The sequence below is a fragment of the Micromonospora sp. WMMD956 genome, from assembly GCF_029626125.1.
GTDB classification, from domain to species: domain Bacteria; phylum Actinomycetota; class Actinomycetes; order Mycobacteriales; family Micromonosporaceae; genus Micromonospora; species Micromonospora carbonacea.
This window is the reverse complement of record NZ_JARUBI010000005.1, coordinates 1,358,633-1,415,660: the sequence shown is the minus strand read 5'-3', so window position 1 is coordinate 1,415,660 and position 57,028 is coordinate 1,358,633. Positions and strand designations below refer to the sequence as shown.

Sequence of the window (57,028 nt, the reverse complement as noted above, 5' to 3'; positions counted from 1 at the left end):
ATCGAGAACAGCATCCAGGGCATCCCCGGGCTCGAGAAGGTCACCTCCACCTCCCGCGAGGGCTCGGCCACCGTCCAGGTGGAGTTCACGTTCGGCACCGACCTGGACAACGTGGTCAACAAGATGGAGACCGCGCTGAACCGGATCGACAGCCTGCTCCCCGAGGGCGTCGACCCGCAGATCCTCACCGGCACCACCGACGACCTCCCGGCCGTGGTCATCGCCGCTTCGGGCGGCGGCGGCGACGAGCGGGCGCTGGCCGACCGGCTGCGCGACACCGTCGTGCCGGAGCTGGAGGGCATCGACGGGGTCCGCACCGTCGCGGTGACCGGCACCCGGGAGCAGGTCGTCACGATCACGCCGGACCCGGCGAAGCTGGCCGCCGCGAAGCTCGCGCCGACCGCGATCGGCGCCGCCCTGAAGACCAACGGCGTCGCCGTGCCGGCCGGCGCGGTCAGCGACGGCTCGCGGGCCCTCACCGTCCAGGTGGGCACGCCGATCCGCTCCGTCGACGACCTCAAGGGCATCGTGCTCGCCTCCACCGCGCCGAAGACGGCCCCGGTGAAGCTCGGCGACGTGGCGGCCGTGGAGCAGCAGCTCGCCCCGCCCACCTCGTTCACCCGCACCAACGGCCGGGACAGCCTCGGCATCGCCGTCATCGCCGCGCCGGACGGCAACGCCGTCGAGATCTCCCACGAGATCCGCGACCGCCTCGCCGACCTGCGTTCGGCCTCCGGCGCGGACCTGACCGTCGTGTTCGACCAGGCCCCGTTCGTGGAGAAGTCCATCGAGAGCCTCACCACCGAGGGCCTGCTGGGCCTGGTCATGGCGGTCGTGGTCATCCTGGTCTTCCTGCTGTCGGTGCGTTCCACCGTGGTCACCGCCGTGTCGATCCCGCTGTCGGTGCTGGTGGCGCTCATCGCGCTGTGGATCGGCGACTACTCGCTCAACCTGCTCACCCTCGGCGCGTTGACCATCGCGGTCGGCCGGGTGGTCGACGACTCGATCGTGGTGCTGGAGAACATCAAACGCCACCTGGAATACGGCGAGCCGAAGCGGCAGGCGATCCTCGCGGCGGTCCGGGAGGTGGCCGGCGCGGTGACCGCGTCGACGCTGACCACGGTCGCCGTGTTCGCCCCGATCGCGCTGGTCGGCGGCTTCGTCGGGCAGCTCTTCGCGCCGTTCGCGATCACCGTGACGGTGGCCCTGCTCGCCTCGCTGCTGGTCTCGCTCACGGTGATCCCGGTGCTGGCCTACTGGTTCCTCAAGCCGAAGCAGGGCGGGGCGGACGACGAGGCCGCGCGCCGGGCCGCCGAGGAGAAGGAGCTGCGCAGCCCGCTCCAGCGGGGCTACCTGCCGGTGATCGGGTTCGCCACCCGCAGCCGGGGCACCCGCTGGATCACCGTCGCGTTGGGGCTGGTGGTGCTGCTCGGCACGGTCGTCCTCTCCGGCGCGCTGAAGACCAACTTCCTGGACGACTCCGGTCAGGACACGCTGACCATCACCCAGCAGCTCCCGGCGGGCAGCGGCCTGGCCGCCACCGACCGGGCGGCCCGCCAGGTCGAGTCGGTGCTCGACCGGGCCGAGGGCGTCGAGACCTACCAGGTCAGCGCCGGGGGCAGCGACCAGCCCTGGGCGGGCGGCGGTGGCAACAACGCCGCCGCCTTCTCGGTGACGCTCGACGGCGAGACCGACGTCGCCGAGGTGAAGCGGGAGCTGCGCCGCGAGTTCGACTCCCTCGGCGCCTCCGTCGGCGAGCTGAGCTTCGGCGGGGCCGACGCCGGCGGGTCGACCAACCAGCTTGAGGTCGTCGTGCAGGCGGCGGACACCGAGGTGCTGACCCGGGCCGCCGAGCAGGCGCGGGCCGCCATGGCCGGCACGGCCGACGTCGAGGACGTCTCGACCAGCCTGGCCGAGCGGGTGCCGCGGGTGGACGTGACCGTGGACCGGCTGGCCGCGGCGCGGGCGGGGCTCACCGAGGCGGCCGTCGGGCAGCTCGTGGCCCAGGTCTACCGGGGCACCCCGCTGGGGCAGGTCACCTTCGACGGCGGCCAGCAGGACGTGGTGCTGCGTTCCGGCGCGCAGCCGCCGCTGACGGTGGAGGAGCTGCGGGCCCTGCGCGTCGGCCCGGTCAAGCTCGACGACATCGCCGACATCACCCAGGCCGAGGGGCCGCAGCAGGTGACCCGCATCGACGGGGAGCGCAGCGTCACGGTCACCGGCACGGCGACCGGCGCCAACCTCGGCGCGACCACCGAGGAGCTGCGCAAGAAGCTGGACGCCATCGACGTCCCCGGCGCGACCATCAGCATCGGCGGCGTCAGCGCCGACCAGGCGGACGCGTTCGCCGACCTGGGGCTGGCCGTGCTCGCGGCCATCGCGATCGTGTTCCTGATCATGGTGGCGACGTTCCGCAGCCTGACCCAGGCGCTGATCCTGCTGATCTCCGTGCCGTTCGCGGCGACCGGCGCGATCGGCCTGCTGCTGGCCACCGGCACCCCGCTGGGCGTGCCGGCGCTGATCGGCGTGCTGATGCTGGTCGGCATCGTGGTGACCAACGCCATCGTGCTGCTGGATCTGATCAACCAGTACCGGGCGCAGGGCATGGGCGTCGGCGAGGCGGTGATCGAGGGCGGCCGGCGGCGGCTGCGCCCGATCCTGATGACGGCCGTCGCCACGATCTTCGCGCTGCTGCCGATGGCGTTCGGCCTGACCGGGGAGGGCGGCTTCATCTCCAAGCCGCTGGCGATCGTGGTGATCGGTGGCCTGCTCAGCTCCACCATGCTCACCCTGATCCTGGTCCCGACCCTCTACACGATGGTGGAGAACACCAAGGAGTCGCTGCGGGCCCGCCGGCAGCGTCGTCGGGGAGTTCCGCCGGTGGAGCCCGCCGCCGACGGCCCGACGCCGGCCGGCGAGCCCGTGCCCGCCGCCGAGCCCGTGCCTGCCGGGACCGCGCCGTCGGCGGCCCTGGTGGACGGCACCGACCAGTTCGAGGTGCTGCGCCTGCCGAAGAGCCGGCAGTCGCCGCTGCCACCGCCGGCCGAGTAACCGCCGCGACCGCGCACGCCCCCGCCGGGTCCACTCCGGCGGGGGCGTGCGCGCGTCCGGCCGGGTCGCGCATCCGGCCGGTTGCGCTGCGTCAGAGGTCGCATACTGACGGTGTCGGGTCGCGGCGGGTGACCTGCTGTCGCGCGGGAGCGGGCATGGCGGACGGCGCGGGCCGGTGGGGGCGGCGGGCGGTGCTGCGCCGGGCCGGGCTGCTCGCCGGGGGCGCGCTCGTCGGGGCCGGCGTCACGGCCCAGTCCACCTGGATCGCCGACCGGCGGCTGCCCCTGGCCGGCGGCCCGGCCAGCGCCACCGTGGGCGGCGACGCGCAGCAGGTCGGCGACGGCGAGGTGTCGGTCGTCTGGGGCGCCCGCACCGGCCAGCGGCTGGTGGCGCTCACCTTCGACGACGGCCCCCGCCCACAGTGGACCCCGATGGTGCTCGACACCCTGGAGCGGTATGCCGTGCCGGCCACGTTCTTCCTGGTCGGGCAGCGCGTCCGGCAGCACGCGGGCCTGCTGCGCGGCCGGCTCGGCCGGCACGAGGTGGGCAACCACAGCTGGGCGCACCACGACCTCGCCCGGCACGACGCCGACGAGGTCCACGACGACCTGAGCCGGGCGCACGACGCGATCGCCGAGGGCGTCGGGGTCGCCCCCCGGCTGCTGCGTCCCCCGTACGGGCACCTCGGCGGCGCGGTGCTGCACGCCGCCGCCCGGCTGGACTACCGGCTCGTGCTCTGGTCGTTCCAGATGGCCGAGGCGCGGTTCCCGGACGACCCGGCCGGGCACGCCCGGCGGGTCGTCGCCGGGGTGCGACCGGGCATGATCCTGCTCGCCCACGACGTCGGGGACGCCCGCCGGCTGGTCGCCCTGCGCGGCCTGCCCGACATGATCACGGGCCTGCGGGGCCGGGGCTTCACCTTCGTCACCGTCTCCGAGCTGCTGCGGCAGGCGGGCGCGCCGCAGCCCGGCGGGTAGGCTTCCCGTACGTGTCTCCCACCCTCTCGGTCCTGGTCCGCAACCGCAGCTTCCGCAACCTCTTCCTGGCCGAACTGGTGGTCTTCGGCGCGGACTGGTTCGTCATGGTGCCGCTGCTCGTCCTGCTGCCGAAGCTGACCGGCAGCGGGGTCTGGGGCGCCCTCGTGCTCGCCCTGGACACCGGCGTGGTGGCGCTGCTGCTGCCGTACACGGGGACGATCGCGGACCGGTTCGACCGCAAGAAGATCATGATGGCGGCCAACGTCGCCGCGCTGCTCGGCGTGCTCCTGCTGCTGGGCGTCCGGGGCGCGGGCACGGCGTGGCTGGCGATGGTGGCGATCGCCGTGGTGGCGGTGGCGAAGGCGTTCTACTCGCCGGCCGCCCAGGCCGCCCTGCCCAACGTCCTCGACCCGCAGGACCTGGCCGCCGGCAACGCGATCGCCGGCTCGGCCTGGGGCACCATGACCGTCGTCGGCGCGTCGCTGGGCGGCGTGCTCAGTGCCGCCGCCGGGCCGTACGTCTGCTTCTGGGTGGCCGCCGGCGGCCTGGCGCTGGCGGCGGGCCTCGCCGGGCTGATCCGCCGCCCGTTGCAGGCCCCCCGCGACACCGCCGTGCCCGCGCAGCGCACCTGGGCGGCGATCCGGGAGGCCCTCGGCTACATAGGGCACCGGCCCCGGGTGCTCGGCCTGGTCACGGTGAAGTCGGCGGTCGGGCTCGGCAACGGGGTGCTGACCGTCTTCCCGCTGCTCGCCGGCGTCTACGGGGTGAGTGCGATCGGCGTCGGCCTGCTCTTCGCGGTACGCGGCGCGGGCGCGCTGGTCGGGCCGATCCTGATGCGCCAGGTGCTGACGAACCGCGCCTGGCTGCTCCCCGGCCTCGCGCTGTCGATGTCGCTGTACGGCCTGGCCTACCTGGGCACGGCGGTGGTGAACTGGTTCCCGCTGGTGCTGGCGCTGGTGTTCGTCGCGCACTTCGCCGGCGGGAGCAACTGGGTGATGTCGAACTTCGCCCTCCAGGGCGAGGTGCCGGACCGGCTGCGCGGGCGCGTCTTCGCCACCGACATGATGCTGGCCACCCTGGCGATCTCGGTGAGCCAGCTGGTGGTGGCCGGGGTGGTGGACCTGGTCGACGAGCGGGTGGTGCTGGCCGGATGCGGCCTGGTCACCCTGGTCTACGCGCTCGGCTGGCGGGTCGCCACCCGGCGGCTGTCGCTGACCGACCCGGTCGCCGAGGCCACTGCGACGGGGGCGGCGTGAGGGGCGCGCCCGGTCAGCGCCCCGGCGATCACCAGACCCAGCCCGGTGGGGTGCAGCAGGGCGAAGACCACGCCGACCGCCGCGCTGTAGCGGGCGACCGTACCGGCGGGCAGCGACGACCACGCGGAGGAGTAGAGCTGGGGCAGGGCGACCAGCCAGGCGATGTTGAGCAGGGCGGTGACCAGCAGGACAATCACGCCGGCCAGCAGCAGGGCCCGCGAGGGGCCCCGCAGGCGGTGGCGGCTCACGGCGGCCAGGACCAGCCCGGTCACCAGCACCAGCACGGTGGGCAGTTGGGTGGCCGTCTGCACGGCCGCGTACCCCAGGAATTCCACGCCGTTCTCCTCCCTGCGGACCTGTCGGCCGTCAGGCTAGCGAGGGGCGTCACGTCCCACGGGCCGGGCGGGACGCCGCGGGGCCGGTGCCGGGCCGGTGCGGCGGCCTAGCATGAGCGTCGTGCCGACGACATTCGTGTCCGGGCCGGTGAAGGTCCGGGTCCCCGCCACCAGCGCCAACCTCGGGCCGGGGTTCGACGCGCTGGGGCTGGCGCTCGGCCTGCACGACGACGTGGCCGCCGAGGTGGTGCCCGACGGCGTCCGGGTCACGGTGTCCGGGCAGGGCGCGGGCGAGTTGCCCGCCGACGAGTCGCACCTGGTCGTCCAGGCCATGCGGGCCACCTTCGACGCGCTGGGCGCGCAGCCGCCGGGCCTCGCGGTGGAGTGCGTCAACCGGATCCCGCAGGCCCGTGGGCTGGGCTCCTCGTCGGCCGCCATCGTGGCCGGCGTGCAACTGGCCCGGTCCCTGGTCGTCGACGGCTTGACCCGGTTGGACGACGCGGGCGCGCTGCGGCTGGCGGCCGAGATCGAGGGGCACCCCGACAACGTCGCGCCCTGCCTGCTCGGCGGCTTCACGATCGCCTGGACGGAGCCGACCGGCGCCCGGGCGGTCTCGCTGGCCGTGGCCGAGGGGGTGCGCCCGATCGTCTTCGTGCCCGCCGAGCGCGGGCTGACCGCCGTGGCCCGGGCCGCGTTGCCGGCGGCGGTCCCGCACGGCGACGCCGCGCTCAACGCCGGCCGGGCGGCGCTGCTGGTGCACGCCCTGACCGCCGAGCCGGCGCTGCTGCTGCCCGCCACGGTCGACCGGCTGCACCAGGACTACCGCGCCGCCGGTATGCCGGGCTCGTCTGCGCTGGTGTCAGCGCTGCGTGCGGCCGGTGTGGCGGCGGTGGTCAGTGGGGCCGGGCCCACCGTGCTGGCGCTCACCGAGCCCGCGGAACATTTCGCGCCCGGGGCCGGTTGGCAGGTCTGGTCGTTGGGTATAGACAGCAGCGGAGCGCGTGTCGCGCGGGGTACACTTGAACACGCCGAGCGGGACCCTGTTGCCGCAGGTCGGAAGAGTTGATTACGCTCTAGACTTAGCACAGCCGCGAAGCATGCGATCCTCCTGCGGGTCGGCGCACCCCCGAAGCTATCGGCGGTCAGCCCGTCACCCCTGCCTAAGGCCCACGCCGCACCGCAGTTTCCGCAGGTCGCCGCAGACGGCGAGACCTGCTCACCGAGGTTGGTGAGTCGGGGAAACCGACCGGCTGCTGTGTCACAGTCTCCCGCGACGCGTCATGCGAGGCGGGTGCACCGAGGCCGCCCGGCCACCTGCTTGTCGACTCCGGGCAGTCCCGGCCTATCGAGGGAAGGAATCCATTGAGCGACACCACCGACGTGACGTCGGATGTTTCCAACGTCGCTGGCGATGCCACCGCGGCTGCCCCCACCCGTCGTCGGCGTAGCGGCACCGGGCTGTCGGCGATGCTGCTGCCGGAGCTCCAGAGCCTGGCCGCGTCGCTCGGCATCTCCGGCACGGCTCGCATGCGCAAGGGCGAGCTGATCAGCGCGATCTCCGAGCGGCAGGGCGGCGCCGCCGCCGGGACCCCTCGTCCACGGGCCGAGGCCACGGCCGCCGCCGCTCCGGCCCGCGAGGAGGTGCGCGCCGAGGTCACCCAGGCCCCGTCGGGCGCCGAGCGGGCCCCGGCCGAGCCGACCGCCGCCCCGGCGGAGGGCCGGACCCGGACCCGGCGCAGCCGGGCCGTCGCGGCGGCCGAGTCGCGGCCCGCCGAGGCCGAGACCCGGCCGGCGGAGCCCCGGGCCGAGGAGCCGCCGGCCGCCGCCACCGTTGTCGCCGAGCCCGCCGAGCGGGTCGAGGGGCGTCGGGAGCGGGGCAGCCGGGACCAGGCCGAGCGCGGCGAGCGGGCCGAGCGGACCGAGCGCGGCGACCGGGCCGAGCGCGGCGACCGGGCCGAGCGCGGTGGGGACCGCAACGAGCGGGGCGACCGGTCCGAGCGGGCCGAGCGTGACCGCAACGACCGTGGCGAGCGGGCCGAGCGTGGCGACCGCAACGAGCGGACCGACCGCAACGAGCGGACCGACCGTGGCGACCGCAACGACCGCAACGACCGGGGTCAGCGCGCCGAGCGGGACAACGGCGACGACGACGACGAGGGCGGCGGCCGGCGGGGCCGGCGCAGCCGCTTCCGCGACCGCCGCCGGGGCCGGGGCGAGCGCGGCGAGGGCGACGGCGCCGCCGGTGGCGGTGGCGGCGGGCGCGAGCCGCAGGTGAGCGAGGACGACGTGCTCGTCCCGGTCGCCGGCATCATCGACGTGCTCGACAACTACGCCTTCGTCCGGACCACCGGCTACCTGGCCGGCCCGAACGACGTCTACGTCTCGATGTCCCAGATCAAGAAGTACGGCCTGCGCCGGGGCGACGCGATCACCGGCGCGGTGCGGGCGGCCCGGGACGGCGAGCAGCGGCGGGACAAGTACAACCCGCTGGTGCGGCTCGACACGATCAACGGGATGGAGCCGGAGGAGGCCCGGCGGCGGCCGGAGTTCTACAAGCTCACCCCGCTCTACCCGCAGGAGCGGCTGCGGCTGGAGACGGAGCCGCACATCCTGACGACGCGGGTGATCGACCTGGTCATGCCGCTCGGCAAGGGCCAGCGGGCGCTGATCGTCTCGCCGCCGAAGGCGGGCAAGACGATGGTGCTCCAGGCGATCGCGAACGCCATCACGCACAACAACCCGGAGTGCCACCTGATGGTGGTGCTGGTGGACGAGCGGCCCGAAGAGGTCACCGACATGCAGCGGTCGGTGAAGGGCGAGGTCATCGCGGCCACGTTCGACCGTCCGCCGCAGGACCACACGACGGTGGCGGAGCTGGCGATCGAGCGGGCGAAGCGACTGGTCGAGCTGGGGCACGACGTGGTCGTGCTGCTCGACTCGGTGACCCGGCTCGGCCGGTCGTACAACCTGGCGGCGCCGGCCTCCGGCCGGATCATGTCGGGTGGTATCGACTCCACCGCGCTCTACCCGCCGAAGCGCTTCCTGGGTGCGGCCCGCAACATCGAGAACGGCGGCTCGCTGACCATCCTCGCCACCGCGCTGGTGGAGACCGGTTCCATGGCGGACACGGTCATCTTCGAGGAGTTCAAGGGCACCGGCAACGCGGAGCTGAAGCTCGACCGGAAGATCGCCGACAAGCGCACCTTCCCGGCCGTGGACGTCAGCGCCTCGGGCACGCGCAAGGAGGAGATCCTGCTCGCGCCGGAGGAGCTGGCCATCATCCACAAGCTCCGCAAGGTGCTGCACTCGCTGGACTCGCAGGCGGCGCTCGACCTCCTGCTGGACCGGCTCAAGCAGTCCCGCACCAACATCGAGTTCCTGATGCAGATCGCGAAGTCCACACCGGGCGAGTGATCCGGTAGGCAGTACGCGCGGAAGGGCACGGCCGCTCACGGCCGTGCCCTTCCGCGCGGTGTGCGCCCCGCGTGTCGCGTGCCCCCTCCGCGCGCCCCGCGCCCCTGGCCCGGTTGGTGAGAAGGGGACCCTTCTCTACCGGATGCGTTAACAAGGTGCCCTTCCTTGCACCCCGGGAATGCGGGAGGGGACCGGCACGTTGACGAAGCCGGACCTGCTGTGCGGCCCGCGCGAGGGGCCGGCTCACGCCCATGGCACACTGGTCAATCGGCCACCGGTTCCGGTTCACGCCCGATCCCGACGCACGTGTCGGGGCCGCACGGGCGACCCGGCGACCACCAAGCGAGAGGACCGAGGCGACATGAAGCCCAACATCCACCCGGAGTACACGACCACCGAGGTCACCTGCTCCTGCGGCAGCACCTTCACGACCCGCAGCACCGCCAAGGGCGGTTCCATCCACGTCGAGACCTGCAGCGCCTGCCACCCGTTCTACACCGGTAAGCAGCGCGTTCTCGACACGGCCGGCCGGGTCGCCAAGTTCCAGCAGAAGTACGCCAAGGTTCAGGCCAAGAAGGCCAAGTAGCTCCACGTTCGGCGCCCGCGTCCGGCTTCCCGCCGGGCGCGGGCGCTGTCCGTATTGCCCGCTTCCGTCCGGATGCCGCCGGCCGGTACGTCGTCGTCGAAGGAGCATCCGAGCATGAGCAGCGAGCGGCTGGCGGCCCTCCTCGACGAGTACGCCGAGCTGGAGAAGCGCCTCGCGGACCCGGCGATCCACGCGGACCAGGGCGTCGCCCGCCGGGTGGGCCGCCGCTACGCCGAGCTGTCGCCCCTGCACAAGGCGGCCGGCGAGCTGGAGCAGGCCCGCGCCGACCTGGCCGCGGCCCGGGAGCTGGCCGCCGAGGACCCGTCCTTCGCCGGCGAGGCGGAGTCGATCGCCGCCGGGCTGCCCGCCCTGGAGGAGCGCCTCGCCGAGCTGCTGATCCCGCGCGACCCGCACGACGCCAAGGACGTCATCGTCGAGATCAAGGCCGGCGAGGGCGGCGAGGAGTCGGCCCTGTTCGCCGGGGACCTGCTGCGGATGTACACCCGGTACGCCGAGCGCCGTGGCTGGCTCACCGAGGTCATCGACGCGCAGGACTCCGACCTGGGCGGAGTCAAGGACGTCTCGCTGGCGATCAAGACCAAGGGCGTCCCGGAGGGCGGCAACGGGGTGTGGTCGCGGCTCAAGTGGGAGGGCGGCGTGCACCGGGTGCAGCGCGTACCCGTCACCGAGTCGCAGGGGCGCATCCACACCAGCGCCGCCGGGGTGCTGGTGCTGCCCGAGGCCGAGGACGTCGACGTCACCATCGACGCCAACGACCTGCGGATCGACGTGTTCCGCTCGTCGGGCCCGGGCGGGCAGTCGGTCAACACCACCGACTCGGCGGTGCGGATCACCCACGTGCCGACCGGGATCGTCGTCTCCTGCCAGAACGAGAAGTCGCAGCTACAGAACCGGGAGCAGGCGATGCGCATCCTGCGGGCGCGGCTGCTGGCCGCCGCCCAGGAGCAGGCCGACGCCGCCGCCTCGGACGCCCGCAAGGCCCAGGTGCGCACCGTGGACCGCTCGGAGCGCATCCGCACGTACAACTTCCCGCAGAACCGGATCACCGACCACCGGATCGGCTACACGGCGTACAACCTCGACCTGGCCCTCGCCGGTGAGCTGGACGGCGTGCTGGACGCCCTGGCCGACGCGGACCGCGCGGCGCGGCTGGCCGGCGACCCGGAGCTGACCCGCCGCTGAGGCGGGCCGGCGGGGCTGCCGCCGCTCGCGGCCCCGGGCTGTGCCGCCGGTGCGGGGCGGCCCGGACAGGGGCTCAGCCGGCGCGGAGGCGGTTCTTCGCGGCGAGCATCTCCCGGTCGGCGGTCTCGAACGCCGCGCCGATCGCCCCGCGCAGGCCTGGGCCGTTGGCCTCGACCTCGGCGAAGCCGATGGTCACCCCGACCGGGGTGCCCGGCACCAGCGCCTCCCAGTCCTCCGTGCGCACCGCCGCCTCGATCCGGCGGGCCACGTCGGCCGCCTCGGCCATGCCCGCGCCGGAGAGCACCACCACGAACTCGTCGCCGCCGTAGCGGGCCACGAAGTCGCCCCGGCGCATGACCCGGTTGATCACCCCGGCGATGCGCTGGAGGACCAGGTCGCCGGAGTGGTGGCCGTGGCGGGTGTTGACCGCCTTGAAGCCGTCGAGGTCGCACACCCCGATCACCACCCGCTCCCCGCCGGCCACGACGGCCGCGATGTAGCGCTCCAGCCGGCGGCGGTTGGGCAGGCCGGTCAGCGGGTCGGTGAGCGCCTCGCCCTCGAACCGGGCCGCCTCCCGCCGCATCTCCTCGTGGTCGATCCGGGCGGCGATGCCGTCGATGTAGACGTCCCGCAGCCGGTCGTTGCGCTGGGCGGCGAGGCGGAACGCGTGCCGGTCGGCCCGGTGGGCCGCCGCGTGGTCGCCCGCCCGGGCATACGCGATGCTGCGCAGCCGGGCCGGCTCCGCCGCGCCGAGGGTCTCGTTGGAGACCCGGGCGGTGTCGAGCCGGGTGATCGCCTCGATCGGGTTGCCGGCCGCGATGGCCAGGCAGACCTGGCCGAGCTGGCGCATGTCCCGGGCGCGGGCGCTGTCCGCGCCGTGGCCGAGCAGCCGGTTCGGGTCGGCGTCGGCGGCGGTCTCCACCCGGTCGCCGAGGGCGGCCCGTCGGGCGGCGGCGTAGCCGTACGCGGCCAGGCTGCTCGGGCGCAGCTCCTCGGCGCGCCCGCCGCGCAGGAACCGGCCCAGGTCGGCGGCGACGTCCCGCAGCACCCGCAGGCAGCCGTCGCTGTCGCCGTTGTGGTCGAGGGCGACCGCGTTGCGCAGCCGGATGCCGGGCGCGGCGAACGTCTCCTCGGGGATGCCGGCGGCCAGCCCGAGCTGGCGGGCGCGCTCGATCGCGCCGAGCGCGTACCCGTGGAAGCTGAGGTAGGAGTAGGCCATCGCCAGGTCGTGCCAACCCCAGGCGGTGTCCCGGTCCGGGTCCTCGACCGCGCCCAGCGCCCGGGCCGCCTTCACCAGGTGGGTGACGCACCGGTCGAGCGCCCCCTGATGGTGGGCGGCGAGCGCGGCCAGCGCGTTGAGGTGCCCGTGCAGGTAGGGCTCGGCGAGGTCCCGTACGGCGGCGGACGCCTCCTCGATGGCCCGGGTGTATTCGGCGGTGCGCCCGAGATTGATCAACGCGGAGAGGCGCTGCACGAGCGCGTCGGCCCGGGCGTACTGGTCGTCCGTGCTGCGGATCACGCCGTCGAGCAGGAGGCAGGACTCGGCGGAGCGACTCACCTCCTGCAGGGCGCGCGCCCGTGTCAGGACGTCAACCTGGTCGTTGACCCGGTTGAGCCATCCCACCCGCGACCTCCCTGTCGGTGTGTGCACACGGAGGCACCAACTCGTGGCGCGGGCCCGCGACGCTTCATGATTATGTCGTGACCTCCCGTCCGCAACACCCGTCCGAAGGGTCAGAACGCCTCAGGCCCACGGTGGCGGTGGCCCGCGCCGCCCGCGTCCTCGCCGCGGCGGGGATCGATGCCCCCCGCGCCGAGGCCGAGCTGCTCGCCGCGCACGTGCTGGGCGTGCCCCGGGGACGGCTGGCGCTGGCCGACGGCCTCGCCCCCGACCAGGTCGACCGGTACGACGCCCTGGTCGCCCGGCGGGCCACCCGCGAGCCCCTCCAGCACCTCACCGGCACGGCCGCCTTCCGGCACCTGGAGCTGGCGGTCGGCCCCGGCGTCTTCGTGCCCCGCCCGGAGACGGAGCTGCTCGCCGGCTGGGGCGTCGACCAGGCCCGGCTACGGTCCGGCGGCGGAGGGCCGTCGATCCCGGGCGGGTCGGCGGTCCCGGGCGGCTCGTCGGTCCCGGGCGGGTCGGTGGCCGGCGCGGCGCCGCTGGCCGCCGGCAGCCCGCTGGTCGTCGACCTGTGCAGCGGGTCGGGGGCGATCGCCCTCGCCGTGGCCCAGGAGACGCCCGCCGCCCGGGTGGTGGCCGTGGAACGGTCCCCGGCGGCGCTGGCGTGGCTGCGGCGCAACGCGGCCGACCGGGCCGCGGCCGGGGACCGCCCGGTGGAGGTGGTGGCCGCCGACGTCACCGATCCGGGCCTGCTGGGCGGCCTGGAGGGGCGGGTGGACGTGCTGCTGTGCAACCCGCCGTACGTGCCGAGGGCGGTCGAGGTGCCCCCGGAGGTGGCGGCGCACGACCCGGACGAGGCGGTCTTCGGCGGGGCGGACGGGTTGGACGTGATCCGGCCGGTGCTGGCCCGGGCCGCGCTGCTGCTCCGCCCCGGCGGGGTGCTCGGCGTCGAGCACGACGACACGCACGGCGCGGCGGTGCCGGCGCTGCTGGCCGCCGACGGCCGGTACGAGGCGGTCGAGGAGCACCGGGACCTGGCCGGGCGGCCCCGGTTCGCCACCGCCCGCCGCCGGCTGCCGGCCGCCGCCCGCTGACCGCGCGCCGCCGGTTGCCGGCCCGCCCCTCGGTTACCACGCGCCGCCGGTGACCGGCCGCCCGCCGCGCCTCGCGGAGGCGGTCGCATCCGGACCTGTGGGACCCGTTCACGCCGACGACGCCGACCGGGCCGGGGCGTGGCAGACTGACTTCTCGTGATGCTCTACGACTGTCGGTCGCTCGCCGACCGGGACCGCGGCATCGCCGCTGCCATCGAGGCCGTCAAGAACGGCGAGCTGGTCGTCCTGCCGACGGACACGGTCTACGGGATCGGCGCGGACGCCTTCACCCCGTACGCGGTGCGGGCGCTCTCGGACGCCAAGGGCGGCACCCGGCAGGCGCCCCCGGTGCTGATCGGGTCCCGGCACACCCTCGACGGCCTGGTCTTCACGCTGCCCCGGTCGGCCCGCGACCTGGTCGAGGCGTTCTGGCCGGGCGCGCTCACGATCATCGTGGAGCACTCGCCGAGCCTGTCGTGGGACCTCGGCGACGAGACGGGCAGCGGCACGGTCGCGGTGCGGATGCCCCTGCACCCGGTGGCCCTGGAGGTGCTGCGGGAGACCGGCCCGATGGCGGTGGCGTCGGCCAACAAGGTGGGCCAGCCGGCTGCGGTGACCGCCGAGGCGGCCCGGGAACAGCTCGGCTACACGGTGCGGGCCTACCTGGAGGCGGGGGCGTGCCCCGACCCGGTGCCGAGCACCATCGTCGACCTCACCGGCGAGACGCCGACGCTGGTGCGCGCCGGGGCCATCCCGGTCGAGCAGCTGCGCGACGTCGTGCCGGACCTCGTCGAGAGCCGGGTGGGCTGAGTGCCGCCGTTCACCGTCCTGCACGTCTGCATGGGGAACATCTGCCGCTCGCCGATGGCGGAGCGGCTGCTGGCGCTGGCCGTCCGCGAGCGGCTGGCGCGGCGCGGCGTCGACCCGGCCGACGCCGACGCGCTGCTGCACAGCCACAGCGCCGGCACCGGGGGGTGGCACGCGGGCGAGGAGATGAACCCGCCGGCCGCCCGTCAGCTGGCCGCCCGGGGCGGCGACGTGGCCGGCTTCGCCGCCCGCAAGCTGCGCTCCGACCTCATCGACGCGGCCGACCTGGTGCTCACCGCCACCGCAGACCAGCAGGAGTACGTGGTGGCGCTGCGCCCCGACGCCGCGTCCCGCACGTTCGTGCTCGGCGAGTTCGGCCGGCTGCTGGCGGCCGTGGACGCCGCCGGGCTGCCTCCGGCCGACGCCACCGGCGACGCCGTGTACGCCCGGGGGGTGGCCCTGGTCGCCGCCGTGCACGCCGCCCGGGAGGGCGCGGCCCCGCTGCACACCGACGACCTCGACGACCCGTGGGGGCGCGGCGACCAGTGCTTCAGCCGGGTCGCCGACGAGATCGAGGAGACCGTTCACCCGCTGGCCGCCGCGCTGCTGCCCTGAGCCGGTTCCTCCCGCTGGCGCGGCGGGGGCGGGGCACGTCGCGTCGCGTGTCTTTCTCGCGAATTTCGTACCCCTTTGGGGAAAAGCGGCGGGGTCAGCCGCCGTCCGGGTCATTCTGAACGGGTCCGTACCTGACCGGCTCCTGCGGGGAGAGCTGATGATCCGGGCCCGTCGTCTCCACAAGCTCATGACCATCGTGCTGGCCGGCGTGCTCGCCGGGCTGGCGCTCGCCGTGGCGGCGCTGCCGGCCGCCCTGGTCTTCGGGATCGGCATCCGGGGCATCACCGAGCCGTGGTCGGAGCTGCCGGCGTCGCTGCTCACGCCGCCCACGGCGCAACGGTCGACCCTCTACGCCGACGACGGCCGCACCCTGATCACGTCCTTCTACACCGAGGACCGGGTCGACGTGCCGCTGGCCCAGGTGGCGCCGGCGATGCGCCAGGCCGTCGTCGCCGCCGAGGACGTGCGCTTCTACGAGCACAAGGGCGTGGACCCGCGCGGCGTCGTCCGGGCGTTCACCGCCAACCGGCGCGACGGCGCGCCCCGGCAGGGCGCGTCGACCCTGACCATGCAGTACGTGCGCAACGTGCTGGCCGGCGACCCCGCCCTCACCGAGGAGCAGCGGGCCAAGGCCACCGAGGTCACCCTCACCCGCAAGATCAAGGAGATGCGGTACGCCCTGGCGCTGGAGCGCGAGCTCAGCAAGGACCAGATCCTCGCCGGCTACCTCAACATCGCCTACTTCGGCGCCGGCGCCTACGGGGTGGGCGCCGCCAGCAAGCGCTACTTCTCGAAGGCACCGGCGAAGCTCACCCTGGCCGAGTCGGCCCTGCTGGCCGGCCTGGTCCGCTCGCCGGACACCGACGACCCGATCAACGGCGACGCCGACGCGGCGCTGGCCCGCCGGGCGTACGTGCTGGACCGGATGGTCGAGACCGGCCAGGTCGCGCCCGAGGCGGCCGCGGCGGCGAAGGCCGAGCCGCTCAAGCTGAAGCCCAGCGCCACGCCGAACGACTGCACGGCCGTCCCGCAGGAGCACAGCGACTGGGGCTTCTTCTGCGACTGGTTCACCCGCTGGTGGGGCGAGCAGCCGGCGTTCGGCGCCACCGCCGACGAGCGGCAGCGCACCCTGCGCCGGGGCGGCTTCCGGATCGTCACCTCGCTCGACCCGGCGGTGCAGCGGACCGCCACGGAGCAGGTGCGCGACGTCTACGCCGTCGACGACCCCCGCGTCGCGCCGACCGCCGTGGTGCAGCCCGGCACCGGCCGGGTGCTCGCCCTCGCGGTGAACCGCAACTACAGCGTCGAGGAGAACCCGCAGGGCTGGCGCAACCGCCCGAACACGGTCAACCAGCTCGTCGCCGGGGGCGGCGCGATCAACGGGTACCAGGCCGGGTCGACGTTCAAGATCTTCGCGGTGCTCGCGGCGCTGGAGGCGGGCCTGCCGCTGGACACCCTGTTCGACGCGCCGTCCCGCATCGTCACCCGCTTCCCGGTGACCGGCGGCACCGCCGACTGCCGGGGCCGCTGGTGCCCGGCCAACGCCGACCCGCTCGGGATGGACGGCTACCGGACCATGTGGGACGCGTTCGGCCGCTCGGTGAACACCTACTTCGCCTGGCTCACCGAGCGGGTCGGCGCGGACCGGGTGGTGGAGATGGCCGAGCGGCTCGGCATCCGGCTGCGCGCCGAGCCCGACGCCAGGATGGCCCGCTACGGCGCGCGGGACTGGGGCCCGTTCACGCTGGGCGTCGCCGCGACCACCCCGCTCGACCTCGCCGGGGCGTACGCGGCGGTGGCCGCCGAGGGGATGTGGTGCGCGCCCACGCCGGTGGTGCGGATCCTCGACGCCGCCGGACGGGAGGTCGCCGCCGGACGCCCGGACTGCCGGCAGGTGCTCGACACGGACGTGGCCCGGGGCGCGGCCGACGCGGCCCGGTGCCCGGTCGGCGACCAGTCGATGTACGGCGGCTGCGCCGGCGGCACCGCCCCGGACCTGCGCGCCCGGCTGGGGCGGCCGGTGGCCGGCAAGACCGGCAGCTCGGAGGGGAACGGCACGGAGACCGTCGTCGCGTTCACGCCGCAGCTCGCCGTCGCCTCGATCGCCGCGAACCCGGACGATCCCCGCGACGCGGTCGGCCGGGCGGTCCAGGCCCAACTGGTCGACGTGGTGGGGCGCATCCTCTACGACACCCTCCAGGGCCAGCCGGTGCGTGACTTCGTCCCGCCGAGCGAGTCGGTGGCCCGACACGCCACCCCCCCTCGCGCCGGCAACTGACCGCCCGCCAAGGGCGCGGACGCCCTCCCTTGAGCAGTCCCCTCGATCGTTTGCTGCCTACCGGCGCGACACGCCGGACGGGATGCCGGTAGGCGACAAACGATCTTCCTGCGTCGGCCGCACGACGTAGCCCACCCTTCAGCTCCGCAGGGCGCGCGAAGGGTCGTCGGCCGCCGACGGGAGGGCTTCCGCGCCCCGGGCGATGTTCCTCGCCATGCCGCCGAAGACGATCGCGTGGAAGGGCAACACCGCGCCCCAGTACGCGTGCCCGGGCAGGCCCCTCGGCAGGAAGACCGCCCGCTGGACGTACCGGCTGACGCCGTCGCCGGCCGGCTCGGCGCGCATCTCCAGCCAGGCCCGGCCGGGCAGTCGCATCTCGGCGCGCAGCCGCAGCAGCTCGCCCGGGACGATCTCCTCGACCCGCCAGAAGTCCAGCGCCTCGCCGACGCGCAGCCGGTGCGGGTCGCGCCGGCCCCGGCGCAGCCCCACCCCGCCGACCAGCCGGTCCAGCCAGCCACGCACGGCCCAGGCGAGCGGGAACGAATACCAGCCGTGCTCTCCGCCGACGCCCTCGATCACCCGCCACAGCGCGTCGGCCGGGGCGTGCACGTCGCGTTCCCGCACGTCGGTGTAGGCCGTGCCGCCGGACCACTTCGGGTCGCTGGGCAGCGGCTCGGCCGGGGCGTCGGGCCCGCTCGCGGTGGACCAGCGGGTCTCCACCTGCGCGTCGCGGACCCGGGTGAGCGCCAGCTCGACCGCCCGGTCGAAGCCGGTCAGCCCGCCGGGCGGGTCCGGGACGTACGCCGCGATGTCGTGCTCGTGGGCGACCGCCTCGTGGACCAGGCTCTCGACCAGCGGCCGGGCGATCGCGTTGGGCACGGGGGTGATCAGGCCGACCCAGTGCGACGACAGCGACGGGGTCAGTGGCCGGACCGGAAGGATGATCCGCCGGCGCAGCCCGGCCACCCTGGCGTAGCGCTGCATCATGTCGCCGAAGGTGAGCACGTCGGGTCCGCCGATGTCGAACGCCCGGTCGACGTGCGGCGGCAGCGTGGCGCAGCCGACCAGGTAGTGCAGCACGTCCCGCACGGCGATCGGTTGGATCCGGTTGCGCACCCAGCGCGGGGTGACCATGGCGGGCAGCCGCTCGGTGAGGTGGCGCAGCATCTCGAACGACGCCGAGCCGGACCCGATGATCACCGCCGCCCGGAGCACCACCGTGGGCACCCCGCTGTCGAGCAGGATCCGGCCGACCTCGGCCCGGGACCGCAGGTGCGCCGACGGGAGCCCGTCGTCGGCCTTCGGCTCGGGGCCGCCGAGGTAGACGATCCGGCGTACGCCCGCGGCGCGCGCCGCGTCGGCGAAGGCGAGCGCGGCCTCCCGGTCGGCGGCCTCGAAGCCGGCCTGCCCGAGCGAGTGCACCAGGTAGTAGGCGACGTCCACGTCCGCGAACGCGGCCGGCAGGGTCTCCGGCCGGCGCAGGTCGCCCTCGGCGATCTCGGCCCGCGCCGCCCACGGCACGTCGCGCAGCCGGCCGGCGTGCCGGGCCAGGCAGCGCACCTGGTGCCCCTCGGTGAGCAGCAGCGGCGCGAGCCGCCCGCCGATGTATCCGGTCGCGCCGGTGACGAGGCATCTCACGGCCTCCAGTGTGCGGCTCCGTAGACTCGTTCGCTGTGGAGAACGCGAGGAGCGCCTTCCGGGGGCCGGAGCACACCCGTGGCTGAGCCGGGGGTGGCCGCGGAGCCGGCGGCCGACGACCGGGGCTGGCGGCTGCGCCACCTGCCCGTGCTGGTGGCCGTGTCGGCCGCGGTGGCGGCGCTGGGCGCGGCGGCCGGCGGCGTCTTCGGCGGGGCCGACGCGGCGCTCGGCGTGGCGGCCGGTGTCGCGGTCACGGTGGCCAGCTACGTCCTCACCACCGTGGTCCTGGCCTGGGCGGACGCGCGTAACCCGCAGCTCGTGCTGCCGTTCGGGGTGGGCCTGTACGTCGCGAAGTTCACCCTCCTGGGTGGCGTGATGGTGGCGGTCGCCTCGACGGGCTGGGCGGGCGTGGTCCCGCTCTGCCTGGGCATCGCCGTCGGCGTGGTCGTCTGGACCGGCGCGCACATCTGGTGGATCAGCACGGTGCACGCGCGCCGGACCAGGAGCTGAGGTTCCAGCGTCCCACGTTTCGGTACGACGCGCGATTGTGTCCGACACCGGTCGTTCATTCGGTGGCGCAAGGGGAGTAGCGTGCCCACAGACGACGCGCCCGCCCGACGCCCACACAACCACGGTTGTGCGGGGGGTGAGGCACAGCCTCGTTTCTCCGACTGATATCGTTCGCCCCGTCATGGCTGGTGACCAAAACCCCCGACCCAGCGGCGGCCCGGACGACATTCCGACCGGTGCCGGCCAGGGTTGGACCGCGCTCTCGTACCTCATCGGGGGCATGCTCGTCTGGGGTTTCATCGGCTGGCTGGTCGACCAGTGGCTCGACACCGGCGGCATCGCCACCGGGATCGGCGTCGTGCTCGGCATGGCCGGGGGGATCATCCTGGTCGTCCGCCGACTCGGCACGCCTACTTAGGAAGGGACGCGGTGTTCGGACAGGCGAACGTCCTGGCAGCGGGCCAGGCGGCATTCCCACCCAGCGTGGAGGACTTCTACCTGCCCAGCATCCTGCCCTGGGGTGCGCACGACTCCTACTGGTTCACCAAGATCACGGCCATGGTCTGGATCGCCGTCGGCGTCCTGATCATCTTCTTCCTGGCGACCTACCGGAAGCCGCAGCTCGTGCCGACGAAGAAGCAGTGGCTCGCCGAGTCCATCTACGGCTTCGTGCGCAACAACATCGCCGTCGACATGATCGGGCACGCGGGGGTGCGGTTCGCGCCGTACTTCACGACGCTGTTCTGCTTCATCCTGCTGACGAACTTCTTCGCGATTGTGCCGCTGTTCCAGATCTCGCCGAACTCGCACATCGCCTTCCCGGCCTTCCTCGCCGTGATCAGCTACGTGATGTTCATCTGGGTGGGCATCCGGCACCACGGTTTCGGCAAGTTCGTCAAGAACTCCCTGATCCCGCCGGCGCCGTGGTACATCCTGCCGCTGCTGATCCCGATCGAGTTCTTCTCGACCTTCCTGGTCCGGCCGTTCTCGCTGGCCGTCCGTCTCTTCGCGAACATGTTCGCCGGCCACATGCTCCTGCTGGTCTTCACGCTCGGCGGGTTCGCGATGCTCAGCGCCAACGCCTGGCTGGCCCCGGTCTCGGTGCTCTCGTGGGTGATGACCATCGCGCTCACCTTCCTCGAGTTCCTGGTCATCTGCCTGCAGGCATACGTCTTCACGGTGCTCACCGCCAGCTACGTGCAGGGCGCGCTCGCCGACGAGCACTGATCAACCTCGTACCACCCGTTGTCGTCCCGCGTGAGAGTCACGCGTGATAACCAGGAGGAACCCACTAATGGACTTCATCGCCGCGGTAGAGGGCAGCACCGCCGCCATCGGCTACGGTCTCGCGGCCATCGGCCCGGGCATCGGTGTCGGCCTGGTCTTCGCCGCCTACATCCAGTCGACCGCCCGGCAGCCGGAGTCGTCCCGGATGACCCTGCCGTACGTCTGGATCGGCTTCGCCGTCATCGAGGCGCTCGCGCTGCTCGGCATCGCCTTCGGCTTCATCTGGCAGGGCCAGCTCTAATCCCCGCCCCCCTTTGACCGGGAGGTCTCCCATGTACCTGCTCGCCGCAGAGGGTGGTGAGTCGACGCACAACCCGATCATCCCGATCTGGCAGGAGATCGTGGTCGGTGGCGTCGCCTTCATCCTGCTCTGCATCGTGCTGATGAAGTTCGTCTTCCCGCGCATGGAGCAGACGTTCCAGGCCCGGGTCGACGCGATCGAGGGTGGCATCAAGCGTGCCGAGGCCGCCCAGGCCGAGGCCAACCAGCTCCTTGAGCAATACCGTGCGCAGCTCGCCGAGGCGCGCACCGACGCCGCGAAGATCCGGGACGACGCCCGGGCCGACGCGGAGGGCATCCGGCAGGACATCCTCGCCAAGGCGCGGGAGGAATCCGACCGCATCATCGCCGCCGGCAAGGAGCAGCTCGCCGCCGAGCGGGCCACCATCGTGCGCGAGCTGCGCACGGAGGTCGGCACGATCGCGGTCGACCTGGCCAGCAAGATCGTCGGTGAGTCGCTGGCCGACGAGGCCCGCCGCAAGGGCACCGTCGACCGCTTCCTCAGCGACCTCGAGAGCGCGGGGGCCCGCTGATGCAGGCCGCCAGCCGGGAGTCGTACCAGGCCGCGACCGAGCGCCTGGCGGCGTACGCGCGGGGTGCGGAGCCGTCGGCGGTGGCCGCCACCGCCGACGACCTGCTCGCCGTCGCCGGCCTGCTGCGGCGCGAGCCGCGGCTGCGCCGGGCGCTGTCCGACCCGGCCCGGCCGGGCGCGGACCGCGCCGGGCTGCTGGGGGAGATGCTCCGGGGCAAGGTCGGCGCGGACGCGCTCGACCTGCTCACCGGGCTGGTCTCCGGCCGGTGGTCGGCGCCGTCGGAGCTGCTCGACGGTGTCGAGCGCCTCGGCGTGGAGGCGCTGCTGGCCAGCGCCGACGCGGCCGGCGACCTGGGCGAGGTCGAGGACGAGCTGTTCCGCTTCGGTCAGGTGGTCGCCGGGCAGCCCGCGCTGTCGGCGGCGCTGTCCGACCCGGTCGGCCCGGCCGAGCGGCGGGCCGAGCTGGCCCGCGAGCTGCTCGCCGGCAAGGCCCGCCCGGTCACCGTCCGCCTCGTCGAGGTGGCGCTGAACGGGTTCGGCGGGCGCTCCTTCACCGGCTCGCTGACCCGGCTGGTCGAGCTGACCGCCGACCGGCGGGACCGGCAGGTCGCGTACGTGACCGTGGCGGCCCCGTTGAGCGACGAGGACGAGCGCCGGCTCGGTGCCCGCCTCTCCGCGATGTACGGTCGGGAGGTCTCCGTCAAGCAGACGGTCGACCCCTCGGTCCTCGGCGGCGTCAGCGTCCGGGTCGGGTCCGACCTGTACGACGGCACCGTCCTGCGCCGCCTCAACGAGACCCGCAACGCGCTCGCGAAGCGCTGACCGGCGTCCCGCTGGCACACCGCGAACGCCTGGATTGACAGACGCCATTCGGACCGGTCGGTACTAGGTATCCCCGGGCCCCTGATACTTAAGGAAGCAGAGGATGGCCGAGCTGACCATCTCGACGGAGGAGATCCGCGGCGCCCTGGAGCGCTACGTCTCCTCCTACTCGCCCGACGTCTCCCGCGAGGAGGTCGGCACCGTCGCCGACACCGGCGACGGCATCGCCCACGTCGAGGGCCTGCCCTCGACCATGACCAACGAGCTCCTGGAGTTCGAGGACGGCACGCTCGGCGTGGCGCTGAACCTCGACGTCCGGGAGATCGGCGTCGTCGTTCTCGGTGACTCCGCCAAGCTCGAAGAGGGCCAGCGCGTCAAGCGCACCGGCCGGGTGCTCTCGGTGCCGGTCGGCGACGCCTTCCTCGGCCGCGTGGTCAACGCGCTCGGCCAGCCGATCGACGGCCTCGGTGACATCGCCAACGAGGGCTTCCGCGAGCTGGAGCTCCAGGCCCCGAACGTGATGGCCCGGCAGTCCGTGGACGAGCCGCTGCAGACCGGTATCAAGGCGGTCGACGCCATGACCCCGATCGGCCGGGGCCAGCGGCAGCTGATCATCGGTGACCGCAAGACCGGCAAGACCACGGTCGCCCTGGACACCATCCTCAACCAGCGGGACAACTGGCGCTCCGGCGACCCGAAGAAGCAGGTCCGCTGCATCTACGTCGCCATCGGCCAGAAGGCCTCCACGATCGCCTCGATCAAGGGCATCCTGGAGGAGGCGGGCGCGATGGAATACACCACCATCGTGGCCTCCCCGGCGTCCGACCCGGCCGGCTTCAAGTACCTGGCGCCCTACACCGGCTCGTCCATCGGGCAGCACTGGATGTACGGCGGCAAGCACGTCCTCATCGTCTTCGACGACCTGAGCAAGCAGGCCGAGGCGTACCGCGCCGTGTCGCTGCTGCTGCGCCGCCCGCCGGGCCGCGAGGCGTACCCGGGTGACGTCTTCTACCTGCACTCCCGGCTGCTGGAGCGCTGCGCGAAGCTCTCCGACGAGCTGGGCGGCGGCTCGATGACCGGCCTGCCGATCATCGAGACGAAGGCCAACGACATCTCGGCCTTCATCCCGACCAACGTCATCTCCATCACCGACGGCCAGATCTTCCTGGAGACGGACCTGTTCAACCAGGGCGTCCGGCCGGCCATCAACGTCGGCACCTCGGTCTCCCGGGTCGGCGGCGCCGCCCAGGTGAAGCCGATGAAGAAGGTCGCCGGCTCGCTGCGGCTCAACCTCGCCCAGTTCCGTGAGCTGGAGGCGTTCGCCGCCTTCGCCTCCGACCTGGACAAGGCCTCCCGCGCCCAGCTGGAGCGCGGTTCCCGCCTGGTCGAGCTGCTCAAGCAGCCGAACTACTCGCCGTTCCCGGTGCAGGAGCAGGTCGTCTCCGTCTGGGCCGGCACCGAGGGCAAGCTCGACGACATCCCCGTCGGCGAGGTCCGCCGGTTCGAGTCCGAGTTCCTCCAGTACCTGCGGCACAAGCACGAGGGCGTCCTCGCGGCGATCGCCGACAACAAGTGGGACGACGAGGTGATCTCCTCCCTCGACCAGGCCATCGTGAGCTTCAAGCAGACGTTCCTGGGCAAGGAGGACGAGCCCCGGATCAACGAGGCCCCGGCCGCCCCGCTGGAGGGTGACGTGGACCGCGAGACGGTGACCCGCTACCGCGACAACGCCGAGAAGCAGTAGGGCTGACTCATGGCGGCCCAGGTACGCGTTCTTCGTCAACGGATCCGCTCGGCGAAGGGGATGAAGAAGATCACCAAGGCGATGGAGCTCGTGGCGACGAGCCGGATCGCCAAGGCCCAGGCCCGGGTGGAGGCGTCCCTGCCGTACGCCCAGGCCATCACCGGCGTGCTCACCGCGCTGGCGTCCAACGCCCGGATCGACCACCCGCTGCTCACCCCGCGCGAGCGGGTGCGGCGGGCGGGCGTCCTGCTGGTGACCGCCGACCGGGGCCTGGCCGGCGGTTACAGCTCCAACGCGATCAAGACGGCGGAGTCGCTGATCGCCCGGCTGCGCGCCGAGGGCAAGGAGCCCGTGCTCTACGTCATCGGGCGCAAGGGCGTCGGGTTCTACCGGTTCCGCGACCGGCCGATCGAGGCGAACTGGACGGGCTTCTCGGAGCAGCCGACGTTCGCCGACGCCCGCGAGGTCGGTGAGACGCTGATCAAGGCGTTCACCGCCGGCGCGGACGACACCGACGGCTCCGCCGGGCCGGACGGGGTGCTCGGGGTCGACGAGCTGCACATCGTCTACACCGAGTTCCACTCCCTGATGACCCAGACCCCGGTCACGAAGGTCATCGGCCCGATGCAGGTCGAGGACCGGCCCAAGTCCGAGGGCCTGCTCCCGGCGTACGAGTTCGAGCCGGAGGCGGAGGCGCTGCTCGACGCGCTCCTGCCGAAGTACATCAACACGCGGATCTACGCGGCGTTGCTGGAGTCGGCGGCGAGCGAGTCGGCGTCGCGTCGGCGGGCGATGAAGAGCGCCACCGACAACGCCGAAGAGATGATCGAGAAGTACACGCGTGAGATGAACTCGGCCCGCCAGGCCGGGATCACCCAGGAGATCAGCGAGATCGTCGGCGGCGCGAACGCGCTCGCCGCGTCGGGAAGTGAAGTGTGATGACTGCCCCAGTAGAGACCAAGACGGCCACCGGTCGGGTGGTCCGGGTCATCGGCCCGGTCGTCGACGCCGAGTTCCCGCGCGACGCCATGCCGACCCTGTTCAACGCCCTGAACGTCCAGGTGAGCCTCTCCGGCGGCGAGAAGACGCTGACCCTGGAGGTCGCCCAGCACCTGGGCGACAACCTGATCCGCGCCATCTCGATGCAGCCGACCGACGGCCTGGTGCGCGGCGCCGAGGTGCGCGACACCGGCTCGCCGATCACCGTGCCGGTGGGCGACACCGTCAAGGGCCACGTGTTCAACGCCATCGGCGAGTGCCTCAACCTCACCGAGGGCGAGACGCTCAGCCCCGACGACCACTGGGGCATCCACCGCAAGGCCCCGGCCTTCGCGGACCTGGAGCCGAAGACCGAGATGCTGGAGACCGGCATCAAGGTCATCGACCTGCTCGCCCCGTACGTCAAGGGCGGCAAGATCGGCCTGTTCGGCGGCGCGGGCGTGGGCAAGACGGTGCTCATCCAGGAGATGATCACCCGCGTGGCGCGGAACTTCGGTGGCACGTCGGTCTTCGCCGGCGTGGGTGAGCGCACCCGTGAGGGCAACGACCTCATCGCCGAGATGACCGAGTCCGGCGTCATCGACAAGACCGCGCTGGTCTACGGCCAGATGGACGAGCCGCCGGGCACCCGGCTGCGCGTCGCCCTGTCCGCGCTGACCATGGCGGAGTACTTCCGCGACGTGAAGAAGCAGGAGGTGCTGCTCTTCATCGACAACATCTTCCGCTTCACCCAGGCCGGTTCCGAGGTGTCCACCCTGCTCGGCCGGATGCCGAGCGCCGTGGGTTACCAGCCGACCCTGGCCGACGAGATGGGCGAGCTCCAGGAGCGGATCACCTCCGTCCGGGGCCAGGCCATCACCTCGCTCCAGGCGATCTACGTGCCGGCGGACGACTACACCGACCCCGCCCCGGCCACCACGTTCGCCCACCTCGACGCGACCACCAACCTGGAGCGGTCGATCTCCGACAAGGGCATCTACCCGGCCGTGGACCCGCTGGCGTCCTCGTCCCGGATCCTCGCCCCGGAGTTCGTCGGCGCCGAGCACTTCGCGGTGGCCACCGAGGTCAAGCGGATCCTGCAGAAGTACAAGGACCTGCAGGACATCATCGCCATCCTCGGCATCGAGGAGCTCTCCGAGGAAGACAAGATCACCGTGCAGCGCGCGCGGCGCATCGAGCGCTTCCTGTCGCAGAACACCTACGCCGCCGAGCAGTTCACCGGCGTGCCGGGCTCGACGGTCCCGATCGCCGAGACCATCGAGGCGTTCAAGAAGATCAGCGAGGGTGAGTACGACCACTTCCCCGAGCAGGCCTTCTTCATGTGCGGTGGCCTGGAGGACCTGGAGCGCAAGGCCGCGGAGCTGATGAAGAGCTAGACGCACGTCACACCGTCGAGGGCCGTCCCGGAAACATCCGGGGCGGCCCTCGTTCATCTACAGGCCCTATGATCTCCGCTGTCCGGTCGCTGATCGGCGGCTCGGCCAAACGCGAGGTACCGTCGACTCACGCCGTCCCCCGGACGAGTGAACATCGTTGCAACTTTTCGGCAGCGTGCGCCCGTCTCCACTTCGTGGGCGTGACGAACGGAGATGCTCGTGGGTAAGGGCGGCAGGAAGAAACCGTCGGCGTGGTCCCGGGTGCCCCGCTGGGCGCGGGTGTGCACGGTCTTCGGTTCCGTGCTCATGCTGCTCAGCGGCGCGGTGCTGGTCGGCTACGAGGCGCTGATGGCCCGCTACGAGGGCGCGGTGGGCAAGGGCGACCTGTTCGGCGACCAGGCCGCCGGCGCCCAGGAGCGCAAGAGCGACATCAAGGGCCCGCTCAACATCCTGCTGGTCGGCATCGACCCGCGCGACGCGAAGACCCCGCCGCTGGCCGACTCGATCATGGTCCTGCACATTCCGAGCGAGCTGGACCGGGCCTACCTCTTCTCGCTGCCCCGGGACCTGCGGGTCGAGATCCCGAGGTTCAGCAAGGCGGACTTCAACGGCGGCACCGACAAGCTCAACGCCGCCATGTCGTACGGCAGCCGGGTGCCGGGGCAGAATCCCGACGCGGCCCGGGGCTTCGAGCTGCTGGCCAAGACCGTGCAGCAGGTGACCGGCATCGACCGCTTCGACGCGGGCGCGATCATCAACTTCACCGGCTTCCAGAAGATCGTCGACGCGATGGGCGGCGTCGACATGTACATCGAGCGCGAGGTGCGCTCCGAGCACCGCGAGCCGAGCGGCGTGCACCGCAAGGGCAACCCGAACGGCGAGGGCTACATCGGCCCGCAGGCGGTCTACAAGAAGGGCAACCAGCACCTCAGCGGCTGGCAGGCGCTGGACTACGTCCGGCAGCGGTACCCGAAGAACGGCGTCCCCGACGCCGACTACGGCCGGCAGCGGCACCAGCAGCAGTTCATCAAGGCGATGGTCGACCAGGCGTTCAGCGCCGACGTGGTGACCAACCCGATCAAGCTGGACAAGGTGATCCGGGCCGCCGGGCAGTCGCTGATCTTCAACGGCCGGGGCAACAGCGTGGTCGACTTCGCGATCGCGCTCAAGGACATCCGCTCGAACAACGTCGAGCTGATCAAGCTGCCGGGGGAGAACATCGGCACCGGGTCGGCGTACCGGGGGGAGCGGCTGCGGCCCGAGGCGGAGGACTTCTTCACCGCCCTGGAGAAGGAACAGCTCGACGCCTTCCTGCTGGAGCACCCGGATTTCCGGAACAAGACGAAGTAGCGTTTCCCCGGGCCGAACGGGGCGCTCCTCAGGCGCGGGTGGCGCAGCTTACGCCACCCGCGTTGGGGGCCCGCGACGGGCGCGACTAGACTTTCGGAAATCCGCCGCCGCAGCAAGGAGACAGCGTGGCACAGCAGCTTCACGTCGAGCTCGTAGCCGTCGAGGAGAAGGTCTGGTCCGGCGAGGCCGAGATGGTCGTCGCCCGCACGACCGAGGGTGAGCTGGGTGTGCTGCCGGGGCACGCGCCCCTGCTGGGGCAGCTCGCCGAGCCCGGCCAGGTCCGCATCAAGCTTCCCGGCGGCGAGCAGGTCTCGTACGAGGTGGCCGGTGGCTTCCTCTCGGTGAGCCGCGAGGGCGTCACCGTGCTGGCCGAGAGCGCCACCCCGGTCACCGCCGCGCAGAGCCGCTGAGCCGCCCCGCCGATGGAGATCGTGGAAGGGATCGGAATCGGCGTCGCCGCGGTGCTCGTGGCCCTGTTCGTCCTCTTCCTCCGGCGCGCGCTGGTCACCCGTAGCGGTGGGATCATCCGGCTTAGCGTCCGGGTGACCACCGTGCTCGACGGGCGGGGCTGGTCGCCCGGTTTCGGCCGGTTCGCCGGTGACGAACTCCGGTGGTACCGGATGTTCAGTTTCGCCCTGCGCCCTAAGCGCGTGCTCTCCCGCAAGACGCTGGTCGTGGAGCGCCGCCGGCTGCCCGAGGGGCAGGAACGCCTCTCCATGCCCGCCGACTGGGTGATCCTGCGCTGTGCCAGTCGCCATGTGCCGGTGGAGATCGCCATGGCCCGCTCCACCGTCACGGGCTTCCTGTCCTGGCTAGAGGCCGCCCCGCCCGGGGCGGCCTCGCCGCGTCTGGCCCCCCAGGACTGGCCCGCCGCCTAACCCGCCCCGCCCCAAAGTTCCCCGGCAGGCCCCCACCCCCACCCCCACCCCGCCCGGCCCCGCTCCCGTCCCCGCCCCGTGCGCGATCTTGCACTTTGGGCCCCGGCGAACGGGGCAAAAGGCGCATCCCGAGGGCCGCAAGTGCAAGATCGCGGTGGTCGGGGGCGCGCCGGGGGCGGGGTGGGTTTCGGGTGGGCAGGGGCGGGGACTCTGCCGGCCCGTGGTGGGCGGGCCCAGCCGACCGGGTGGGCCCGCTGGTGAGCGGCTGGCGGCCCGATCACCCGCGGGGGAGACGGGTCAGCGTTGGCCGCCCGGGACCCATAGCACGTCGCCCGCCGGATTCGCCGTTCTTGACAGGATGAAGAGCAGATCGGAGAGCCGGTTGAGATACTTTGCCGGGAGGGTGCTGGTCCGGTCGGGGTCGTGCGCGACCAGTGCCCACGCCGCCCGCTCGGCCCGCCGGGCGATCGTCCGTGCCACGTGCAGCAGCGCCGCTCCCGCGGTGCCGCCGGGGAGGATGAAGGAGTCGAGCTTGCCCAGGCGTGCGTTGAACTCGTCGCACCATCCTTCGAGCCGCTCCACGTACTCCTCGGTGACCCGCAGCGGCGGATACTTCGGGTCCGGCTCCACCGGCGTGGACAGGTCGGCGCCCACGTCGAACATGTCGTTCTGGATCGACCCGAGCACCGCCCGCAACTCGTCGTCGAGCTGGCCGAGGGCGAGCGCGACGCCGATCGCGGCGTTGCACTCGTCCACGTCCGCGTACGCGGCGATCCGCGGATCGGTCTTGGGCACCTGCTCGTTGTTGCTCAGCCTGGTCATGCCGGCGTCGCCGGCCTTGGTGTAGATGCGCGTGAGGTGGACGGCCATGACGCACAGCCTACGGATACCGGACCTGACGATCCCCGCCCGACCGGCCCCGGCGCGCCCCGCCGGGCTCGGCCCCGGCGACGCCGGCGACCCGGCGGTCAACGACGTCGACGTCATCCGCGTCGCCGGTGACGCCCGCCTCGCCGGCACGGTGCACGTGGTCGGGGCGAAGAACTCGGCCCTCAAGCTGATGGCCGCCGCGCTGCTCGCCCCCGGCCGCACCGTGATCACCAACGTCCCGCGCATCACCGACATCGCCATCATGGGCGAGGTGCTGCGCCGGCTGGGCTGCGGCGTCCGCTTCGACGCCGACGAGCCGGTCGATCCGATGGTGGCCCGGGGCGGCGTGGCCCGGTCCCGGTCGGTCACCATCGACGTGCCCGAGCTGCCCGGCGCGGAGGCCGACTACGACCTCGTGCGCCGGCTGCGCGCGTCCATCTGCGTGCTGGGCCCGCTGCTGGCCCGCCGGGGGTACGTCCGGGTGGCCCACCCCGGCGGGGACGCCATCGGCTCCCGGGGGCTGGACATGCACGTCGCCGGGCTGACCCGGATGGGCGCGGACATCTCCGGCGAGCACGGCTTCGTCATCGCCGCCGCCCCGGACGGCCTGCACGGCGCGGACATCGTCCTCGACTTCCCCAGCGTCGGTGCCACCGAGAACCTGGTGATGGCCGCCGTGCTGGCCCAGGGCACGACGGTGATCGACAACGCGGCCCGGGAGCCGGAGATCGTCGACATCTGCTCGATGCTGATCCGGATGGGCGCGCGCATCGAGGGGGAGGGCACCTCCACCCTGCACATCGACGGGGTGCCCGAGCTGCGGCCGGTGCGGCATGCCACGGTGGGGGACCGCATCGTCGCCGGGACCTGGGCGTTCGCCGCCGCGATGACCCGGGGGGACGTCACCGTCACCGGCATCGACCCGGGCTTCCTGGAGGTCGCGCTGGACAAGCTGGTCTGCGCCGGCGGCCTGGTGGAGACCCGGGGCGACGCCTTCCGGGTACGGATGGACGAGCGGCCCACGTCCGTCGACGTGGTCACCCTGCCGTACCCGGGGTTCGCCACGGACCTGCTGCCGATGGCGATCGGCCTCGCGGCGGTGAGCGACGGCGCGTCCCTGATCACCGAGAACATCTTCGACGGCCGGTTCATGTTCGCCAACGAGATGATGCGGCTCGGCGCGGACATCAAGACCGACGGGCACCACGCCGTCGTGCGGGGCCGGGACCGGCTCTCCGGCGCGCCCGTGCGGGCCACCGACATCCGGGCCGGCGCGGGGCTGATCATCGCCGGGCTCTGCGCGGACGGGGTCACCGAGGTCTCGCACGTGCACCACGTCGACCGTGGCTACCCGGACTTCGTCGCCGACCTGCGGGCGCTCGGCGTGGAGGTCGAGCGGGGCAGCGTACCGGAGGAACCGGCCCTGGAGATCTGAGCGCGCGCGGACGGGCCCGGCGCGCGCCGCGCGGCCTGTGCCCGGCGGCCCGCGCCCCGGCGCGCGTCGGGCGCCCCCGTCCCAGCCTGCGCGCCGCGCGGCCCTCGGCTTAGTCTTCGTTCAGTGTCGCCGCTAGGGTGCTGCCAGGCACTCATTCAGGCGAGGGAGAAGCAGATGGCGGGTCGACTCGCAGTTGTCGGGGCCGGGCTGATGGGCTCGGGCATCGCCCAGGTGGCGGCGCAGGCGGGATGGCAGGTGACGCTGCGGGACCTGGACGACGCGGCCACCGGCCGCGGACTGGCCGGCATCCGGAAGTCGCTGGAGAAGTTCGCCGAGAAGGGCAAGATCGAGCCGGGCGAGGTGGACGCCGCGCTCGGCCGGATCACCCCGACGACCGACCTGGAGGCGGTGGCCGACGCGGACATCGTCGTCGAGGCGGTCTTCGAGCGGCTGGAGATCAAGCAGGAGGTCTTCCGGGCCCTGGACAAGCTCTGCAGGGCCGACGCGGTGCTCGCCACCAACACCTCGGCCATCCCGGTCACCCAGATCGCCGCCGTCACCGAGCGCCCAGAGTCGGTCGTCGGCACGCACTTCTTCTCGCCGGTGCCGATGATGAAGCTGTGCGAGCTGGTCCGGGGCTACAAGACCAGCGACGAGACCCTGGCCACCGCGAGGGCGTTCGCCGAGGAGATCGGCAAGACCGTCGTCGTGGTGAACCGGGACATCGCCGGCTTCGTCACCACCCGGCTGATCGCCGCGCTGGTCGTCGAGGCGGTCAAGCTGGTCGAGTCCGGCGTGGTGTCGGCCGAGGACCTGGACACCGCCTGCAAGCTCGGCTTCGGGCACGCGATGGGGCCGCTGGCGACCACCGACCTGACCGGCGTCGACGTGCTCATGCACGCCTCGAAGAACATCTACACCGACACGGCCGACGAGAAGTTCTTCCCGCCGGAGCTGCTCCAGCGGATGGTCACCGCCGGTGACCTGGGGCGCAAGACGGGCAAGGGCTTCTACACGTACTGACGGTTGCGGCGTGGCCCGCAGGTGCGCTCGCCTGCGGGCCGGCCCCCTGCGGCGGGGCGGCGTCAGGGGCGGGCGAGGGCGGCGCCCAGCAGGGCGAAGGCGTCCGGGACGACCCGCCCCCAGTAGGTGAAGTCGTGCCGGCCGTCGGCGTACTCTTCCCGGACCGGGGGCTCGGGCAGGGCGCGGGCCAGCGCCTGCACCTCGCGTAGCAGCCCGTCCTGCCGGCCGCACCAGAGCCCGACCGGGGTGCCGCGCAGCCGGGCCGCGCCGGTGAAGACGGCGTCCCCGTCGCGTACGGCGGGGGAGAAGGCGGCCACCGCGCGCAGCCAGCCGGGGAAGGTCTCGGCGAGCAGCAGCGACCCGAAGCCGCCCATCGACCAGCCCCAGGCGGCGACCCGGGCGACGTCGAAGCCGCGCTCGGCGCACCAGGCCGGCACCTCCTCGCGCACCATCCGCTGCGGGTCGTCGGCCCCCGAGGGTCGCCAGGAGAGCCGGCCGCCGGTCGCCCCGGCGAGGACGAACGGCGGCGCGCCGCGGCGCACGGCGTCGGTGAGGAACCGGGCGAGACCGAAGCGCGCGTAGTCGCGCGGGGTGGCCGACGCGCCGTGCAACACCAGGCAGACCGGCAGCCCCCGCCCGTCGCCGTGGCCGGCGGGCACGGCCGTCCAGAAGTCGACGGTACGGCCCCGGGCCGCCGACTCCCGCCGGAGCAGCCGCTCGTCGCCGGCCGGGGCGTCCGGCAGCTCGGGGGCCGGCCCCGGGCGGGGGCGGGTCGCCTCCCGGGCCGCCACGCCACCGCCCACGGCGAGCACCGCCGCGCCGGCCCCGGCCATCAGCACCCCGCGCCGACTCAGTCGCGCCACCACCGGCACAGTCTCCCAGCCCCGCCCCGCATCGGCTGCCCCGCGTTCGGCGCGCGGGTGGGGATCGGCGGTGAGCGGGGTACCCCGCTCTACCGAATGCGTTAACAGGGGGCCCTTCCTTGCACCGCCTCAGCCGTCGCGCTTCGTCGTCCAGCGGAAGGTGGTCAGGCACAGGACCAGGCCGATCACGCACCACAGGCCCAGCACGAGGGCGACCCGGCCCAGCTCGAACGAGCCGCCCGGCTCCTGCGCGCCGAAGCCGTCGGGCAGGAAGACCGAGCGCAGGCCCTGGCACATCCACTTCAGCGGGAACAGCGCCGCCACCTGCTGCATCCAGGAGGGCAGGTTGGTGAAGACGAAGAAGACGCCGGAGATGAACTGGAGGACGAGGGCGACCGGGGTGACCACGGCCGAGCCGCTGCGCGCCGTGCGGGCCAGCGACGAGATCGCGATGCCGCACAGGGTGCACGCGGTGACCCCGAGGACGGAGACCCAGCCGAAGGTGAGCCACCTGCCGGCCGTGCCGGGCAGTTCCAGGTCGAACAGGGCGACCGAGACGGCGAGCAGCAGGGCGGTCTCGGCGACGCCGACCGCCACCACCATGATCACCTTGCCGGCGAACCACACCCACTTCGGCATCGGCGTGCCCCGGTAGCGCTTCAGCACCCCCCGGTCCCGCTCGATCGGGATCCAGATGCCCAGGTTCTGGAAGCTGACCGTCATCAGGCCGGTCGCGATCATGCCGGTGATGAAGTACTGCGTGTAGCTCACCCCGGGGGCGATCTCGTCGCTGAAGATGGCCGCGAAGATCAGGATCATGATGATCGGGAAGCCCATCGTGAACACGACGGACTCCCGGCTGCGCAGGAACTGGGTGATCTCCAGCCGGCCCTGGCGCAGGGCGAGCGTGCCCGCGCCCGGCCGGCGGGCGGGCGCGGCGGCGGTGGCCGGGGCCGCCGGCTTCGTCGTGGTCGTCATCGGTGTCCGATCATGGTCAGGTAGACGTCTTCCAGGGTCGGCCGGGTCACCGTGAGGCCGGGGACCTCGCCGCCGTAGCGCGCGGCCAGCTCGGCGACCAGGGCCGTCGGCGTCGCGCTCTCCGCGCTCTCCGGCACCCCGTCGGGGGTACGCCAGGAGACCGTCGCCAGGGACTCCTGGCGGTTGCCCAGCAGCTTCGGCGGGGCCACCTCGATCACCCGTCCGGCGGCGATCACCCCGACCCGGTCGGCGAGCGCCTCGGCCTCGTCGAGGTAGTGGGTGGTCAGCACGATGGTGGTGCCGGCGGCGGCCAGGTCCCGGATCAGCTCCCAGAACTCGCGCCGCGCCTCCGGGTCGAACCCGGTGGTCGGCTCGTCGAGGAAGAGCAGCTCGGGGCAGCCGATGATGCCCAGCGCCACGTCGAGGCGGCGCTTCTGCCCGCCCGAGAGGGTGTGCGTGCGGGCCTTCGCCTTCGCGCCGAGGCCGACCCGCTCGACGACCTTCGCCGGGTCGTCGGCGTCGGGATAGAAGCCCGAGAAGTGCCGGACCACCTCGCCGACGGTCAGCTCGTCGAACTCGCCGGTGCCCTGGAGCACGATGCCGACCCGGGAGCGCCAGTCCGGGGTGGGGTCGGCGGGGTCGCTGCCCAGCACCCGGACCTCGCCGGAGTCGCGCCGCCGGTAGCCCTCCAGGATCTCCACCGTGGTGGTCTTGCCCGCCCCGTTCGGGCCGAGGAGCGCGAACACCTCGCCCCGCCGGACGTCGAGGTCCACGCCCGCCACCGCGACGTTGTCGCCGTACGCCTTGCGCAGCCCCCGGACGGAGATCGCCAGCTCGTCATCCATGCCGTCAAGTGTGCGACCTGGGCGGGACGGGCGGGCAGGCGGGCCTGTGTGGTTTTGCACAACCCGTTCTACTGAGCGGTAACTTAAACTCCGGAAATGGACGAGAAGGCCCCCGCCGGCCGGCTGCCCGAGCGCGACCGCCCCTGGCTGATGCGCACCTATGCCGGCCACTCCTCGGCCGCCGCGAGCAACGCCCTCTTCCATCGCAACCTGGCCAAGGGGCAGACCGGCCTGTCGGTCGCCTTCGACCTGCCCACCCAGACCGGATACGACCCCGACCACGAGCTCGCGGCCGGCGAGGTCGGCCGGGTCGGGGTGCCCGTGGCGAACCTCGGCGACATGCGGGCCCTCTTCGACGGCATCCCGCTGGCCGACACGAACACGTCCATGACGATCAACGCGCCGGCCATGTGGCTGCTCGCCCTCTACGGCACGGTCGCCGCCGAGCAGGGGGCGGAGCTGGCCCGCTGCGCCGGCACCACGCAGAACGACATCATCAAGGAGTACCTGTCCCGGGGCACGTACATCTTCCCGCCGGCGGCGTCGCTGCGGCTCACCGCCGACCTGGTCGCGTACGCGCTGCTCCGGATGCCCCGGTGGAACCCGGTGAACATCTGCTCCTACCACCTCCAGGAGGCCGGGGCGACGCCAGTGCAGGAGGTCGGCTTCGCCCTCGCCACCGCCGTCGCCGTCCTCGACGCGGTGCGCGACTGCGGCCAGGTGCCGCCCGGGCGGATGGGCGACGTCGTCGCCCGGGTCTCGTTCTTCGTCAATGCCGGGGTGCGGTTCGTCGAGGAGACCGCCAAGATGCGCGCGTTCGGCGCGCTCTGGGACGAGATCACCCGCGAGCGCTACGGCGTGACCGACCCCGGGCAGCGCCGCTTCCGGTACGGGGTGCAGGTCAACTCGCTCGGGCTGACCGAGGCCCAGCCGGAGAACAACGTCCAGCGCATCGTGCTGGAGATGCTCGGCGTCACCCTCTCCCGGGACGCCCGCGCCCGCGCCGTGCAGCTCCCGGCCTGGAACGAGGCGCTGGGCCTGCCCCGCCCCTTCGACCAGCAGTGGTCGCTGCGGATGCAGCAGGTCCTCGCGTACGAGTCGGACCTGCTGGAATATCCGGACCTGTTCGCCGGCTCGCACGTGATGACCGCGCTGGTCGACGGGATCGTCGCCGGGGCGCGGGCCGAACTGGAGAAGGTGCTGGGGATGGGCGGCGTGGTGGCCGCCGTCGAGTCCGGATACCTCAAGAGCGCGCTGGTCGCCTCGCTCGCCGAGCGCCGCCGCCGGCTGGAGTCCGGCGCGGACACGGTGGTGGGCGTCAACCGGTTCACCGGGACCGAGCCGTCGCCGCTGACCATGGCCGGCGCCGGGTCGATCGAGCAGGTCGACCCGGCGGCGGAGGCGGCGGCCGTGACCGCCGTACGCGACTGGCGGGCCGGGCGTGACGGCGCGGCGGTCGACGCGGCACTGGAACGGCTGCGCGCGGACGCCGCGACCACCGCCAACCTGATGCCGGCGACGCTGGAGTGCGTGCGGGCCGGGGTGACCACCGGAGAGTGGGCCGGCGCGCTGCGGCGGGTCTTCGGCGAGTACCGCGCGCCGACCGGGCTGGCCGGCGGTGCCGGGGCGGGCGGCGACGCGACGCTGGCCGCCGTGCGGGAGCGGGTCGCCGTGACCGGCCGGGAGTTGGGCGGCGGCCGGCTGCGGCTGCTGGTCGGCAAGCCCGGCCTCGACGGGCACTCCAACGGGGCCGAGCAGATCGCCGTGCGCGCCCGCGACGCCGGGTTCGAGGTGATCTACCAGGGGATCCGGCTGACCGCCGGCCAGATCGTCGCCGCCGCCGTGGAGGAGGACGTCGACCTCGTCGGCCTGTCCGTGCTCTCCGGCTCGCACCTGGCCGTCGTGCCGGCGGTGCTGGACGGCCTGCGCGCCGCCGGCCGGGGCGACCTGCCGGTGGTGGTCGGCGGCATCATCCCGGCCGGCGACGCCGACGCGCTGCGGGCGGCCGGCGTCGCCCGGGTCTTCACGCCGAGGGACTTCGCGCTGACCGGCATCGTCGACGAGATGGTCACCGTGGTCCGCCACGCCAACGGCTTGTAAGGAAGGGCCCCCTGTTAACGCTTTTCGTTGTGCAGGGGGCCCCTGTTAACACCTGCCGGCAGCGGTCAGCGGCCGGCCTGAGCGGTCAGCGGCTGGCGTAGGTCATGCAGTCGGCCATGTCGTTGTCCGGCCCGACGCGGATCGCCGGAGCGTGACACTCCAGGTCGGCGTTGTGCCGGCAGTCCGAGCGCTGACACGCGCCGACCTGGGCGATCATCGTGTCGATGCCGCCCCGGACGGGCATCTCGACGAACGTGTGGCAGTGCGCGTGATCGGTGCTGCCGATCGTGATGGCGAACGCGTGGCAGTCGCCGGTGTGGTTGTAGGCGCAGGCTGCGACCACGCATTCCTGGACGCGGGGCATCTCCATCGCCGTAGTCATGACGACCTCCTCTGGGTTCTCGAATCTCCCCCTATATTAGTTTTTTGTCGGTTTTGTCGTTGCGGATCGGTCATCCCGGCCGGCCGCGACCGGGTCACCCGGCCGGCGTCGCCCCCAGCACCTCGGAGAGCGGGGCCGGCCGCAGGCCCAACTCGGCGAGCCCGGCCAGGATGCGCGGCAGCGCCTCGTCGGTCATGGGGGCGTTCGCCTCGGTGACGTGCAGGACGACGACCGAGCCGGGACGCACCCGGGACAGCACCGCGTCGACGACCGGCCGCCAGGACTTCGCGAACGGGTCCCCGCTGACGACGTCCCCGTCCACCACGGTCACGCCCAGCGGGGCGAGTTCGGCCAGCGCGGTGCGGTCGTGGCACAGCCCGGGGAAACGGAAGTAGCGGGTCTGCCGGCCGCCGTACGGGGCGATCACGTCGAACGTCCTGGCCACGTCGGCGGCCATCCGCTGCCGGGGGATCGTCGGCAACTGGTAGCAGTCGGCGGTGAAGGCGAGATGGCCGTACGTGTGGTTGGCCAGCTCGAAGCGCGGATTGGCGGCCAGGCGACGGGTCACCCCGGGGTACTCCTCGACCCACTTGCCGGTCAGGAAGAAGGTGGCCGGCACCCGCTCCCGCTCCAGCAGGTCGATGATCGCCAGGTTCGCGTACGACCGCACCGCCCCGCTGCGCAGCTGGTACCGCATGGCGTCCGTCATGTCCGCGTCGAAGGTCAACGCCACCAGATTGCCGACGCGCGGCCCGTGGTCGACCACCGGGGGCCGCCGGTCGGTGCGGCTCGCGCCCGGGCGGGCCGTGGCGGAGGGCTCCGCGCCGGGCTCGTCGGCCCGCCCGTCCCGTTCCGGCCGCGAGGGGCCTCCCGGTCGCCCCGATGCCGACACCGGCGGGGTCGGGCGGTTCGTCCCCTGGCCGGGCCGGTCCTCCCCGTCGGCGGCGGGGGGTGTCGCGGCCGTGGGCACCCGGCCGATGGCGGCCCGGCCGGGAGCGTCCGACGGCGCGGGCGCGACGAGGAGGACGGCGACGCCCGCCAGGGCGGCGAGCGTCGCGATCAGTGGTACGCGAGAGGTCTGTGCGGGCACCGGGAGATGATCTCTTGGCGGCTGCCCGTCGGCTGCCCCACCCCACCGGGGCCGTGCCGTCGGGGCTGCGCCGTCCGTTGGGATGTCGGGGAGACGGCGGTATCCCGCCCCGTTGATGCCCCCACCTGCCTGGCATCCCGTCACGCCCCCACCGGGATGGGCGGATTGTCCGACTCGGCGAGGCGGGGTGGGCGTGGGGCGTGGGTGCGGGGCGTGGTGCGGGGCGTGGGCGTCGAGGCCGGCACCCGGCCCGGGCGTGGGCCCGGGGGTGGGGTGGCCGGCGGCACCCGTGGGCCGGAATCTCGACGGGGTCGGGGTCGTTACACCTGACGCACGACCGAAGCAGCACCCACCAGACCCCCCGACCCAGCAGCCCCCCGCCCCCAGGGGTGGTGGCCGGTCGCCGGGAATGGGCGCGGGTCGCCGGTCGTTACACCTGGACCCGGGCCGGCACCACCACTGATGGCAGCCGCCCCGGTCCCCTTCCCCCGCTCGTCTTTCCCCCTTTTGTTCGTTGTTCGGGCGCCTCGACGTGGTGCTCGCACACCCCCACACCACCCCCGTTCGGGGCGTGAGGGTGTGCCGACCCCCCGATTGGAGTCACCCCCCATGAACACGACCATCCTGCGCAAGAGCGTCCTGGGCATCGCCGGACTCGCCTTCGCCGGTGGCCTCGCCGCCGGCCCCCTCCACCACACCACCACCGACACCGGTGACGCGCGGCCCGTCGCCACCACCACCCAGTCCAGCGGCGTGGACGCCGGGAAGCTCATCCCCCACGGCGTGCAGGGCACCCAGTCCCGCATCCACCTCGACCCGGAGCAGACCGCCAACGTCAAGGCCATCATCGCCGCCACCAAGAAGGCCGGCCTCGACGAGCGGGCCGCGGTCATCTCCATCGGCACCGCGTTGCAGGAGTCGAAGCTGCAGAACCTGGGCCACCTCGGCGACCGCAACGACCACGACTCCCTCGGCCTGTTCCAACAGCGCCCCTCCAGCGGCTGGGGCACCCCCGAACAGATCACCGACCCCGAGTACGCGACGACAGCATTCCTCAAGGGCCTGCGACAGGTCGACGGCTGGCAGAACATGGCCCTGACCGACGCCGCCCAGACCGTCCAGGTCTCCGCCTACCCCGACGCCTACGCGCAGTGGGAACAGCAGGCCGCCGACCTCGTCACCCAGCACTGGAACAACAGCTGACACCACAACCAGCCACAACCAGCCACCGGCCGGGCCCCGATGACGGGGCCCGGCCGGTGGCTGGTTGCGTGGGGCGTACCGGATCAGACGCGGTAGCCGGCGGCGCGGGCGGCCTGGCGTTCGCGGCGGCGGCCCCGGCGGCGGCGCAGGAACCAGACGGTGAAGGCGGCCAGGCCGAGCAGGAAGGCCAGCACCAGCACCGGCAGGATGATCGCCACCAGGGACATGACGACGCTGGTGGCGTCCTCGGCGGTGCTGGCCACCGGCGCGCCGAATCCGGCGGTGGTCGCGTTGATCACCGGGCGGGCGGCGGACTTGAGCAGGTGGACGCCGAGCGCGATGAGCACGCCGGTGACCACCGGCACCCAGTCGTTGGACGAGAAGAAGCTGCCCGGGTCGCTCACGGTGACCGTCTCGGAGGTGGCGCCCGCGCCGAAGGCCAGGCCGCCGGCGGTCGGCCGGACCACGGTCTGTACGACGTCGTTGACGTGGTCGAGCACCGGCACCTTGTCGGCGACGACCTCGACGGCGAGCAGCACCGCGAGGATGGCGACGACCCAGCCGTTGCCGAGCCACTGCCAGCCGCCGGGCAGGTCGATCAGGTCGGTGTAGCGGGCGAGCAGTCCCATGGTCAGCAGGGGTATGTAGGCGTTCAGGCCGGCCGACGCGGCCAGCCCGGTACCCGTGAGGACTTCGAACACCGTCTCAGCATGGCACCGGCGCGCCAGTGCCGCTCGGCGGTGGACACCGGCGTCTGGGCTACCCTCTCCGGGTGCGGCTGGTGATTGCGAAGTGCTCGGTGGACTACGTCGGACGGCTCTCGGCACATCTGCCGTTGGCCACGCGCCTATTGATGGTGAAGGCGGACGGGTCGGTGTCGATCCACGCCGACGACCGGGCGTACAAGCCGTTGAACTGGATGAGTCCGCCCTGCCGGCTGGAGGAGGCCCCCGGCGTGTGGCGGGTGGTCAACAAGGCCGGCGAGGAGCTGCGGATCACCCTGGAGGAGGTCTTCCAGGACACCTCGTACGAGCTGGGCGTCGACCCCGGGCTGCGCAAGGACGGCGTCGAGGCGCACCTCCAGGAGCTGCTGGCGGCCAACCCGACGGCGCTGGGCGAGGGCTACACGCTGGTGCGCCGGGAGTACATGACGGCGATCGGGCCGGTGGACCTGCTCTGCCGGGACGCCGACCTCGGCGCCGTCGCCGTCGAGGTGAAGCGGCGCGGCGAGATCGACGGGGTGGAGCAGCTCACCCGCTACCTCGAACTGATGAACCGCGACCCCCTGCTCGCCCCGGTCACCGGCGTCTTCGCCGCCCAGGAGATCAAGCCGCAGGCCCGGGTGCTGGCCACGGACCGGGGCATCCGGTGCGTGGTCGTCGACTACGACAAGCTGCGCGGGATCGAGCGCGACGAGCTGACCCTGTTCTGAGCGCTCACCGCCCGCCCGGCGGGAGTCACCCGGCGGCCGGGTCAGCGCCGGCGGCCGTACAGCAGCTTGGTGACCTTGACCAGGCGGGCGACGTCGGCGGGGGTGCGCTCGAAGGTCATCGCCGGCAGCAGCGACCGGGCCCGGCGGCGCGTGACGGCCTTGGGGCGGCCGAACTCGCGCAGCCCGTCCTCGCCGTGGATGCGGCCGAATCCGGACTCGCCGACCCCGCCGAACGGCAGGGTGGACATGCCCGCGAACGTCAGGGTGGAGTTCACCGCGGCCATCCCCGAGCGCAGCCGCCGCGCGATGGCCACGGCCCGCCGCCGGCCGAAGACCGAACCCCCCAGGCCGTACGGGAGCGCGTTGGCGCGGGTGACGGCCTCCTCGGCGTCGCGGACCCGGTTGATGGTCAGCGTCGGGCCGAAGGTCTCCTCGCGGACGGCGAGCGAGTCCTCCGGCACGTCGACCAGGATGGTCGGCCGCACGTAGGGCGGCTGCACCGCCTCGGCGCCGCCGAGGACCGCCTTCCCGCCCCGGGCCAGCGCGTCGTCGATGTGCCGGCGGATCACGTCGAGCTGACCGGGCATGGTGATCGGCCCGATGTCGGCCCCGTCGGCGCCGACGGTCAGCCGCCCGGCCCGCTCGACGACCTTGCCGACGAACGCGTCGAAGACGGGCTCGACGGCGTAGACCCGCTCGATGCCGATGCAGGTCTGGCCGGCGTTGGTGAGCCCGCCCCAGACGCACGCCTCGGCGGCGGCGTCGAGGTCGGCGTCGCTGTCGACGATCATCGCGTCCTTGCCGCCCGCCTCCAGCAGGACCGGAGTGAGCGTCTCGGCGCACGCGGCCATCACCTTCTTGGCGGTGGCCGTCGAGCCGGTGAAGGCCAGCTTGTCGACCCCGGATCGGCACAGGGCCGCGCCGACGTCGCCGAGGCCGTGCACGGCGGTGAGGACGGGCTGCTCGGGCACCACCTCGGCGAGGCTGTCGACCAGCCACTGGCCGACGACGGGGGTGTATTCGCTGGGCTTCAGCACGACCGTGTTGCCGGCGGCGAGCGCGTACGCGGCGGAGCCGACCGGGGTGAAGACCGGGTAGTTCCACGGGCCGATGACGCCGACCACCCCGTACGGCTGGTATTCGAGGTGGCCGGTGAACTCGGCCAGGATGAGCCGGGAGCGCACGCGGCGCGGGCGCAGCACCCGGCCGGCGTTGCGGGCGGCCCAGTCGATGTGCTCGATGGCGGTGAGGACCTCGACGATCGCGTCCGGGACGGGCTTGCCGCCCTCGGCGTGCATCAGCTCGGCCAGCTCCTCGATCCGCCGGGCGAGGACACCCCGCCAGCGCAGCAGCCGCTCCCGGCGGCCGGTGAAGCCGAGCCCCGCCCACCAGCCGGCCGCCTCGCGGGCCCGCGCGACCGCGCGCGTGACGTCGTCCCCGGCGGCGACGGGCAGTCGACCGACCTCGGCCCCGGTGGCGGGGCTGGTGGAGACCAGCCGGCCGTCTGAGATGATCGGGGCACCCGGGGCACGCACAGCCGTCATGGCGGAAGTGTAGACCCCGAAGCTACTCGTCGGTAGGTGTTCGGATGGCCCGTACGCCGACCCCGGCGCGGGGCCAACGGGCCTGGTGGCGGGGCCCTCGGGTGGTGCCGGCGGGCCCGGGAGTCGGTTTTCGGCACGGGACCAACGGCCCTGGCGCGCCACCGGCGAAAGCCGAACCGGCTAACGGGAGTTGTCCGCCCGGGGACCGGGAGGTGTCCGGGCGGTGGTGGGCATCGATGCGGTGTGCTGGCAGGCTGACGCCGGACACCGGTGGCTGGAGGCTGACCGTCCATGGAGGACTTTCCGGAACTGATGCCGCTGCTGACGGTGGCGGGTGGACCGATGCGTGGGGCGAGCTTCCGGCTCGGCCGCACGCCACAGGTGATCGGCCGTGCGACGACCGCGGAGGTCAGCGTGGACGATCCGCACCTGAGCCGCCGGCACGCCAGCGTACGGCTGTCGGGCGACGGGGTGTGGCTTGAGGATCTGGGCTCGACCAACGGCACGTGGCTCAACGACCGCCGGATCGAGTCGCCGGAGCTGCTCTCCGACGGGGACGTGATCCGGCTGGGCCGCACCGAGCTGCGCTTCTTCGACCCGGGCCTGGCCCGGACCGACCCGGTCGGGCTGCGGCTGGCCCCCCAACTGGGCCCCCAGCGCCGCGACCGCCGGCCCACCCTGCCGCTGCCCGTCGCCACCCCGCCGGCCGCCCGCCTCTGAGCCGCGCCGGCGGGTGAGAAGGGGACCCTTCTCTACCGCATGCGTTAACAGGGGGCCCCTCCTTTCATGTGGGCCGGCCACATGGAGCCGGGCGTCGCCGCGTGGCAGCATGCCGCGGCATGGAGAGCACGCAGCACACCGTGCAGGCCAACGGCATCGTCCAGCGGGTCCGGGTGGCCGGCCCGCCCGACGGCGCGCCCGTGCTGCTGGTGCACGGCAACTGCTCGTCCTCGGCGTTCTGGGAGCCGCTGCTGCGGCGGCTGCCCGACACCCTCCGGGTGGTCGCCCCGGACCTGCGGGGCTACGGCGGCACCGAGACCGTCGCGGTGGACGCCACCCGGGGCCTGCGGGACTTCGCCGACGACGTCGCCGCCCTGCTCGACGCCCCGGGGCTCTTCGCCCCCGGCGCGCGGCCGGTGGTGGTCGGGCACTCCCTCGGCGGGGGCGTCGCGATGCGGCTGCTGGTCGACCACCCCGGCCGGGTGGCCGGGCTGCTGCTCGCCGCGCCCGTCTCCCCGTACGGCTTCGGCGGCACCCGGGACCTGGCCGGCACCCCGACCACGCCCGACTTCGCGGGCACCGGCGGCGGCACCGCGAACGGGGACTTCGTGGCCCGGCTGGCCGCGGGCGACCGGGGCGCGGACGGCCCGACCAGCCCCCGCAACGTGCTGCGGACCGCGTACGTGGCCGATCCGGCGTCGCTCGGCGACGACGAGGAACTGCTGCTGGACAGCCTCCTGTCCACCGCCACCGGGGACGGCAACTACCCCGGCACGGCGGTCGCCTCGCCGCACTGGCCGGGCATCGCGGCCGGCGGCAGCGGCGTGCTCAACGCCCTCGCCCCGGCCCACTTCCGCATCGCCGACGACCTCGTCGCCGTCGCCGGCAAGCCCCCCGTCACCTGGGTACGCGGCGACGCCGACGTGATCGTGTCGGACACCTCGCTGTTCGACCTGGCCCACCTCGGGTCGCTCGGGGTGGTGCCCGGCTGGCCGGGGGAGCGGGACTGCCCGCCGCAGCCGATGGTCGGGCAGACCCGGGCGGTGCTCGACCGGTACGCTGCGGCCGGCGGGGCGTACCGCGAGGTGGTGTTGCCGGGGTGCGGGCACAGCCCGCACCTGGAGCGGCCGGCGGAGTTCGTCGCCGAGCTGCTGGCGCTGACCGGCCGGAGCCGCTGAGGGGCCGCGACCGGAGGCGTTCGGCGGCCCGGGCCGGAGCCGCCGGCGCCCTCCGCGTCCCGGCGGCGGACCGTCACGTGGCAGACTCGCGCGCAGAACCTTAGTGACCGTTCAAGCGGTCCCGCGGGGGTCCCGTCCCGTGGTCCCGCGCAGCATTGGGGAGGCCGGTCGTGGCGCGCGAGTTCACCAGCGTGGGCGTTGTGGGGCTGGGCACCATGGGTGCCGGCATCGTCGAGGTCTTCGCGCGCAACGGCATCGACGTCGTCGCGGTCGAGGTCTCCGACGCCGCCCTCGACCGTGGCCGGGCCCACCTGACCGGCTCGACCGACCGGGCCGTCGCCCGGGGCAAGCTCGCCGAGGCCGACCGGGACGCCCTGCTGGCCCGGGTCGACTTCCAGGTCGGGCTGGCCGCGCTGCACTCGGTGGACCTGGTGGTCGAGGCGGTCCCCGAGCGCCTCGACCTCAAGCGGCGGATCTTCGCCGAGCTGGACCGGGTCTGCAAGCCCGAGGCGGTCCTCGCCACCAACACCTCCTCGCTGTCGGTCACCGAGGTCTCCGTCGCCACCGGCCGACCCCGGCAGGTCGTCGGCATCCACTTCTTCAACCCGGCCCCGGTGATGAAGCTGGTCGAGGTGGTCCGCACGGTGGTCACCGCCGCCGACGTGGTCGCCGACGTCGAGGCCCTCTGCGCCCGGCTCGGCAAGGTCGGCGTCACCATCGGCGACCGGGCCGGCTTCATCGCCAACGCGCTGCTCTTCGGCTACCTCAACCACGCCGTCGGCATGTTCGAGTCGCGCTACGCCAGCCGCGAGGACATCGACGCCGCCATGAAACTCGGCGGCGGCCTGCCGATGGGGCCGCTCGCCCTGCTGGACCTCATCGGCCTCGACACCGCGTGCGAGATCCTGGACACCATGTACCGGCGCGGCGGGCGGGACCGCCGGCACGCCCCGGCGCCGCTGGTCCGGCAGATGGTCACCGCGGGCCTGCTCGGCCGCAAGTCCGGCCGGGGCTTCTACACCTACGAGAAGCCGGGCTCGGCGAAGGTCGTGCCGGACGGGTCGACCCCGCAGGAGCGGCCGGCGGCCGGCGACGGCACGCGCCCTGTCGCCCGGGTCGGCGTCGTCGGCTCCGGGGCGACGGCCGCCGGGCTCGTCGAGGTCTTCGCCGGGGCCGGCTACGAGGTGGCCCGGGTGGCCCCGGGCGGGGACCTCGACGGCCTGGCCGAGGTCGACCTGGTCGTCGAGGCCGTGGCCGAGGACCTCGACGTCAAGAAGGAGCTGTTCGCCGGCCTCGACGGCGTCTGCAAGCCGGGCGTCGTGCTCGCCACCACCACCTCGTCGCTGCCGGTGATCGACATCGCGATGGCCACCGGGCGGCCCGCCGACGTGATCGGGCTGCACTTCTCCGGCCCGGCGCCGGCGTGGCCCCTGGTGGAGATCGTGCGGACCGTCCGCACCGGCGCGGAGGCCACCGAGACCGCCCGCGCCGTCTGCGCCACGCTCGACAGGACCGCCGTGGTCTGCGGCGACCGGGCCGGCTTCGTGGTCGACGCGCTGCTCTTCCCGTACCTGAACGACGCGGTGAGGATGCTGGAGGCCGGCTACGCCACCGTCGACGACATCGACCACGCGATGAAGCTCGGCTGCGGCTACCCGACGGGCCCGTTCGAGCTGCTCGACGCGGTCGGCCTGGACGTGGCGCTTGCCAGCCAGCGCGCGCTGTACCGCGAGCTGCGCGACCCCGGCCTCGCCCCGGCCCCGCTGCTGGAGCACCTCGTCACCGCCGGCTACCTGGGCCGCAGGGCCGGGCGCGGCTTCCGCGAGCACCCCGGCCGCTGACGGGCCGCCCCGGCCGGGCCCGCGCGCGTGCGGCACCTCCCGCCGGCCGGGCCGCCCAGCCGCGCACCTCGCCGGGCCGGGGTGGGGAACCGACCGTAACCTTGACGAGGTGAGCCCCCGTCGCAACCGTCCCCGCCGGGACGAGCACGCCCACCTCGACGCCGACCGGGCCCGCCACGGGGTGCCCACCGTGCAGCAGTGGCGCGACGGCGACTGGCAGGTGCGCGGGATCAGCGGCGGCGCGTCGGTCAAGACGTACCGCTGCCCGGGCTGCGACCAGGAGATCCGCCCGGGGGTGGCGCACCTGGTGGCCTGGCCGGCCGACGACCGGGGCGACCTCACCGACCGCCGGCACTGGCACAGCGGGTGCTGGCGGGCGCGGGACCGGCGCGGCCCCGGGATCCAGCGCGGGCGGGGCGCGCCCCGCTACGGCTGAGCGATCTGGATCACCCTGTTTCCGCCCGGGCGGGCGGTGCCGACGCCGACGCGCGAGACTGGGACGGTGAGCACACCGATCCGCGCGTCCTCGATCCTGCCCGGGCACCGCGAGGACATCGAGCTGCACACCGCCGACGGGCTGACCCTCGTCGGCGAGCTGGCCCGCCCCGTGGGGAAGGAGCCGGCCGGCACGCTGGTCTGCCTGCACCCGCTGCCCACCCACGGCGGGATGATGGACAGCCACGTCTTCCGCAAGGCCGCCTGGCGGCTGCCGGCGCTGGCCGACCTGGCCGTGCTCCGGTTCAACACGCGCGGCACCAGCAGCGTGCGGGGCACCAGCGAGGGCGCGTTCGACAACGCCGTCGGCGAGCGCTTCGACGTGGCCGCCGCCATCGAGTACGCCGAGTTCGCCGAGCTGCCGAACGTCTGGCTGGTCGGCTGGTCGTTCGGCACCGACCTGACCCTCAAGTACGGCTGCGACCCGGCGGTGGCCGGCGCGATCCTGCTCTCCCCGCCGCTGCGCTTCTCCGCCCCCGCCGATCTCGCGCACTGGGCGCAGGAGGGCAAGCCGCTGACCGCCCTGGTGCCCGAGTTCGACGACTACCTGCGCCCCGACGAGGCGCGGCGGCGCTTCACGGCGGTGCCGCAGGCCGAGGTCGTCGGGGTGCCCGGCGCGAAGCACCTGTGGGTCGGCGACGCCGAGACCGTGCTCGACGAGATCGTCCGGCGGGTCAACCCGGCCGCCCCGCTGCCCCTGCCCCGCACCTGGGACGGCCCGATGACCACCGGCGACGTCAGCGCGTACGCCGACCGGACGGTCGCCTCGTTCGCCGACGTCCCGGTGCCGGGCCCGAAGGCCGACGCCGCCGACTGAGCCCGGTCGGGGCGGGCGGCGGTCAGCGGGAGTCCTGGCGGGGCAGCACCACCTCGCGCAGGATGAGCTGGAGGGCGGCCACCGTCGGGATCGCGATCAGCGCGCCGACCACGCCCATCAGCGACACCCCCAGCAGCGCGGCGAGCAGGGCCGCGACCTCGTTGACCTCGACCGAGCGGCGCATCACCTTCGGGTAGATCAGATAGTTCTCCACCTGCTGGTAGACCACGAAGAACGCGACGCACGCGATCCCCACCGGCAGGTCGGTGGCGAAGCCGACGAGGCTGACCACCACCGCGCCGATGGTGGCGCCGATCTGCGGGATCAGGTCGGTCACCGCGACCACCACGGCCAGCGCGAACGGGTACGGCAGCCCGACGGCCAGCGCGAACACGAAGGTGGTCACCCCGGCCAGCACGGCGATGCTCAGCGCGCCCACCATGTACGCGCCGACCTTCGCCAGGATCTCGTCGCCGATGAGCCGCACCCGGTGCCGGCGGGAGCGGGGCACCAGCGCGTACCCGACGCGGCGCAGCCGGTCGAAGTAGGCGAGGAAATAGATCGTCAGGACCAGCACGGTGAGCGCCCGGAAGACCGTGCCGAAGATGAGCTGGGCGCCGCCGAGGACCCCGCCGAGCGCCCGCCCCACGGTGTCGGCGTTGGCCGCGGCCTGCACCTTCGCCATCACGTCGTACCGGACGACGAAGTCGTTGACGGCCTCGTTGCGGCGCAGCTCCTCGACGTAGCTGGGCAACTGCTCGACGAACTGCCCGGACTGGGTGACCACCGGCGGGACCAGCGCCACCAAACCGCCGACGATCAGCGACAGCACGATCAGCGTCACCGCCGCGACGGCCAGCCCGTTGGGCAGGCCCCACGAGCGCAGCCGGACCACCGCCGGGTTGAGCCCGACGGCGAGGAAGAGCGCGATGACGACCAGCACCAGGATGCCGGCCGAGTTGCGGACGCCGAGGAAGACGGCGTACGCCAGCAGCACGCCGAGTGCGCCGGTGAAGCCGACGAGGAAGCTGTTGCGGCGCAGGGGCCGCCCCGGCACCCCGAAGCGGCCCGAGCCGGCGGCGAGCGCGCCGGGCGGGTCGAAGTCGCCGGGGTCGCCGGGGTCCGCCCGGTCGTCGTCCGCCCGGTCGTCGTCTGGCCGGCTGCCGCCGGGCGGGGGGCCGACGGGGGTGGCGCGGTCCGCCGGGTCGTCGTCCGGACCGGTGTGGCCCGGCTGCCCGTGGCCCACCGGTCCGTGGCCGACCGGTCCGTGGCTTACCGGTGGCTCGTGGCTTACCGGCCTGTCGTCCGGCTGCCCGCCGTGCGTCCGTGCGCCGTCCGCCACCGAGACCTCCTCCGCCCTCCGGCGGATGCGCCCGGAGCGTCGTCGTCAGCCGCCCACGGCCCTGGCCGGGCGCGGGTCCTGCCGACAGGAGGGTAGTTGCCGGGCGGACGGCCCGGCCACCCCGGCTCACTCGGACTCGACGGACACCTTGCTCGGCCGGGCGCTGCGCTCGTCGGTCGTCGGCTTGGTTGGCCGCTTGCCGTTCTCGCCGGTGCTGGTGATCTTCGTGGGGGTCGCCCCCCGGCCGCCCTCGCCGGGCACCGCGGCCACCGTCGGCTCGCCGTCCACCCCGGCGCTGGCCGCGCCCCCGTCCACCGTGGTCACCGGTTCGGCCACCGGCCGGGTCCGGGCCGGGGCGGCGTCGTCGGCCGGCACGGCCTTCGCCACCCCCGCGTCGGCGGTCGCCTTGACCGGCGCGGGCTGCGCCGGCTCGCCGGACTCGGCCGCCGCCGTCGCCGGCCCGGTCGCCTTCACGGGCACCGGCCCGGTGCCCTTCGGCATGCCGGTCGCCTTCGCGGGCCCGGTCCCCTTCGGCGCGCCGGCCGTCGTCGCCGGCCCGGTCCCGTTCGGTGTGTCGCCGGCCTTCGCGGGCCCGGTCCTGTTCGGTGTGTCGCCCGCCTTCGCGGGCCCGGCCACCGGCGCGCCCGCCGCCGCCGACAGCCGGACGCCGGCCAGCTGCTGCCGCAGGTCGAGCAGCTGGTGCTGGAGCTCGTCCGACTCCTGCCGGGACTGCCAGGTCTCCTGCCGCAGGTCGGCCAGCTGCTGCTGGGCCTGGGCGATCTCCAGCATCACCTGGGCGAGCTGCTGGCGGCCGGCGGCCACCTCCTGCTGGGTCGCCGCGAGGTGCTGCTGCGTGGTGGCCAGATGCTGCTGCGTGGTGGCCGCGTACTCCTCGAACTGGCGGCGGGACGCGGCGACGTGCTCGTCGGCCCGGCGTCGCTTGTCGGCCGCGTCGGCCTCGGCCCGGCCCAGCAGGTCGGCGGCCTCCTCCTCGGCCTGCCGGCGCATCGTGAGGGCGTCCTGCTCGGCGGCGCGCCGGATCTCCGCGGCACCGTCCTCGATCTCGGCCCGCCGGGCGGTGTACTGCTGCTCCAGCTCGGTCTGCCGGGCCGTGAACTGCTGCTCCAGATCGTCCTGCCGGGCCGTGTGCTGCCGGTCCAGCTCCTCGCGGCGCTGGGAGTGTTCCCGCTCGGCGGCCTCCTTGCGCTGGGCCAGCTCCCGGTCGGCCGCCTCGCGCCGGCCGTTGACCTCCTGCTCCACCCCGGCCCGCCAGGCGCCCAGCTCCTGCTGCGTCTGGGCGCGGGCCTGCTGCACGTACGCCTCGGTCTCGGTGCGCATCCGTTGCACGTACGCCTCGGTGTCGGCGCGTTGGCGCTTGCCGGCCTCGGCCGCCTGGGCGGTGACCCGCTCGGCCTCCTGCCGGGCCCGGTCGCGGGTGGCCTTCGCGGCACCCTCGGCATCGTCGGTGATCCGCTTGGCCTCCTGCAACGCCTTGGCGTGGGTGGCCCGGCTGGCCTCGGTGGCGTTGTCGGTGAGCCGCTTCGCCTCCTGCTGGGCCTTGGCGTGCACCTCCTTGGCCGCCTCGCGGAGCTGGGTGGCCTCCTGCTGGGCCTTGGCGAGGGCCTCCCGGGCGGCCTCGCGCAGCTTGGTCGCCTCCTGCTGGGCCCGGGTGTGGATCTCCTTCGCGGCGTCCCGGAGCTGGGTCGCCTCCTGCTGGGCCTTCTCCAGGGCCTCCTGGGCGGCCTTGCGCAGCCGGGTCGACTCGTCCTTGGCCGCCGCGCGCAGCTGGGCGGACTCGTCCCGGGCGGCCTTCAGCGTGGCGTCCGCCTCGGCGCGCCGGGCGGCGCCGTGCCGCTCCTCCTCGGCCCGCCGGGCGGCGAGGGCGATCTCGAAGTCCTTGAGCGCCTGGGCGGCCTGTTCCTTGGCCTCCGCGACGATGTGCTCGGCGGCGGCCCGCCGCGCCTCGATCTCCTCGTTGGCGGCGGCGAGGATGTCGTCGGCCTGCTCCTCGGCGAGGACGAGAATCTGCTCCACCCGCGGGCCGAGGTGCCGGAACGAGGCCCGGTCCACCACGCCGACCTGCTTGCGCACCTGGGCGAGGTCGCGTTGCAGCACCTCGACCTGCCCGGCCAGCTTGTGGATCTGGGTGTACGCCTGTTCCCGCTCGGCCGCCAGTGTCGCGATCTCGTGCTCCGCGCGAGCGACGTACCTGTCGACCTGTCGTTTCTCGTACCCCCGCAGGGCGGACTCGAAGCTGGGCTCCGTCGTCACATCCCCGCCGAGAGCGAACAGTTCCTCGCCGTGCGACATGCCCCCATCCTCACACGCATCCGGCTCGGCTGGGGCGATACGGACGCCCCGGATGGGAGCTGATTCACTGCCGTTACCGACGCCCGTGCCGCGGCGCGGGAAAACGCATACGGCGCGGGGTCGCACCGGTTACCCGGTGTCACCCCGCGCCGTGTCCATGCCCCCCGGCCGTGCGGTCGGTCAGCCGGCGGACTCCGCGCTCACCCGCTCGTCCTTGCCGTCCGCCTTGGCCGGCTCCGGCTTGGCCTGCGCCGGCGGCACGCCCGGCACGATGCCGGCGAGGCCCGACAGCATCTGGCCGAGCTGCGAGGTGACGGCGTCCTTCTGCCGGGTGAGGTCCTCGACCTCGCGGCGGGCGGCCTGCGTGGTCAGGTCGGCCTCGGTGCGGGCCTCCGTGAGCAGCCGCTTCGCCTCGGCCTTGGCCTCGTTGAGCGTCTTCTCGGACAGCGCCTTGGCCTTCTCGACGGTGTCGTTGGCGGTGCGCTCGGACTCGACCCGACGGGCCTCGGCGCGCTGCTCGATCTCCTTGGCCCGCTCCTGGGCGGCCCGGGCGCGCTGCTCGGCCTCGCCGACCAGCTTCTGCGTCTGGGCGACCTGGGCGGCGTGCCGCTCGGACTCCTCGCGCTCGGCCTTCTCGCGCCGCTCGGCGAGCTGCAGCTCCAGGGCCTGGAGGTCCTTGTCGCGCTTGTCGCGGGCGTCGGTGAGGAGCTTGGTCGCCTCGGCGCGCTTCTCCTCGGCCTCCCGCGCTGCCTTCGCCCGCTGCTGGGTGATCTCCCGCTCGGCGGTGGCGCGCAGGGTCGCGACCTCACGCTCGACGGTCGACTTCAGCTCGGCGACCTCGTGCGCGGTGACGGTGCGCAGCTGCTTGGTCTCCCGCTCGGCGTCGGCGCGCAGGGTGTCGGCCTCCCGGCGGGCCTGCACGCGCACCTCGGCGGCCTCGCGCTCGGCGGCGGTGCGGACACTGCCGGCCTCGCGCTCGGCGGTGGCCTTCATCGCGGCGGCCTCGGCGCGGGCCTTGTCGGTGATCTCGCGCGCCTCCAGACGGGCCGCGGAGAGGATGCCCTCGGACTCGCGCTTGGCCTCGTTGCGGTGGTCGTTGGCCTGCTCCTCGGCCAGCCGCAGGATCTGCTCGACGCGGGTGCCCAGGCCGGAGAGGGTCGGCCGGCTGTTCTCCTCGAGCTGCTTGTTGGTCTCGGCGAGCTTCTGCTCCAGCGCGCTCTGGCGCTGCTCGGCCTGGCGGAGCCGACGCTGGGCGTCGTTCATCCGCTGCTCGGCCTCGGCGCGGGCCTGCTCGGACTGGGTCAGCGCGGCGGTCAGCCGACCGATGAAGTCATCGACCTGCCCGACGTTGTATCCGCGCAGGCCAACGGTGAAATCTGGCTGCGAGTTCGCGTTATCGAAGAACGCAAGAGGGGAGGACTGCTGCTGGGGCATTGGGACATACTCGCAGACCCCCCGGGGTGCTTCGCAAGAGCGGTGCGGGCCTTTCGTGTCCTGTTTACATGGTCAACTGACTGCCGTCGGGCGGGTCCGATCGGTGGGCGATCTTGGCAGCTCCCGGGCCGGTCCGGGGGCCCGGTGGGCGGATGGTCGGGCGCGCCGGAGGCGAGTGGTCGGGCGGCCCGGTGGGCGGTGGCCGGGTGGCCCTGTGGACGGGTGTTCGGGCGCGCGGGGGCGTGCGGGAAAAGGGCCGCGGGAGCGCCCGGCGGTCCTTTGCCGGCCCGTGCCGGTTTCTTGTCGGCCGGCGCCGGTTTCTTGTCGGTTGGTGCCGGCGACTTTCCCTGTCGGCCGTGCCGGCATCGCGCGAAATGGGGACCGCAGCCGGCGTCGAAAGGCAATGCCCGACCACGGCGATGCCCGACCGGGCCGCCCCGGACGACTTGCCGGCGGCCGGGGGTCAGCGGCTGCAGGACCGCTTGACCGACTTCATGTCGGCCGGATGGGGGTCTCCCGTCCCGTCGATACCGCCAGGTCACCGACGTGAAGTCGATCAACTCGGCCGCGCACCACTGCGCTCGCGCGGGGGGCTGTGGTGCCGCCGGGCGGGCGCGGCGCCGGGTGGGGTGGGGGTGGTTAAGAAGGGGCCCCTGCTCTACAGAATGCGTTAACAGGGGGCCCTTCCTTTCACCTTTCACCGCCGGGCGGGCTCGACCAGCTCGACGAGGACGCCGCCCGCGTCCTTCGGGTGGACGAAGTTGATCCGGGAGTCGGCGGTGCCCCGGCGCGGGGTCTCGAAGAGCAGCCGCAGGCCGCGCTCGCGCAGCGCCGCGCACGCCGCGTCGATGTCGGCCACCGTGTACGCCACCTGCTGCACGCCGGGCCCCGAGCGGTCGAGGAACTTGGCGATGGTCGACTCCGGGGTGAGCGGGGCGAGCAGTTGCACGCAGCCGCCCTCGGCGGTCGGCCCGACCGTCAGCATCGCCTCGCGGACGCCCTGCTCGGTGTTGGTCTCGGTGTGCACGCAGCGCATGCCGAAGGTGCGCTGGTAGAAGTCGATCGCGGCGTCGAGGTCGGCGACGGCGATCCCGACGTGGTCGATGCGGCGCAGGCCGATGTCTGTGACGAAGTCGGCAGCGGGCTCGACGGGGGAGTTCTCAGCCATGGCGTTAGTCTGACCGAACACCCGTCCAACCGAACAATCGTTAAGGTTCACAGCTCGGCACCCCCCTCGGAGGGCAAGCACATGGCTTCGGTGATCGTCAGCGGCGCGCGGACCCCGATGGGTCGCCTGCTCGGCAACCTCAAGGACCTCCCCGCCACCAAGCTCGGCGGCATCGCGATCAAGGCCGCGCTGGAGCGCGCCGGGGTGCCCCCCGAGCAGGTGCAGTACGTCATCATGGGCCAGGTCCTCCAGGCCGGCACCGGGCAGATCCCGGCCCGGCAGGCCGCCGTCGAGGCGGGCATCCCGATGTCCGTGCCGGCGCTGACGATCAACAAGGTCTGCCTCTCCGGCCTGGACGCGATCGCCCTGGCCGACCAGCTCATCCGGGCCGGCGAGTTCGACGTCGTGGTGGCCGGCGGCATGGAGTCGATGACCAACGCCCCGCACCTGCTGCTCGGCCAGCGCGCCGGCTACAAGTACGGCGACGTGACGATCAAGGACCACATGGCCCTCGACGGGCTGACCGACGCCTGGGACTGCTGCTCGATGGGCGAGTCCACCGAGCGGCACGGCGCGCGGCACGGCATCACCCGCGCCGAGCAGGACGCCTTCGCCGCCGCCAGCCACCAGCGGGCCGCCGCCGCGCAGAAGAACGGCCACTTCGCCGACGAGATCACCCCGGTGGTCATCCCGCAGCGCAAGGGCGACCCGGTGGTGATCAGCGAGGACGAGGGCATCCGCCCGGACACCACCGTCGAGTCGCTGGGCCGGCTGCGCCCCGCCTTCACCTCCGACGGCACGATCACCGCCGGCAGCGCCTCGCCGATCTCCGACGGGGCCGCGGCCGTGGTCGTGATGAGCGAGGCGAAGGCCCGGGAGCTGGGGCTGACCTGGCTCGCCGAGATCGGCGCGCACGGCAACGTGGCGGGCCCCGACAACTCGCTGCACTCGCAGCCCTCCAACGCGATCAACCACGCGCTGCGCAAGGGCGGCCTGGGGGTGGAGGACCTCGACCTGGTCGAGATCAACGAGGCGTTCGCCGCGGTCGGCATCCAGTCCATGCGCGACCTGGGCATCGGCGACGACAAGGTCAACGTCAACGGCGGCGCGATCGCGCTGGGCCACCCGATCGGCATGTCCGGGGCCCGGCTGGTGCTCACCCTCGCCATGGAGCTGCGGCGGCGCGGCGGTGGCACCGGCGCGGCGGCGCTCTGCGGCGGCGGGGGCCAGGGCGACGCCCTGATCATCCACGTACCCGACCCCACCGAGCAGCAGTGAGCGGAGCCGTCGCGCAGGTCCCGGCCGGCGGCGTGCCGTCGGTGCGCCGCAGCCGGGACGTGCCGATGCTCGTGGAGCGGGCCCGCGCCGGCGACCCGCGCGCCGTGGCCCGGCTGATCACCCTGGTCGAGTCCGGCGACGAGGTGCTGCCCCGGGTGGCGGCGGCCCTCGCGCCGTACGCGGGGCAGGCCCAGGTGGTCGGGCTGACCGGGTCGCCCGGGGTGGGCAAGTCGACCACCACCAACGAGCTGGTCCGGGCGCTGCGCTCGCGCGGGCACCGCGTCGGGGTGCTGGCCGTCGACCCGTCCAGCCCGTTCACCGGCGGGGCGATCCTCGGCGACCGGGTCCGGATGCAGGACCACGCCACCGACCCGGGCGTCTACATCCGGTCGATGTCCAGCCGGGGCCACCTCGGCGGGCTGTCGGCGGCGACCCCGCAGGCGGTGCGGGTGCTGGAGGGCGCCGGCTGCGACGTGGTGCTGGTGGAGACCGTCGGCGTCGGGCAGGCCGAGGTCGAGGTCGCCTCGCTGGCCGACACGACGCTGGTGCTGCTCGCCCCGGGCATGGGCGACGCGATCCAGGCGGTGAAGGCCGGCATCCTGGAGATCGCCGACGTCTTCGTGGTCAACAAGGCCGACCGGGATGGCGCCGACGCCACCGTCCGCGACATCCAGGGCATGATCGCCCTCGGGGAGCGGGGGCCCGGCGAGTGGCGGCCGCAGGTGGTCCGCTCGATCGCCGCGCGGGGCGAGGGGATCGACGACATCGCCGCCGCGATCGACAAGCACCGCGGCTGGCTGGTCGAGCACGACGAGCTGCGCCGCCGCCGCGAGAAGCGGGCCGCCGCCGAGATCGAGGCGATCACGCTGGGCGTGCTGCGGGCCCGGATCGGTTCACTGCGCGACGGTACGGAGCTGCCGGCGCTTGCCGCGAAGGTGGCCGAGGGGGCGCTCGACCCGTACGCCGCAGCCGACGAGTTGCTGGCGCAGATCGGCTCCTGACGCGTCCACTGCGGACCCTCGGCAACGAGTACGCTCGCACCGCTCCACGGTCGGCGTGGGGCGGTGCGCGCGTGTTGGGGGAGAGGTCATGGCTGACGAGGCGACGCAGGAGCTGTCGGTGACGCCGGACGCGGTGGCGGGCGGGACCACCCACGTCTCCGACGAGGTGGTGGAGAAGATCGCGGTGGCCGCCGCGCGGTCCGTCCCCGGCGTGGCCGACCTGGGCGGCGACGTGGCCCGGTTCTTCAACGCCGTCTTCGACCGGGTCGGCCTGGACCAGGTCGGCGACGCCCGGCGCGGCTGCTCGGCGCACGTCACGAACGGCGCGGCCGTGGTCAACCTGGTCGTCGTGCTCGACGCCGGCCGGCCGGTGCCGGAGGTGACCGACGGGGTGCGGGCGGCGGTGACCCGGGCCGTCGAGGCGTACGGGCTGCGGGTCGACGAGATCAACATCCGGGTGGACGACGTGGCGCTCGGCGACCCCGCCGCCGCGCCGGCCTGACCGGGTTACCTACCGGTACGCGACTCCTTAGCGATCGTTCAGGCCGGGGACTACACTCGGTCCTCTGACGAGGACTCGAGGAGGAGCCCTGCGCATGGACGCCGACGAGATCGCCGCCGGACGGGCGCGCTGGCAGGCCCGCTACGACGCCGCGCGGAAGCGGGACGCCGACTTCACCACGCTCTCCGGGATGCCCGTCGACCCGGTCTACGGGCCGCCCGAGGGCGTCGCCCACCCCGGCTTCGAGCGGATCGGCTGGCCGGGCGAGTTCCCGTACACCCGGGGGTTGTATCCCACCGGCTACCGGGGGCGGACCTGGACGATCCGGCAGTTCGCCGGCTTCGGCAACGCCCGGCAGACCAACGAGCGCTACAAGATGATCCTCGGCGCGGGCGGCGGCGGCCTCTCCGTCGCGTTCGACATGCCGACCCTGATGGGCCGCGACTCCGACGACCCGCAGGCCCTCGGCGAGGTCGGGCACTGCGGGGTGGCCGTCGACTCGGCCGCCGACATGGAGGTGCTCTT

Annotated in this window: 52 protein-coding genes (2 of these 52 cut by a window edge); 37 read left to right on the top strand and 15 right to left on the bottom strand. The window is 73.7% G+C overall.

Features of this window, described 5'->3' with window-relative positions; translation table 11 throughout:
• From O7628_RS06500 to O7628_RS06490, 3 genes are all read left to right on the top strand, one after another.
• Positions 1-3,051, top strand: partial view of an efflux RND transporter permease subunit gene (locus tag O7628_RS06500; RefSeq protein WP_278129078.1) — the 3' portion only. Its footprint begins 201 nt before the window's first position; 3,051 of the gene's 3,252 nt are visible here — the last part of the coding sequence; its start codon lies off the left edge, out of view; it ends in the stop codon at positions 3,049-3,051.
• 155 nt (positions 3,052-3,206) lie between these two features.
• Positions 3,207-4,028: a polysaccharide deacetylase family protein gene (locus O7628_RS06495; RefSeq protein WP_178066256.1), complete on the top strand. Its 822-nt coding sequence runs from the start codon at positions 3,207-3,209 to the stop codon at positions 4,026-4,028.
• An 11-nt stretch (positions 4,029-4,039) separates the two neighbouring features.
• Complete coding sequence (locus tag O7628_RS06490) at positions 4,040-5,284, top strand: MFS transporter (protein ID WP_278129077.1); 1,245 nt, start codon at positions 4,040-4,042, stop codon at positions 5,282-5,284.
• Here the strand turns inward: O7628_RS06490 and O7628_RS06485 are convergent.
• Positions 5,200-5,619: a hypothetical protein gene (locus tag O7628_RS06485; protein WP_278129076.1), complete on the bottom strand. Its 420-nt coding sequence runs from the start codon at positions 5,617-5,619 to the stop codon at positions 5,200-5,202. The genes O7628_RS06490 and O7628_RS06485 overlap by 85 nt on opposite strands.
• A 121-nt stretch (positions 5,620-5,740) precedes the next feature.
• Between O7628_RS06485 and thrB the strand changes: the two genes are divergently transcribed.
• From thrB to prfA, 4 genes are all read left to right on the top strand, one after another.
• Positions 5,741-6,685, top strand: coding sequence for a homoserine kinase (thrB, locus tag O7628_RS06480; RefSeq protein WP_278129074.1), 945 nt, complete (start codon positions 5,741-5,743; stop codon positions 6,683-6,685).
• 296 nt (positions 6,686-6,981) lie between these two features.
• The gene (gene rho, locus O7628_RS06475) at positions 6,982-9,033 is read left to right on the top strand and encodes a transcription termination factor Rho (RefSeq protein WP_278129072.1); all 2,052 of its coding nucleotides are present in this window, start codon (positions 6,982-6,984) and stop codon (positions 9,031-9,033) included.
• A 361-nt stretch (positions 9,034-9,394) separates the two neighbouring features.
• Positions 9,395-9,619 (top strand): 50S ribosomal protein L31, encoded by a 225-nt coding sequence (rpmE, locus tag O7628_RS06470; protein ID WP_043966028.1) that lies wholly within the window; start codon positions 9,395-9,397, stop codon positions 9,617-9,619.
• 114 nt (positions 9,620-9,733) lie between these two features.
• The gene (gene prfA / locus O7628_RS06465; protein WP_074472761.1) at positions 9,734-10,822 is read left to right on the top strand and encodes a peptide chain release factor 1; all 1,089 of its coding nucleotides are present in this window, start codon (positions 9,734-9,736) and stop codon (positions 10,820-10,822) included.
• Between the two features lie 73 nt (positions 10,823-10,895).
• On the opposite strand, the gene O7628_RS06460 is transcribed toward prfA, so the two are convergent.
• Positions 10,896-12,446 carry a GGDEF domain-containing protein gene (locus O7628_RS06460; protein WP_074472762.1) on the bottom strand — a complete coding sequence of 517 codons (1,551 nt, stop codon included), beginning with the start codon at positions 12,444-12,446 and terminating at the stop codon, positions 10,896-10,898.
• Positions 12,447-12,523: 77 nt separating this feature from the next.
• Between O7628_RS06460 and prmC the strand changes: the two genes are divergently transcribed.
• The 4 genes from prmC to O7628_RS06440 all read left to right on the top strand — a co-directional run bounded on the left by prmC (position 12,524) and on the right by O7628_RS06440 (position 17,237).
• Positions 12,524-13,537 (top strand): peptide chain release factor N(5)-glutamine methyltransferase, encoded by a 1,014-nt coding sequence (gene prmC / locus O7628_RS06455; RefSeq protein ID WP_278129066.1) that lies wholly within the window; start codon positions 12,524-12,526, stop codon positions 13,535-13,537.
• A 159-nt stretch (positions 13,538-13,696) separates the two neighbouring features.
• Positions 13,697-14,347, top strand: coding sequence for an L-threonylcarbamoyladenylate synthase (locus tag O7628_RS06450; RefSeq protein ID WP_178066251.1), 651 nt, complete (start codon positions 13,697-13,699; stop codon positions 14,345-14,347).
• The gene (locus O7628_RS06445; protein ID WP_278129064.1) at positions 14,348-14,959 is read left to right on the top strand and encodes a phosphotyrosine protein phosphatase; all 612 of its coding nucleotides are present in this window, start codon (positions 14,348-14,350) and stop codon (positions 14,957-14,959) included.
• 157 nt (positions 14,960-15,116) lie between these two features.
• A complete protein-coding gene (locus O7628_RS06440; protein WP_278129062.1) occupies positions 15,117-17,237 on the top strand; it encodes a transglycosylase domain-containing protein in 2,121 nt (706 codons plus the stop codon).
• Positions 17,238-17,375: 138 nt separating this feature from the next.
• Here the strand turns inward: O7628_RS06440 and O7628_RS06435 are convergent, their stop codons facing one another.
• A complete protein-coding gene (locus tag O7628_RS06435) occupies positions 17,376-18,875 on the bottom strand; it encodes an SDR family oxidoreductase (RefSeq protein WP_278129060.1) in 1,500 nt (499 codons plus the stop codon).
• Between the two features lie 78 nt (positions 18,876-18,953).
• On the opposite strand from O7628_RS06435, the gene O7628_RS06430 reads away from it, so the two are divergent.
• From O7628_RS06430 to O7628_RS06375, 12 genes are all read left to right on the top strand, one after another.
• Positions 18,954-19,385, top strand: coding sequence for a hypothetical protein (locus tag O7628_RS06430; protein ID WP_278129058.1), 432 nt, complete (start codon positions 18,954-18,956; stop codon positions 19,383-19,385).
• Between the two features lie 181 nt (positions 19,386-19,566).
• The gene (locus tag O7628_RS06425; RefSeq protein WP_074472880.1) at positions 19,567-19,803 is read left to right on the top strand and encodes an AtpZ/AtpI family protein; all 237 of its coding nucleotides are present in this window, start codon (positions 19,567-19,569) and stop codon (positions 19,801-19,803) included.
• A gap of 11 nt (positions 19,804-19,814) precedes the next feature.
• The gene (gene atpB / locus O7628_RS06420; RefSeq protein ID WP_278129054.1) at positions 19,815-20,612 is read left to right on the top strand and encodes a F0F1 ATP synthase subunit A; all 798 of its coding nucleotides are present in this window, start codon (positions 19,815-19,817) and stop codon (positions 20,610-20,612) included.
• Positions 20,613-20,679: 67 nt separating this feature from the next.
• Complete coding sequence (locus tag O7628_RS06415; protein ID WP_178066246.1) at positions 20,680-20,913, top strand: ATP synthase F0 subunit C; 234 nt, start codon at positions 20,680-20,682, stop codon at positions 20,911-20,913.
• A 31-nt stretch (positions 20,914-20,944) separates the two neighbouring features.
• Complete coding sequence (locus O7628_RS06410) at positions 20,945-21,484, top strand: F0F1 ATP synthase subunit B (RefSeq protein ID WP_278129050.1); 540 nt, start codon at positions 20,945-20,947, stop codon at positions 21,482-21,484.
• The gene (locus O7628_RS06405; protein ID WP_278129049.1) at positions 21,484-22,305 is read left to right on the top strand and encodes a F0F1 ATP synthase subunit delta; all 822 of its coding nucleotides are present in this window, start codon (positions 21,484-21,486) and stop codon (positions 22,303-22,305) included. Before O7628_RS06410 ends, O7628_RS06405 begins: the two co-directional genes overlap by 1 nt.
• 103 nt (positions 22,306-22,408) lie before the next feature.
• Entirely contained in the window at positions 22,409-24,049 is a 1,641-nt protein-coding gene (gene atpA / locus O7628_RS06400; RefSeq protein ID WP_278129047.1) for a F0F1 ATP synthase subunit alpha, read from the top strand.
• Positions 24,050-24,058: 9 nt separating this feature from the next.
• Entirely contained in the window at positions 24,059-24,988 is a 930-nt protein-coding gene (locus O7628_RS06395; RefSeq protein WP_074472774.1) for a F0F1 ATP synthase subunit gamma, read from the top strand.
• A complete protein-coding gene (atpD, locus tag O7628_RS06390) occupies positions 24,988-26,424 on the top strand; it encodes a F0F1 ATP synthase subunit beta (RefSeq protein ID WP_278129044.1) in 1,437 nt (478 codons plus the stop codon). The genes O7628_RS06395 and atpD overlap by 1 nt, the downstream gene beginning before the upstream one ends.
• 213 nt (positions 26,425-26,637) lie before the next feature.
• Positions 26,638-27,774, top strand: coding sequence for an LCP family protein (locus tag O7628_RS06385; protein WP_278129042.1), 1,137 nt, complete (start codon positions 26,638-26,640; stop codon positions 27,772-27,774).
• Positions 27,775-27,899: 125 nt separating this feature from the next.
• Entirely contained in the window at positions 27,900-28,184 is a 285-nt protein-coding gene (locus tag O7628_RS06380; RefSeq protein WP_043966060.1) for a F0F1 ATP synthase subunit epsilon, read from the top strand.
• Between the two features lie 12 nt (positions 28,185-28,196).
• Positions 28,197-28,652 (top strand): DUF2550 domain-containing protein, encoded by a 456-nt coding sequence (locus tag O7628_RS06375; protein ID WP_043966062.1) that lies wholly within the window; start codon positions 28,197-28,199, stop codon positions 28,650-28,652.
• Between the two features lie 297 nt (positions 28,653-28,949).
• On the opposite strand, the gene O7628_RS06370 is transcribed toward O7628_RS06375, so the two are convergent.
• A complete protein-coding gene (locus O7628_RS06370) occupies positions 28,950-29,522 on the bottom strand; it encodes a cob(I)yrinic acid a,c-diamide adenosyltransferase (protein WP_077938546.1) in 573 nt (190 codons plus the stop codon).
• Here O7628_RS06370 and murA point away from each other — a divergent pair.
• Complete coding sequence (gene murA, locus O7628_RS06365) at positions 29,521-30,957, top strand: UDP-N-acetylglucosamine 1-carboxyvinyltransferase (protein ID WP_074472778.1); 1,437 nt, start codon at positions 29,521-29,523, stop codon at positions 30,955-30,957. The two genes, O7628_RS06370 and murA, sit on opposite strands and share 2 nt — an antisense overlap.
• 174 nt (positions 30,958-31,131) lie before the next feature.
• Positions 31,132-31,980, top strand: coding sequence for a 3-hydroxyacyl-CoA dehydrogenase family protein (locus O7628_RS06360; RefSeq protein WP_043966069.1), 849 nt, complete (start codon positions 31,132-31,134; stop codon positions 31,978-31,980).
• A gap of 62 nt (positions 31,981-32,042) precedes the next feature.
• Here O7628_RS06360 and O7628_RS06355 read toward each other — a convergent pair whose 3' ends face one another.
• The 3 genes from O7628_RS06355 to O7628_RS06345 all read right to left on the bottom strand — a co-directional run bounded on the left by O7628_RS06355 (position 32,043) and on the right by O7628_RS06345 (position 34,666).
• Complete coding sequence (locus O7628_RS06355; protein ID WP_278129036.1) at positions 32,043-32,846, bottom strand: alpha/beta hydrolase-fold protein; 804 nt, start codon at positions 32,844-32,846, stop codon at positions 32,043-32,045.
• 126 nt (positions 32,847-32,972) lie between these two features.
• Positions 32,973-33,821: an ABC transporter permease gene (locus O7628_RS06350; protein WP_074472780.1), complete on the bottom strand. Its 849-nt coding sequence runs from the start codon at positions 33,819-33,821 to the stop codon at positions 32,973-32,975.
• Entirely contained in the window at positions 33,818-34,666 is an 849-nt protein-coding gene (locus O7628_RS06345; protein WP_278129033.1) for an ABC transporter ATP-binding protein, read from the bottom strand. Before O7628_RS06345 ends, O7628_RS06350 begins: the two co-directional genes overlap by 4 nt.
• Before the next feature lie 96 nt (positions 34,667-34,762).
• Between O7628_RS06345 and O7628_RS06340 the strand changes: the two genes are divergently transcribed.
• Positions 34,763-36,766, top strand: coding sequence for a protein meaA (locus tag O7628_RS06340; protein WP_278129032.1), 2,004 nt, complete (start codon positions 34,763-34,765; stop codon positions 36,764-36,766).
• Between the two features lie 85 nt (positions 36,767-36,851).
• Here O7628_RS06340 and O7628_RS06335 read toward each other — a convergent pair whose 3' ends face one another.
• The gene (locus O7628_RS06335) at positions 36,852-37,148 is read right to left on the bottom strand and encodes a DUF1540 domain-containing protein (protein WP_043966077.1); all 297 of its coding nucleotides are present in this window, start codon (positions 37,146-37,148) and stop codon (positions 36,852-36,854) included.
• 94 nt (positions 37,149-37,242) lie between these two features.
• A complete protein-coding gene (locus tag O7628_RS06330; RefSeq protein WP_278129030.1) occupies positions 37,243-38,238 on the bottom strand; it encodes a polysaccharide deacetylase family protein in 996 nt (331 codons plus the stop codon).
• A 609-nt stretch (positions 38,239-38,847) separates the two neighbouring features.
• Here O7628_RS06330 and O7628_RS06325 point away from each other — a divergent pair.
• The gene (locus tag O7628_RS06325) at positions 38,848-39,441 is read left to right on the top strand and encodes a hypothetical protein (protein WP_278127502.1); all 594 of its coding nucleotides are present in this window, start codon (positions 38,848-38,850) and stop codon (positions 39,439-39,441) included.
• Positions 39,442-39,524: 83 nt separating this feature from the next.
• Here the strand turns inward: O7628_RS06325 and O7628_RS06320 are convergent, their stop codons facing one another.
• Positions 39,525-40,142, bottom strand: coding sequence for a DUF4126 domain-containing protein (locus O7628_RS06320; protein WP_278129028.1), 618 nt, complete (start codon positions 40,140-40,142; stop codon positions 39,525-39,527).
• A gap of 71 nt (positions 40,143-40,213) precedes the next feature.
• Here O7628_RS06320 and nucS point away from each other — a divergent pair, with 71 nt between their 5' ends.
• Positions 40,214-40,873 carry an endonuclease NucS gene (nucS, locus tag O7628_RS06315; RefSeq protein WP_043966085.1) on the top strand — a complete coding sequence of 220 codons (660 nt, stop codon included), beginning with the start codon at positions 40,214-40,216 and terminating at the stop codon, positions 40,871-40,873.
• A gap of 41 nt (positions 40,874-40,914) precedes the next feature.
• Here nucS and O7628_RS06310 read toward each other — a convergent pair whose 3' ends face one another.
• A complete protein-coding gene (locus tag O7628_RS06310) occupies positions 40,915-42,417 on the bottom strand; it encodes an aldehyde dehydrogenase family protein (protein WP_278129026.1) in 1,503 nt (500 codons plus the stop codon).
• Positions 42,418-42,708: 291 nt separating this feature from the next.
• Here O7628_RS06310 and O7628_RS06305 point away from each other — a divergent pair, with 291 nt between their 5' ends.
• From O7628_RS06305 to O7628_RS06285, 5 genes are all read left to right on the top strand, one after another.
• A complete protein-coding gene (locus tag O7628_RS06305) occupies positions 42,709-43,137 on the top strand; it encodes an FHA domain-containing protein (RefSeq protein WP_278129024.1) in 429 nt (142 codons plus the stop codon).
• A gap of 119 nt (positions 43,138-43,256) precedes the next feature.
• A complete protein-coding gene (locus O7628_RS06300; protein WP_278129022.1) occupies positions 43,257-44,315 on the top strand; it encodes an alpha/beta hydrolase in 1,059 nt (352 codons plus the stop codon).
• Positions 44,316-44,485: 170 nt separating this feature from the next.
• Complete coding sequence (locus O7628_RS06295) at positions 44,486-46,156, top strand: 3-hydroxybutyryl-CoA dehydrogenase (RefSeq protein ID WP_278129021.1); 1,671 nt, start codon at positions 44,486-44,488, stop codon at positions 46,154-46,156.
• Positions 46,157-46,265: 109 nt separating this feature from the next.
• On the top strand, positions 46,266-46,592 hold the full coding sequence (locus tag O7628_RS06290) for a hypothetical protein (protein WP_043966091.1): 327 nt from the start codon (positions 46,266-46,268) through the stop codon (positions 46,590-46,592).
• A 66-nt stretch (positions 46,593-46,658) separates the two neighbouring features.
• On the top strand, positions 46,659-47,468 hold the full coding sequence (locus O7628_RS06285; protein ID WP_278129019.1) for an alpha/beta hydrolase: 810 nt from the start codon (positions 46,659-46,661) through the stop codon (positions 47,466-47,468).
• Between the two features lie 22 nt (positions 47,469-47,490).
• Here the strand turns inward: O7628_RS06285 and O7628_RS06280 are convergent, their stop codons facing one another.
• The 4 genes from O7628_RS06280 to mce all read right to left on the bottom strand — a co-directional run bounded on the left by O7628_RS06280 (position 47,491) and on the right by mce (position 53,722).
• Complete coding sequence (locus O7628_RS06280; RefSeq protein WP_278129017.1) at positions 47,491-48,714, bottom strand: AI-2E family transporter; 1,224 nt, start codon at positions 48,712-48,714, stop codon at positions 47,491-47,493.
• Between the two features lie 222 nt (positions 48,715-48,936).
• Positions 48,937-51,120: a hypothetical protein gene (locus tag O7628_RS06275; RefSeq protein WP_278129015.1), complete on the bottom strand. Its 2,184-nt coding sequence runs from the start codon at positions 51,118-51,120 to the stop codon at positions 48,937-48,939.
• Between the two features lie 180 nt (positions 51,121-51,300).
• A complete protein-coding gene (locus O7628_RS06270; RefSeq protein WP_074477402.1) occupies positions 51,301-52,554 on the bottom strand; it encodes a cell division protein DivIVA in 1,254 nt (417 codons plus the stop codon).
• Between the two features lie 697 nt (positions 52,555-53,251).
• Positions 53,252-53,722 carry a methylmalonyl-CoA epimerase gene (gene mce, locus O7628_RS06265; RefSeq protein ID WP_074477404.1) on the bottom strand — a complete coding sequence of 157 codons (471 nt, stop codon included), beginning with the start codon at positions 53,720-53,722 and terminating at the stop codon, positions 53,252-53,254.
• 81 nt (positions 53,723-53,803) lie between these two features.
• Between mce and O7628_RS06260 the strand changes: the two genes are divergently transcribed.
• From O7628_RS06260 to O7628_RS06245, 4 genes are all read left to right on the top strand, one after another.
• Positions 53,804-55,000 (top strand): acetyl-CoA C-acetyltransferase, encoded by a 1,197-nt coding sequence (locus O7628_RS06260; protein WP_278129013.1) that lies wholly within the window; start codon positions 53,804-53,806, stop codon positions 54,998-55,000.
• Positions 54,997-56,001 carry a methylmalonyl Co-A mutase-associated GTPase MeaB gene (gene meaB / locus O7628_RS06255; RefSeq protein ID WP_278129011.1) on the top strand — a complete coding sequence of 335 codons (1,005 nt, stop codon included), beginning with the start codon at positions 54,997-54,999 and terminating at the stop codon, positions 55,999-56,001. Before O7628_RS06260 ends, meaB begins: the two co-directional genes overlap by 4 nt.
• Before the next feature lie 88 nt (positions 56,002-56,089).
• Positions 56,090-56,503 (top strand): Asp23/Gls24 family envelope stress response protein, encoded by a 414-nt coding sequence (locus O7628_RS06250; RefSeq protein ID WP_074477410.1) that lies wholly within the window; start codon positions 56,090-56,092, stop codon positions 56,501-56,503.
• Between the two features lie 94 nt (positions 56,504-56,597).
• On the top strand, positions 56,598-57,028 hold the 5' end (the start) of the coding sequence (locus O7628_RS06245) for a methylmalonyl-CoA mutase family protein (RefSeq protein WP_278129009.1). 1,258 nt of this gene lie beyond the right edge of the window; the window shows 431 of its 1,689 coding nt (coding positions 1-431); it begins with the start codon at positions 56,598-56,600; its stop codon lies beyond the right edge, outside the window.

Excerpts from the sequence above, each read along its gene's own strand:
- O7628_RS06495 (WP_178066256.1), top strand. The coding sequence starts at position 3,207 with ATGGCGGACGGCGCGGGCCGGTGGGGGCGGCGGGCGGTGCTGCGCCGG.
- rpmE (WP_043966028.1), top strand. The coding sequence starts at position 9,395 with ATGAAGCCCAACATCCACCCGGAGTACACGACCACCGAGGTCACCTGC.
- prfA (WP_074472761.1), top strand. The coding sequence starts at position 9,734 with ATGAGCAGCGAGCGGCTGGCGGCCCTCCTCGACGAGTACGCCGAGCTG.
- O7628_RS06450 (WP_178066251.1), top strand. The coding sequence starts at position 13,697 with ATGCTCTACGACTGTCGGTCGCTCGCCGACCGGGACCGCGGCATCGCC.
- O7628_RS06440 (WP_278129062.1), top strand. The coding sequence starts at position 15,117 with ATGATCCGGGCCCGTCGTCTCCACAAGCTCATGACCATCGTGCTGGCC.
- O7628_RS06425 (WP_074472880.1), top strand. The coding sequence starts at position 19,567 with ATGGCTGGTGACCAAAACCCCCGACCCAGCGGCGGCCCGGACGACATT.
- O7628_RS06415 (WP_178066246.1), top strand. The coding sequence starts at position 20,680 with ATGGACTTCATCGCCGCGGTAGAGGGCAGCACCGCCGCCATCGGCTAC.
- O7628_RS06410 (WP_278129050.1), top strand. The coding sequence starts at position 20,945 with ATGTACCTGCTCGCCGCAGAGGGTGGTGAGTCGACGCACAACCCGATC.
- O7628_RS06405 (WP_278129049.1), top strand. The coding sequence starts at position 21,484 with ATGCAGGCCGCCAGCCGGGAGTCGTACCAGGCCGCGACCGAGCGCCTG.
- atpA (WP_278129047.1), top strand. The coding sequence starts at position 22,409 with ATGGCCGAGCTGACCATCTCGACGGAGGAGATCCGCGGCGCCCTGGAG.
- O7628_RS06395 (WP_074472774.1), top strand. The coding sequence starts at position 24,059 with ATGGCGGCCCAGGTACGCGTTCTTCGTCAACGGATCCGCTCGGCGAAG.
- atpD (WP_278129044.1), top strand. The coding sequence starts at position 24,988 with ATGACTGCCCCAGTAGAGACCAAGACGGCCACCGGTCGGGTGGTCCGG.
- O7628_RS06385 (WP_278129042.1), top strand. The coding sequence starts at position 26,638 with ATGCTCGTGGGTAAGGGCGGCAGGAAGAAACCGTCGGCGTGGTCCCGG.
- O7628_RS06375 (WP_043966062.1), top strand. The coding sequence starts at position 28,197 with ATGGAGATCGTGGAAGGGATCGGAATCGGCGTCGCCGCGGTGCTCGTG.
- murA (WP_074472778.1), top strand. The coding sequence starts at position 29,521 with ATGACGCACAGCCTACGGATACCGGACCTGACGATCCCCGCCCGACCG.
- O7628_RS06370 (WP_077938546.1), bottom strand. The coding sequence starts at position 29,522 with ATGGCCGTCCACCTCACGCGCATCTACACCAAGGCCGGCGACGCCGGC.
- O7628_RS06360 (WP_043966069.1), top strand. The coding sequence starts at position 31,132 with ATGGCGGGTCGACTCGCAGTTGTCGGGGCCGGGCTGATGGGCTCGGGC.
- O7628_RS06350 (WP_074472780.1), bottom strand. The coding sequence starts at position 33,821 with ATGACGACCACGACGAAGCCGGCGGCCCCGGCCACCGCCGCCGCGCCC.
- O7628_RS06345 (WP_278129033.1), bottom strand. The coding sequence starts at position 34,666 with ATGGATGACGAGCTGGCGATCTCCGTCCGGGGGCTGCGCAAGGCGTAC.
- O7628_RS06340 (WP_278129032.1), top strand. The coding sequence starts at position 34,763 with ATGGACGAGAAGGCCCCCGCCGGCCGGCTGCCCGAGCGCGACCGCCCC.
- O7628_RS06335 (WP_043966077.1), bottom strand. The coding sequence starts at position 37,148 with ATGACTACGGCGATGGAGATGCCCCGCGTCCAGGAATGCGTGGTCGCA.
- O7628_RS06325 (WP_278127502.1), top strand. The coding sequence starts at position 38,848 with ATGAACACGACCATCCTGCGCAAGAGCGTCCTGGGCATCGCCGGACTC.
- O7628_RS06310 (WP_278129026.1), bottom strand. The coding sequence starts at position 42,417 with ATGACGGCTGTGCGTGCCCCGGGTGCCCCGATCATCTCAGACGGCCGG.
- O7628_RS06305 (WP_278129024.1), top strand. The coding sequence starts at position 42,709 with ATGGAGGACTTTCCGGAACTGATGCCGCTGCTGACGGTGGCGGGTGGA.
- O7628_RS06300 (WP_278129022.1), top strand. The coding sequence starts at position 43,257 with ATGGAGAGCACGCAGCACACCGTGCAGGCCAACGGCATCGTCCAGCGG.
- O7628_RS06275 (WP_278129015.1), bottom strand. The coding sequence starts at position 51,120 with ATGTCGCACGGCGAGGAACTGTTCGCTCTCGGCGGGGATGTGACGACG.
- O7628_RS06270 (WP_074477402.1), bottom strand. The coding sequence starts at position 52,554 with ATGCCCCAGCAGCAGTCCTCCCCTCTTGCGTTCTTCGATAACGCGAAC.
- mce (WP_074477404.1), bottom strand. The coding sequence starts at position 53,722 with ATGGCTGAGAACTCCCCCGTCGAGCCCGCTGCCGACTTCGTCACAGAC.
- O7628_RS06260 (WP_278129013.1), top strand. The coding sequence starts at position 53,804 with ATGGCTTCGGTGATCGTCAGCGGCGCGCGGACCCCGATGGGTCGCCTG.
- O7628_RS06250 (WP_074477410.1), top strand. The coding sequence starts at position 56,090 with ATGGCTGACGAGGCGACGCAGGAGCTGTCGGTGACGCCGGACGCGGTG.